Genomic DNA, 56,255 nt, shown 5'->3' with positions numbered 1-56,255 from the left:
GCCCATAGTCAACATATGCCAAGCGCTGCGCCGGGTCTGTGACACGGAAGTGGTAGGAGTGGACGAAGTAGGTATGATCACCGGATGCGACACCGTTGAACACGGGGTGATCGCTTTCCAGAACCAGATCGTTCCAACCCATATGCGGAACTTTTAGCGCAGCGTCTGACGGTTCAATCCGCACCACATCGCCAGCCACCCAACCCAAACCATCGGTCTCGCTGTATTCATGGCCCTTCGTGGCCATCAGCTGCATCCCGACGCAGATACCCAGAAACGGGCGGCCTTTCTGTTCGACCGCTTCGACCATGGCATCGTAGATGCCCTTATGCCCCCGCAGCTCTGCCGCGCAGGCGGGAAAGGCTCCATCACCGGGCAACACCAGCCGATCAGCGCGTGCAACAACATCCGCGTCCGAGGTCACCACGACCTCGCCTGCGTTCAGTTCCTGTGCCATGCGTTGAAATGCCTTCTCGGCCGAGTGCAGGTTGCCGCTCTCGTAGTCGATGATGGCAGTCAGCATCTACAAGGCACCTTTCGTCGACGGAATCGCATCCGCCTTGCGCGGGTCGGTTTCGACCGCATCGCGCAGCGCCCGTGCAACCGCTTTGAAGGCGGCTTCGGCAATGTGATGACTGTTAAAGCCATGCAGCTGATCGATATGCAAGGTGATGCCACCATGGGTGCTGAGCGCCTGGAAGAACTCACGCACCAACTCGGTGTCAAAGGTACCGATCTTGGGTGTCGGCAAGTCGATGTTCCAGATTAGGAACGGGCGGCCAGACAGATCAAGCGCACAGCGTACCTGCGCGTCGTCCATAGGCAGGTGGCATTCACCATAGCGGCGAATCCCCTTTTTATCGCCCAATGCCTGAGTCAGCGCCTGGCCCAGCGCGATCCCGGTATCCTCGACCGTGTGGTGGTCGTCGATGTGATAATCGCCCTTGGCCCGGATCGTCATGTCGATCAGCGAATGACGCGCCAACTGGTCAAGCATATGATCAAAAAAGCCAACACCGGTCTGGTTGTCATATCGACCGGTCCCATCCAGATTGACCTCGACCGAGATCTCGGTCTCGGCAGTCTGACGGCTGATCTTAGCGCTGCGCATGGGCGAATTCCTTTTGCTACAGGGGCGCTTATAGACGCGGACGGGCTGCCTATCCAGACCGCTTGATGCCTTCGCTGCAAACTGTTGCAGGGGATTGCACACAGGCGCGGCCCGTGCCAGCCTGCGTGCAACACGAACCAACAAGGCCCGGCCCATGTCCACCTGCGTTTTCATCCAGATCCGCTGTAAACCCGGCACCACTTACAAAGTGGCGGAAGAGATCGCGCTGCGCGAAATCCACTCCGAGCTCTATTCTACCAGCGGTGAATATGACCTGATGCTGAAGCTCTATATTCCAGAATCCGAAGATGTGGGCCATTTCATCAATGAAAACCTGCTGGTGATTCCCGGTATCGAACGATCACTGACGACGATGACGTTCAAGGCCTTCTAGCCCAACTCAAACGTCGTCACGCCGAAAATCCGGTTCAGGTCGATATCGGGTTCATGGTTCGAATACATCCGGGCGGTCTCAAAGACCTTCTCTAGCTCCAACGCATCGGCCAGCGCAAAGGCGGCGGCGTTGGGTTGGGGCATGTCGATAAACACCTCATGCGTCGTATGATCCTCGGGTATATTGCTCAGAACCGAGGCCAGCAGCGCCTGCGCAATCTCAGTGCTATCTGCAAACAATGGCCCGATCTTGTATCCGGTCTGGCAGGGGCGCAGGGTCACGTAACCTTTGATCACCCCGTTTTCAACAAAGGTGCGCGAGGTATGGCTGGGTGCGCGCAGCCATTCACGCAGGAAAACGTCACGCGGGGCAGGGAACAGGGCCCGATCATAGGCCAGCAAATCCTCTGATATCTCAGTCAGAACGGATATGTTCGCAGTCGACTGCGATCCAAGCGCTGCCAATATCCCGGTTTTTGTTCCGCTAAAGCGATAGTTGTTATAGGCAAAGGTAAAGCCGGATTTGCGATAGTTGTCCTGTTGCTCGACCACACCATCCAGACCCATATTGCGCCCTTTGCAATGGGCCAGCGCGTGCTGGGCGATCTCCAGCCCATGGCCCGATCCACGAAATTCGGGGCGGACGATGTAGAAACCTAGAAATGAAAACGCGTCGTCGTAGTTCACAGCGGACACTGACGCGATCATCTCTCCATCCAGAAATCCGCCCAGAAAGCCATGCGGGTCAGTAGGGCGAAAACACGCGGCATCGTTCTGACCAGGATTCCACCCTTCGCGCCCGGCCCATTCAACGGCGTGCTGCAGTTCGGCTGCTGTAAGGGGTCGGATGACGTAGTCAGACATATTCAATGATCCTGTAATGCGCAGTGTCGCCAGAATGGGGCAACGCTTCGCAAAGGACCAGCATGTTCGGGAAAGGTTAGTATCTGGAGCGGGCGAGGCGATTCGAACGCCCGACCCTAACCTTGGCAAGGTTATGCTCTACCCCTGAGCTACGCCCGCATCAGATACTTGTATGGTCCAAAGACCTCTCAATGGAGCGGGCGAGGCGATTCGAACGCCCGACCCTAACCTTGGCAAGGTTATGCTCTACCCCTGAGCTACGCCCGCGCCGTTGAGTGAGGAGGGATGTATAAAGTCCCACGCGAGGCTGCAAGCGGAAAAACACAAAATTCCGGAAAAATCTTTCGACGGAAACCGGTGTCTGGTGCGTTGAAGAACCAGAGCAACTGAGACCGAAAATGGCGGAGGTGGAAAGATGGTACAGATTGCAGACCTTAAATTGGCGGCGCTTGCGGTGATGATTGTGATGGGATTTTGGATCATCAAAGCCGAGCCGGATCAGGTAAGCCATGCATATCCAGTGGGCATGGCGTGGTCCTTGGCCGAGGTCAGCGTGATGCCGGGGTAAGCCCGGTCGAGGGACCTACAAAGCCAGAATAAGATTGGCGATGGCGCTGAACAGAATGGCGGCAAAGGTCATAACCATACCGATCTGGCGCAGAACAATAACCTGCGGGTTGTGGCCAAAGCCATAGGCATGCATCAGCCGTCCGGCGAGGATCAACAAACCCAACAGATTCACTAACAGAGCTGGCGCGCCCTGCAATTCGACCATTGCAATCAAGAGCAGCGCAAAAGGTGCATATTCCGCGCAATTTGCGTGAGTTCGCATCGCTTTGATCAGCGCTTTGTCATCCCCATCCCCGACCGAGACCTTCCCGCTGCGGCGCGCCGAGATGACCTTTGCACTGAGCCAGACGTAAAGAATTGCGATCAATGCGGCATAGATCGGGGTAATGGTCAGCATTCTTGGGGCCTCCGTCAGGGTCATGCAAAATGGCCGCGCAGTTGCCCGCGCGGCCATTCAAAGCTTAGCTGATTTTACAGCTTATTCCAGTTCCACCAGCAGGTCCTTGGCGTCAATCTGCCCGCCAGGCTGAACATGAACCGCTTTGACCAGTGCATCGCGTTCGGCGTGGATGCCGGTTTCCATCTTCATGGCTTCGATGGTCAGCAGCAGGTCACCTTCTTTGACCTGTTGTCCGACACTGGCCGCTACCGTTGCCACAACGCCCGGCATCGGGGCGCCAATATGGTTGGCGTTGCCCGCCTCAGCTTTGGGTCGCGCCTGCGTGGACGAGGTGACCATACGGTTCGGCACCCGGATCACCCGAGGTTGCCCGTTGAGTTCAAAAAAGACTTTGACCTCGCCCTTTTCATCGGTCTCCCCGATGGCCTGACAGCGGATTTCCAGCGTCTTGCCCGGGTCGATCTCGGCGGTGATCTCGTCCCCGGGTTCCATTCCATAAAAGAAGGTGCGGGTCGGCAGCGTGCGAACGGGGCCATAGGTCCGGTGACGGCCCATATAGTCGAGGAACACCTTAGGATACATCAGGTAGCCATTGAGGTCCTCGTCATCAACCTCCTTGCCTTCCAGTTGCTTGGACAGCTCGGCGCGGGTGGCTTCCAGATCAACCGGAGGCACGTCCTTTCCGGGGCGCTGCGTGTTCGGCGCTTCGTCCTTCAGCACTTTCTGGATGATGGTGTCAGGGAACCCGCCCGGAGGCTGACCCAGATTGCCGCGCATCATATCCACGACCGAATCGGGGAAGGCCACATCGGTATTCGGATCCTCGACCTGTTCACGGGTCAAGTTCTGGCTGACCATCATCAACGCCATGTCGCCAACGACCTTGGAAGACGGCGTGACCTTGACGATGTCACCGAACATCTGGTTCACGTCGGCATACATCTGTGCCACTTCGTGCCAGCGCTCTTCCAGACCCAGGCTGCGCGCCTGTGCCTTGAGGTTGGTGAACTGACCGCCCGGCATCTCGTGCAGGTAAACTTCGGACGCCGGGGCCTGAAGGCTGGATTCGAAGGCCGCATACTGGCCACGCACAGCCTCGAAGTAATCGCTGATTTCACGGATGGCCTTGATGTCCAGCCCGGTGTCGCGGTCGGTATGGCGCAGCGCCTCGACCACCGTACCCAGTGTTGCCTGACTGGTGTTGCCCGAGAAACTGTCCATCGCGCAATCCACAGCATCCACGCCCGCCTCGGAGGCAGCCAGAATGGTGGCGCTGGCGATACCGGCGGTGTCATGGGTGTGGAAGTGGATCGGCAAGCCGACCTCTTCCTTCAAAGCGCGGATCAGGATCTTGGCCGAGGCCGGTTTCAGCAGACCGGCCATGTCCTTCAGGCCAAGAATATGGGCCCCAGCATCGCGCAGCTCTTTCGCCATGCCGACATAGTATTTCAGGTCATATTTGGCGCGATCCGGGTCAAGGATATCACCGGTGTAGCACACGGTGCCCTCGCAGATCTTGCCGTTCTCGACCACCGCATCCATGGCGACGCGCATGTTTTCGACCCAGTTCAACGAGTCGAATACGCGGAACACGTCGATATTCTGTGAAGCCTGGCGAACGAATTCCTGAACCACGTTGTCGGGGTAGTTGGTATAGCCAACCCCGTTCGCGCCCCGCAGCAGCATCTGGGTCATCAGGTTCGGCATCGCTTCGCGCAGGTCGCGCAGACGCTGCCAGGGGCATTCCTGCAGGAACCGGTAAGCCACATCGAAGGTTGCACCGCCCCAGCACTCGACCGAGAACAGCTGTGGCAGGTTCGCCGCATAGCTGGGCGCAACCTTGATCATGTCAATCGAGCGCATCCGGGTGGCCAGAAGTGACTGGTGCCCGTCGCGCATAGTGGTGTCGGTGATCAGCAATTGTCGCTGGGCCTTCATCCAATCTGCAACCGCCTGTGGACCTTTCTGTTCCAACAGATTGCGGGTGCCCATCTGCGGCTCAGCCTTGAGCGCGGGCGCCTTGGCCTCTTTCAGATCGGAGCGCGGTTCCGGGCGATCCTTGGTCTCGGGATGCCCGTTCACGGTGATATCCGCGATATAGGTCAGCACTTTGGTGCCCCGGTCGCGGCGGCGTTTAAAGGCAAACAGGTCCGGTGTCGTGTCGATGAACTTGGTGGTGTATTCGTTCGACAGGAAGGTCGGGTGTTTCAGCAGGTTGATGACAAAGTCGATATTGGTGCTGACCCCGCGAATCCGGAATTCACGCAGTGCGCGATCCATCCGGGCAATTGCGGCCTGGGGTGTTGGAGCTTTCGCCGTCACTTTAGTGAGCAGCGAGTCATAGTATCGTGTGATCACCCCGCCCGCATAGGCTGTGCCGCCATCCAGACGAATGCCCATACCAGTGGCCGAGCGATAGGCTGTGATGCGGCCATAATCGGGGATGAAGTTGTTCTGCGGGTCTTCGGTGGTGATCCGGGTTTGCAGCGCGTGGCCGGTCAGATGCACGTCGGCCTGGCTGGCTGCACCGGTGGCTTCGGCCAAGGTCTTGCCTTCAGCGATCAGGATCTGAGCTTGAACGATGTCGATACCGGTGACCTCTTCTGTGACGGTATGTTCAACCTGCACACGAGGGTTCACTTCGATGAAGTAGAACTTGCCGGTTTCCATATCCATCAGGAATTCGACAGTGCCCGCGCATTCATAGTTCACGTGTGCGCAGATTTTGCGGCCAAGTTCACAAATCTCGGCGCGTTGGTCTTCGGACAGATACGGGGCAGGGGCGCGTTCAACCACTTTCTGGTTGCGGCGCTGGACCGAGCAGTCGCGTTCATAAAGGTGATAGATCTCACCATGTTTGTCGCCCAGAATCTGCACCTCGACATGGCGGGCGCGGGTGATCATCTTCTCTAGATACCCCTCGCCATTGCCAAAGGCGGCTTCTGCCTCGCGGCGACCTTCCAGAACCTTCTCTTCCAACTCGTCCTCGGATTCGATCGGGCGCATGCCGCGCCCGCCACCACCCCAGGAGGCCTTGAGCATCAGGGGATAGCCGATTTCCTTGGCCTCGGCCCGGATCGCATCCATGTCATCGCCCAGAACCTCGGTTGCCGGGATCACGGGCACACCTGCTTCGATGGCGACCCGTCGCGCGCTGGCCTTGTCCCCCAAGGCGCGCATGGTTTCCGCTTTGGGTCCGATGAACGTGATTCCGTTCTTCACACAGGCATCCACAAAGCTGGGGTTTTCCGACAACAAGCCATAACCGGGGTGGATCGCATCCGCACCGCATTCCTTGGCGACGCGAATGATCTCATCAATCGACAGATAAGCGGCAACCGGGCCCATTCCCTCGCCAATGCGATAGGCTTCATCCGCCTTAAAGCGATGCAGACCCAACTTATCCTCTTCTGCATAGACGGCGACTGTGCGTTTGCCCATCTCATTGGCGGCGCGCATCACGCGAATGGCAATCTCGCCGCGGTTGGCGATGAGGATCTTTTTGAAGTCAGTCATAGCGGGTCCCGGTGTTGATGGTTTGGGCGTGTTCTTAGCCGGACACTACGCGCAGATACATCAGTCTTTCTGGGTAGAACCGGCATGTTAACGCTCGCAAACGCCTTTTGTTTATGCGCTTTTCTTAACGTCGCTGCGATGCAGCATCAATTCTTTAATTTACTTTGGGTCAGCTGATCCAAAGAAAAGGCGCCCATCTGTCCCATGTTGGACAGCATATCCTGTTTCAGAATCTCGATCACATGGGCCGGACCTAGCGGTCCCAAGGCTGCCATCCCGTACAAAAAAGCCCGCCCCAGCATGACAAAATCCGCCCCACAGGCCAGCGCGCGCAGGATGTCCAGGCCACCTTCGATGCCACTGTCAAAGATCAGCGGCAGGTTGGTTGCCGAACGCAGCTCTGGCAAGACGTCGATACTGGCGGGGGCCGCATCGAACTGGCGCCCGCCGTGGTTTGACACCCACAGCGCATCAACGCCCGCGCGCTCCAAAGGCTCGGCGTCTTCGGCGCGCATCACACCTTTGATGATCAATGGCCCGTCCCAGTGATCGCGCAGCCAATTAACATAGTCCATGTCTGGCGAAGTGCGCAGCAGGTACCCCACATGGGCGGTTGGCGGCAGGTTCTGTCCGCTGTCGATATACTTGTCCAGCGTGCGCATTCTGGGCGACCCCTGCCGCAACATCCCTAACGCCCAGGCGGGTCGCATCGCGATCTGTGCCAACAGTCGTGGCGTCAGCCTTGGGGGTTGGGTAAGGCCCGAGCGTGTCTGACGCTCACGCCGCGAGGCCACTGGAACATCAACGGTCAGCACCAGAGTCGTAAACCCCGCGTTTCGTGCGCGCGATAGCAAATCGGCGCGTATCCCAGGGTCTTTGGGCGGATAGAGTTGGAACCATGCATTGCCGCCAATACTGGGTGCCAGATCTTCGGGGCTTTGTGCCGCGACCGTTGAGAGCGTGTAGGGCAGGCGGGCCTTGGCGGCGGCGCGGGCCAACAGACCTTCGGCATCCGGCCAGACCAGTCCGGACATGCCGATCGGGGCAATACCAAACGGCATCGGGTAGTTCTGGCCCAAAAACCGCGTGCGGGTGTCAAAATCTCTCTCACCTCGCAGGATTGCGGGATAAAGCTGTACTCGGTCCAGAGCATCCCGGTTGCGCTGCAGGGCGGTTTCCATCCCTGTTCCGCTTTCTACGTAGTCCCAGACAAAGCGCGGCAACCGCCGCCTCGCGCGGTGCTTCAGGTCCGGGATGCCGGGATAAGTGCTGTGCAAGTCCATGCGGATTGATCCGTTCTGCTTTGCGATTCGGCAAGCATCTGAGGTTGTTTTCCTGGTCTGCGCCTACAGTGGGGTGAGGTTCGTTCGTGATTTGTGGGTATTTGGTCCCAAAAAATGAGTGAACAAGCCGTGAACAAACTCTTCCCCTCGACAAGCAACCCGCGTAGTTTAGAGGGATGAGCAGTTACGACGAAATGGACGCCTTCGAAGGCGCATCGCTTTCGGCGCGGGCGATGCCTGCAGCCTCGGCAGAGTATCTTAATGATCTCAACCCCGCGCAGCGAGAAGCGGTCGAGCATCTGGATGGGCCGGTTTTGATGTTGGCCGGGGCTGGAACGGGCAAAACCAAGGCTCTGACGGCGCGGATCACCCATTTGCTCAGAACCCACAGGGTACGCGAAAACGAAATACTGGCGGTGACCTTTACCAACAAGGCTGCGCGCGAGATGAAAGAGCGTGTTGGGCGTATGCTGGGTCGGCCCGCCGAGGGGATGCCGTGGCTTGGCACCTTCCACGCGATCTGCGTCAAGCTTTTGCGGCGTCACGCAGAGCTTGCCGATCTGAAATCGAACTTCACCATTCTGGACAGTGACGATCAGTTGCGTTTGCTCAAACAGTTGGTGCAGGCGGCCAATATCGACGACAAGCGCTGGCCCGCGCGTATGCTCGCCGGCATCATCGATGACTGGAAGAACCGTGCGCTAACACCTGACAAAGTGCCCGCTGCGGATGCGGGGGCGTATAATAACAAGGGCATTGAGCTTTATGCTCAATACCAGACCCGATTGCGCGAGCTGAACGCTGTGGATTTCGGCGACCTGCTTTTGCACATGGTCACGATCTTCCAGACCCATTCGGAGGTGCTGGAACAATATCAACGCTGGTTCCGCTACATCCTTGTGGATGAGTATCAGGATACCAACGTCGCCCAATACCTCTGGCTGCGTCTGTTGGCTGGGGGGCACAAGAACATTTGCTGCGTGGGCGATGATGACCAGTCGATCTACGGATGGCGCGGGGCCGAAGTGGGCAACATCCTACGGTTCGAAAAGGATTTCCCCGGCGCGTTTGTGGTGCGGTTGGAGCAGAACTACCGCTCGACCCCGCATATTCTGGCGGCCGCATCGAATGTCATTCGGGGAAATGAAGGCCGGTTGGGCAAGGAGTTGTGGACTGATCGCGAAGACGGAGAAAAGGTTCGCCTGATCGGCCATTGGGATGGCGAGGAAGAGGCGCGTTGGATCGGCGAGGAAATCGATGCGACGCAGGGAGGTACGCGCGGCGTGCGGCCGATGAACCTTGATGAGATCGCGATCCTCGTACGCGCCTCGCATCAGATGCGGGCGTTCGAGGATCGGTTCCTGACTATCGGTCTACCCTATAAGGTGATCGGCGGCCCGCGCTTCTATGAGCGGATGGAGATTCGCGATGCCATGGCCTATTTCCGGCTGGTGGTCAGCCCCGAGGATGACCTGGCGTTTGAGCGGATCGTGAACACACCCAAGCGCGGTTTGGGAGACAAGGCACAGCAGACGATTCAGGTGGCGGCGCGTGAGAACGGGGTGTCTCTGGTCGAAGGCGCGCGGCTTGCGGTCGAAAATGGCCTGATCAAAGGCAAGGGCGGCACGGCGCTGCGCGAGTTGATCGACGGTCTGGCGCGCTGGAATGCGATGACACGGGGCCCGCGGATTGAGGTCGATGATGACTCGGTCATCGACGATGGCGTGTCGCCGATCCGCTATGGCGCGCCCGAGCATACGCATATCGAGCTGGCGCAGATCATCTTGGACGAGTCCGGCTATACCGGTCACTGGCAGAACGACAAAACACCCGAAGCGCCGGGGCGGCTAGAAAACCTCAAGGAACTGGTGAACCAGCTGGACAATTTCGAGAACCTGCAAGGGTTTTTGGAACATGTCAGCCTGGTCATGGACAATGAGCAGGATTCGGATGGCGCCAAGGTCTCGATCATGACCCTGCACGCGGCAAAGGGATTGGAGTTCCCAGCCGTGTTCCTGCCGGGGTGGGAGGATGGTCTGTTCCCCTCACAACGGTCGATGGACGAATCCGGGCTTAAGGGACTCGAAGAAGAACGGCGCTTGGCTTACGTGGGTATCACCCGTGCGGAAGAGGTCTGCACGATATCCTTTGCGGCCAATCGGCGGGTGTTTGGGCAGTGGCAGAACTCCATGCCTTCGCGATTCATTGACGAATTGCCCGAGGATCATGTTGAGGTGCTGACACCTCCGGGGTTGTATGGCGGCGGGCAGGTCTCGGCGGGTATTGAAACCCGCGCAGCCGAGGCGAATGTGTACAACTCGCCGGGCTGGAAGCGGATGCAGGCACGGCAGGGGCAGTATGGGATGTCGCAACCCAAGGAAAGCCGGAATACGGTGATCGATGTAACGGCAGTGGCCAGTTTCACCTTGGGTGAGCGCGTCTTTCATCAGAAATTCGGCTATGGCGGTGTGGTTGGTATCGAGGGTGACAAGGTTGAGGTCGAATTCGACAAGGCGGGGACCAAGAAAGTTGTCTCTCGGTTTCTGACGACCAAGGACGACGTGCCGTTTTGATCTTTTGCGAGGCTCTGCCTCGCGCTCCGAGGTATTTTTGAACAGAAGAAGGTGGGGGCGTTCGCGCCCCTTTTTTGCTGTTTGCAAAAGAAAAACGGCGATTCCCAGGGAGGAGGAGAGGGAACCGCCGCTCTTTGCAACATCAGAGCAGGGAGGAGGAGAGCCCTGATGTATCAGCACCCGGGTTTGAACCCGGTATGAGGAAGACGCGGCGACGTCAGGGAGGAGGTAGACGTCACCGCGCGCTTTCAACATCAGAGCAGGGAGGAGGAGAGCCCTGATGTATCAGTTTCCGGCTATTTGGGCCGGTACAAGGCGCGGCAGCATCAGGGAGGAGGTAGATGCTGCCGCTGATTACAGACCCTAAAGGGAGGAGGAAGGGCCTGATCTCGGTTGTTCTGGGCGCTTAGCGCGCTGTGTGCTCATCGGCGGCTTGCTTGGCCAGACGGCGGATCATCGACCGATGCAGGCCAAGATCGGCCAGTTCCCGATCCGACAAGCTGGACAGCTCATTGACTGTCTGGCGGTACATCCGGTAGCGGGTGAAGCGAGTTTTGGCGGCTTCGACCCATGCGTTCAGACCGTTGCTGTATGCGCCTTTTAGCGCGGAGGTGTTGGTTGCGACTGCCATTTGCTCACTCGCTTTCATATCTCAGTGCTGGTCATTTCCAGCGTTTGCTTGAGAGTGAAGATAAGCCAATGCTGCAATTGCACAATAGGTAGCGATAACAATGCTGCTATGCAGCAAATGCATAGATATCAAAAACTTGATGCTCTGCACCTTGATTGCCCCTAAAAACATGAGTTCTGGGCAGATCATTTGCAAAATCGTTACATTGAAAAAAGTTGATGCACGATCTGAGTGCGCAATGTTTGAGCGGCAAATCACAAATTTTAGGCGTTCGCGGATCGAATATCGAACGGTGTTGGGGTCTTTTCGAGGCGTCGTGTGACCTTACTGGGAATTCGTGGGATGCGGTGAACTCTGGCGATATCTATGAATTTTTTTGAGAGGTGATTCGACTTTACGAGCAAGAAAATCGACGAAAACGCCCGGTTCTTTGAAAAAGTCTGAGAATATATGGGAAATCATGGGACCAATTGAGTTGGCCAGCTTTTCATATATATAGTGGCTTGTTTGGCGGCAACAACTACAAGGGGTACCTTGGGTTTTCCACGGAGAGGCTTGAGGGTCGTCATTCGGCCGCTGATCCTGCGTCTGGCCCAAATTTCCTATTGATTTCCATGAATTCCCATGGCATCCCTATATGCATCCGATGAGGACGAGGCAGCAGGGGCACCAAACGACCCCAAACCAAATAACAAACAGGTTTCATACAGGCGCTTCGCTTTCATCACTCTGAAGATCCGGCGCGCGAGCGAGCAGACATCCCCCCAGGTGGCGCGCGCAGCTGGACATCCCGCACAGCGGGTCAATGCGGCGGGTTGATCAGTGGCAGCAGATCAACCCGCCGTTTTTAATCCGGGGGCGTGAATTTTGAGGTGGGGCGCAAGCGGAAGGGACAGTCGTCTTGGCGCGCAGGTTTAGAGGTGAAAGCCACCATAAGGTGGACACGAAGGGCAGGGTCTCGATCCCAGCCTCGTTTCGCCGTGTGCTTGAAGCGTCTGATCCCAACTGGCAGCCCGGTGACACTCCAGAGCTTGTGATTGTCTATGGCGACCACCGTCGCAAATATCTTGAATGCTACACGATGCAGGCGATTGATGAGGTCGACGACAAGATCGATGCATTGCCGCGCGGCTCGATGGAGCGGCGGATGCTACAGCGTATGTTCCATGGTCAGTCGTTCCCGACAACTGTAGACGAGACAGGGCGTTTGGTCCTGCCTGCCAAGCTGCGCAATAAGATCGACCTTGAAAATGAGGCATTCTTTATTGCCGCCGGTGATACTTTCCAGATCTGGAAGCCCGAGACCTATGAGGTCGAGGAACTGGCCAAGACCGAAGAGTGGATAGACGATCTGCCGGATGATTTCGACCCGATGGTCTACCTTGATGGCGTTGGGGACGCGTAGCGGCATGTCCGGCGTTGTCTCCTCTTCCACGAACCCACATGTTCCTGTCCTGCTGCGTCCTTTACTGGGGGCGGTGTCTCCGGTGTCGGGCATTTGGTTAGACGGGACGTTTGGTGCCGGCGGTTATGCGCGGGGCTTGCTTGAGGCCGGCGCCGACAAGGTGATCGGCGTGGATCGCGATCCGCTGGCGTTTGAGATGGCCTCCGGCTGGGCGGGCGACTACGGCGACCGGCTGGTGATGCAGCCGGGTGTGTTTTCGCGGTTGGATGAATATGCGCAGGATCTGGACGGAATCGTTTTGGACCTTGGCGTGTCTTCGATGCAATTGGATCAGGCCGAGCGCGGGTTTTCGTTCATGAAAGATGGGCCGCTGGATATGCGGATGAGCCAAGAGGGCGAAAGCGCCGCTGATCTGGTGAACGGCGCGACCGAAGCTCAACTGGCCGATATTCTGTTCCATTTTGGCGAAGAACGGGCCAGCCGGCGTATCGCCAAGGCGATCATCAAGGCACGGACTGAGGCACCGATCACAACGACCCTGCGTCTGACTGAGATCATCGAATCTTGCCTGCCGCGTCCGAAACCGGGCCAATCGCATCCGGCGACACGTAGTTTTCAGGGGCTGCGGATCGCGGTGAACGCTGAATATGAAGAGCTGTTTCAGGGGCTTATGGCGGCTGAGCGGGCACTGAAGCCGGGCGGGCAACTGGCCGTTGTGACCTTTCATTCCATCGAGGATCGGATGGTCAAGCGGTTCTTGCAATCACGCGCCGGCAAGATCGGTCGGGCCAATCGTTATGCGCCCGAAATCGAACAGGAACTGCCGCAATTTACCCTGAAGACCCGCAAGGCCGTGGGGCCGGATGACCAGGAATTGCAGGAAAATCCACGCGCGCGTTCTGCCAAGCTGCGCGTTGCGGTTCGGACAGAGGCTCCGGCAGGGGAAATCGATGCGCGTGCCATTGGCATGCCGCAGCTGGGGGAGAGGGCAAGATGAAGAGTATTCTGTATGTGTTGACTGCCATGTCCGTATTTGGTTTGGCGCTTTGGGCGTATCAAGAGAACTACCGCACCCAGCAGGTGTTGAAAGAAACCCAGTCATTGCAGCGTCAGATTGGAACGGCGCAGGTGCGGCTGGCGGTTCTAAATGCCGAATGGGCTTATCTCAACCGCCCGGATCGTCTGCGTGAACTGGCCGATTTGAACTTCGAACGTCTGGGCCTGCTGCCCTTGCGGGCTGAACAGTTCGGGCGTGCGGATCAGATCGCCTATGCCGAGGATCCTGATCTGCCAATTGTTGATCCGATTGAATTGCAGGCCATAACGGATCTGCAGGCGCTGGGCGAGGTTCAGTTGCCATGACACGTACCCCACTTCGTCCTCTGGCCCGTGTTCTTGAAGCGCGCGCAAAAGGGGAAAACCCCAAGGTCATCGAGCGCGAGAATATCCGGCAACGCCACGAGCAGATGAAAGATCGCGCCCGCGCCCGCGCCGAGGGGCGCTTGCTGGTGCTCGGCCTGTTCTTTTTCTGCGCGTTTTCGGTTGTTGGTGCCCGCATGGGCATGCTGGCGACGTCCGAGGCACAGGAACCTTTGGCAAGCGCCCCTGGTGCGTCAATTGCGATGCAGCGGGCCAACATTGTTGATCGTGAAGGCCGTATTCTAGCGACCAATCTGGATACCTACTCGGTCTATGCCCAACCCCCGCTGATGATTGATCCGATTGCTGCGGCGGATCAACTGGTGGCGATCTTTCCTGATCTGGAAAAGGAACGTCTGGTCAAGGACTTCACTGGCAACCGCAAGTTCCTGTGGATCAAGAAACGCATCTCGCCCGAGCAGAAACAGGCCGTGCATGACATCGGCGATCCGGGCATCTTGTTCGGCCCACGTGAAATGCGCCTGTACCCCAATGGCAAACTGGCCGCGCATATTCTGGGAGGGTCCGGTTTTGGACGTGAGGGCGTAAGTGCCGCCGAAGTGATCGGCGTCGCTGGCGTCGAAAAGAAGTTTGATGACTATCTGCGCGACCCGGCCAACGGTAACAAACCGCTACAACTTTCGCTGGACCTGACCATTCAGGCCGCAGTTGAGCAGGTCTTGTATGGCGGCATGAAGATTATGAATGCTAAAGGGGCCTCGGCAGTTCTGATGAATGCCCATACGGGTGAGGTGATCTCGGCTGCGTCTCTGCCATCGTTCGATCCCAATGATCGCCCGCGCCCGCCAACTTCGGGTTTTGATCCCTCCGATAGCCCGTTGTTCAACCGCTATGTGCAGGGCGTGTACGAGCTGGGTTCGGTGTTCAAGATATTCACCGCAGCACAGGCGGTGCAGCTTGGGTTGGTGAATTCTGAGACTATCATCGATACCTCCGGCCCGATGAAGATCGGTCGTTTTCCGATTGGTGAGTTTAACGGCAAGAACTACGGCAAGATCAGCGTGGCCGATGTGATCGTCCACAGTTCGAACCGGGGAACAGGGCGGCTGGCCTTGCAGATTGGGGCCAAACGACAGCAGGAATTTCTGGCAACACTGGGCATGTTCGACGTCACGCCATTTGAGATTGTCGAAGCCTCTGGCGGCGCGCCACTCAAACCCAAGAAATGGGGTGAGCTGAGTACGGTGACCATTTCTTATGGCCACGGTTTGTCGACCAGCCCGATGCATCTGGCGGCGGGATATGCGGCGATTGCCAATGGTGGGCACTATGTCAGCCCGACGATCCTGAAGAAAAACGGCCCGCAATACGGCCCGCGTGTTCTGACAGATAGCGCTGCGTCGCAGGCGCAGCAGATGCTGCGCAAGGTTGTGACCGACGGCACAGCTAGCTTTGGTGATGTCAAAGGCTACGATGTGGCGGGTAAAACCGGAACGGCAGACAAGCCAAAGCCACGTGGCGGCTACTATGATGATAAGGTTATCGCGACCTTCGCCACGATCTTTCCGGCCTACGATCCAGAATACGTGCTGATTGTTACGCTGGATGAACCCTCGATTGTGGCCTATGGCGAAAAGCGTCGCACGGCGGGTTGGACGGCTGTTCCTGTCGCGGCTGAACTGATTGGACGTGTGGCGCCGCTTTTGGGCTTACGTCCCCGGCTTGAGCCTGAGGCGGGCGCTGCTATAACCCTGACCTCGAATTAGAGTGCCAGGGAACAGGTGGGTCATGGGCGCAAGAACAAAGAAACTCAGCCAACTGGCCCTGACCGCGCGCGGAGGCGTTAACCCGGATATCACCGGGCAGGCCGTTGACAGCCGCGAGGTCAAAGAGGGGTTCCTGTTTGCTGCCCTTCCCGGCACGCGAGTTCATGGCGGTGAATTCATTCAATACGCCCTGCGAATGGGGGCCGCTGCGGTTTTAACCGATGCCGAAGGCGCGCAGATCGCTTCGGCAGAACTGGCCGCGTCTGATGCTGCATTGATCGTTGTCGAAGACCCCCGTCAGGCACTGGCCGGATCGGCGGCGCTGTGGTTTGGACAGCAGCCGCAAACGATCGTGGCGGTCACCGGCACCAACGGTAAGACTTCGGTTGCCAGCTTTGTACGCCAAATCTGGACCGAGCTAGGTCATTCCGCCGTCAATCTTGGCACGACAGGTGTTGAAGGTGCCTGGACTGCTCCACTGGCCCATACCACCCCAGAACCGATCACATTGCATCGTTGCCTATTCGAGGCGGCGGAGAATGGCGTAACGCATGCTGCGATGGAGGCGTCATCGCATGGGCTAGAACAGCGTCGGCTGGATGGCGTTCAACTGACCGCTGCCGGGTTTTCGAACTTCACGCAGGATCATCTGGACTACCACGAAACCTTCGAGGCTTACTTTGCTGCCAAGATGGGGCTTTTTGATCGGGTTCTGCCTCAGGACGGTACCGCAGTCGTAAATCTCAGCGACCCCAAGGGGGCTCAGGTGCGCAAGATCGCCGAAGCGCGGGGACAGTCGGTGCTGACCGTTGGGCTGGGTGAGGCCGACCTGTGTTTGATGAACCAAAGGTTTGACTCGACCGGGCAGGATTTGCGGTTCTCCTGGCAAGGCAAGACCTTCCAAACGCGCCTGAACCTTATCGGAGGGTTCCAGGCTGAAAACATCCTGCTGGCCTGTGGGCTGGTCATCGCAGCAGGCGAAGAGCCTGAGCGGGTGTTTGAAACCCTACCGCATCTGACAACGGTCCGAGGCCGCATGCAACTGGCCGCAACCCGCGACAATGGCGCGGCGGTATTTGTAGACTATGCCCACACGCCCGACGCTGTTGCGACAGCTTTGAAAGCGCTGCGCCCGCATGTGATGGGTCGTCTGATCGCCATTGTCGGTGCGGGTGGAGACCGTGATGCCACCAAACGCCCGCTGATGGGCAAGGCCGCAACCAACAACGCCGATATCGTCTTCATCACCGATGACAACCCGCGCAGCGAGGACCCGGCCGCCATCCGCACCGCCGTGATGGAGGGCGCGCCCGGTGCAACCGAAGTGGGCGACCGTGCCGAAGCCATCCTGCGGGGCATTGATGCCTTGCAACCGGGCGATGCGCTGCTGATAGCAGGCAAAGGACACGAAACCGGCCAGATCGTCGGCGATCAGGTTTTGCCCTTTGACGATGTCGAACAAGCCAGCATCTCCGTGGCCGCTCTGGATGGGAGGGTAGCATGACGCTCTGGACAGCGGCAGAGGCTGCAAGCGCAACCGGTGGTCGTGCGACGACTGAATGGACGGCTAACGGTGTGTCGATTGACACGCGCACCTTGCAGCCGGGTGACCTGTTTGTTGCGTTGAAGGCTGCGCGCGACGGGCATGATTTTGTGGCTCAAGCGCTTGAGAAAGGCGCGAGCGCAGCCTTGGTCTCGCACGTTCCCGAGGGCGTGCCCGCAGATGCGCCGCTGTTGATTGTCGAGGATGTTCAGGCCGGTTTGGAGGCACTGGGCCAAGCCGCGCGTGCGCGCACTGAAGCACGTATCGTCGGGGTGACTGGCAGTGTCGGCAAAACCTCGACCAAGGAAATGCTGGCGACCATTCTGGAAAGACAGGGCAGGACCCATGCCAGCGTGGCCAGTTACAACAACCATTGGGGCGTGCCCCTGACGCTGGCGCGGATGCCACAGGATGCCGAATTTGCAGTGATCGAGATCGGGATGAACCACCCCGGCGAAATCGCTCCGCTGGCCCGCCAGGCCCGCCCACATGTGGCGCTGGTGACAACCGTGGCGGCGGTTCATCTCGAAGCCTTCGAATCGGTCGAGGGGATCGCCCATGAAAAGGCCACGATCTTCGAGGGGCTGGAGCCGGGCGGCGCGGCTATTGTGAATGCCGATATCGAACACGCGGATATTCTGCGCCAAACCGCGTTTGGACAAGGTGCTGGTGTGGTCGAATTTGGCCGCAAGGCTGCGGATTACCAAATGAACGAAGTCGTTGCCGGGCCAGACACGATACAGGCTACGGCCACCGTTGGTGACACTCAATTCACCTTCGATATCCAATCAGCTGGTACGCATTTTGCAATGAATGCGTTGGGGGCCTTGGCGGCCTGTGTCGAACTGGGCGTCGATCTGGAACAGGCCATCGAAGGGCTGCGCCAATGGTCTCCAGTTAAAGGCCGCGGTGTGCGCGAGACTTTGCCATTGGCAAGTAGTGGGCAGATCGAACTGCTGGATGACAGCTACAACGCCAACCCGACCTCGATGGAGGCGGCTTTGGATGTACTGGCGGCATCCCGAGGTGCGCGCAAGATTGCCTTTCTGGGCGACATGAAAGAGCTGGGGCCGCAGGAACAGGCTATGCACGCCGCGATGGCTCAGGTCGATGCGATGGCGCGCGTGGATCAGGTGCATTGCATCGGCCCGCTGATGCAGGCGCTGCATGAGGCTCTGCCCGGCGACAAGCGTGGGATGTGGTTTGAAACCAGCGCCGAAATGGCCAAGCACCTGCCTGATCTGATCCAAACCGGCGATACCGTGCTGGCCAAGGGCTCGCTGAGCATGGCGCTTGCGCGGATTGTTGACGGTCTGCGCAAAATGGGGCAAGGGGGCGCGCTTAACGGGTAAACATACCCATAAGCCTCGTGTGAGAAGGGTTTTGTAATGCTGTATTGGTTGACCGCCTTGTCGGACGGAGGGGATTTCTGGAACCTCTTCCGCTACATCACCTTCCGCGCAGGCGGCGCCTTTCTAACGGCGCTGATCTTTGGCTTCATCTTCGGCAAACCCTTGATCAACGTGCTGCGTCGCAAGCAGGGCAAAGGCCAACCGATCCGTGATGACGGGCCCGAGGGGCATTTTTCCAAGGCCGGAACGCCCACCATGGGCGGGTTGCTCATCGTTGGTGCTCTGGTCACTTCGACCCTCGTTTGGGCACGATGGGACAACCCTTATGTCTGGATGGTGCTGTTCGTGACTTTGGCTTATGCGGCCATTGGTTTTGCCGATGACTACGCAAAGGTTTCAAAGCAGAATACCAAGGGCGTTTCGGGTAGGATGCGGCTGGCCTTGGGTGTCATCATCGCCGTGCTTGCGTCGTTTTGGGCCACTTTGCATCACCCAGAGATGCTGCAGAACCAGCTTGCCGTGCCAGTTTTCAAGGATACTCTGGTCAACCTTGGGATCTTCTATATCCCGTTCGCTATCGTCGTGATCGTGGGGGCCGCGAATGCGGTGAACCTGACCGACGGATTGGACGGCTTGGCCATCATGCCCGCTATGATCGCGGCCTCGACGCTTGGGATCATTGCCTATGCAGTGGGCCGGGTCGACTTTACCGAATATCTGGATGTGCACTACGTGCCCGGCACCGGTGAGATCTTCATCTTCACCTCCGCCCTGTTCGGCGCGGGGCTTGGGTTCCTGTGGTACAACGCCCCGCCGGCTGCCGTGTTCATGGGTGATACCGGATCATTGGCATTGGGTGGCGCGCTGGGGGCCATCGCGGTGGCCACCAAACACGAGCTGGTTCTGGCCGTCGTCGGCGGTCTGTTCGTGGTCGAGGCGCTGAGCGTGATCATTCAGGTCCTCTATTTCAAACGCACTGGCAAGCGCGTGTTCCTGATGGCCCCGATCCATCACCACTATGAGAAAAAGGGCTGGGCCGAGCCAACAATTGTGATCCGCTTCTGGATCATCTCGCTGATCCTGGCGATGATTGGTCTGGCGACGTTGAAGGTACGTTGAAGAACCGTCGGGTTGTACTGTCCGGCTGTTCGGGCAGTGGCAAGTCCACCTTACTGGGGGAAATGGCGCAGCGCGGCTATGCGACGGTTGCGGAACCGGGCCGTCGGGTGATCGAGGCCGAGCAAGAGCAGGGCGGAGTTGGTTTGCCCTGGATCAATCCCGAGTCCTTTTGCCGTAAAGTGATCCAAACATCTTTCGATGGTGTGACCGAGGCTCCCGATGGTTTGGTCTTATTCGACCGTTCCGCGCTGGACGCCTTGATTTGGTTTGATCGAACCGGTGCCAATCTGGAAAGTTCAATTCGGGATAAGATACTGAGCATAGGATACGATCACTGCGTTTATCTGTTCCCGCCGTGGCCCGAAATCTATGTAAAAGACGAACAGCGAAGACATGACTTGTCCGACGCACTTGAAGAGTATGGGGCTTTGTGCGACCGCTTACCAACGCTCGGGTTTCAAACTGCGCTTGTTCCGAAAAAGCCAGTTGCAGCCCAGGCAGATTGGTTTGAGGCACAGCTAAACAAAGGGCAAACGACATGATCCCGGTCAAAGGGTTTTCAGGACAGAAAGTTGCGGTTCTGGGGCTGGGGCGGTCCGGGCTGACCACTGCGCGGGCATTGCGTGCGGGGGGGGCTCAGCCGATGTGTTGGGATGACAACCCGGACGCGCGGGAGAAGGCGCAAGCCGAGGGGTTCGACTGTACCGATCTGCATCGGAATGGGGCGTTCGAGGGCATCGCGTCTCTGATCGTCTCACCGGGTATTCCGCATCTTTACCCCTCGCCAAACCCTATCGTTGCGGCCGCCTTGGAGGCAGGCGTTCAGGTGGACAATGATATCGGCCTGTTCTTTCGCTCCTTCTCAGGGCCGGAATGGAACAACTTTGATACTCCACCGCGCGTGATCGCCGTCACCGGGTCGAATGGGAAGTCAACCACCGCAGCCTTGATCCATCACATCCTGACCGAAGCTGGACGATCAGCCGAATTGGCCGGGAATATCGGTCGGGGCGTGCTGGATATTGATCCTGGTACGGATGGTTCGGTCGTGGTGCTAGAACTCAGCAGCTATCAGACTGAACTGGCCCGGTCGCTGACGCCGGATGTGGCCGTATTCACCAATCTTTCGCCGGATCATCTGGACCGCCATGGCGGCATGGGCGGTTACTTCGCGGCCAAGAGACGCCTGTTTGCCGAAGGTGGACCCGATCGCGCTGTCATTGGCGTGGATGAAGCCGAGGGCGCGTTTCTGGCCGGGCAGATGGCCGAGGGGCCAGCGGATGACCGGGTTATCCGTGTTTCGGTCGATCGTAAGCTCACCGGTCCTGGCTGGCAGGTCTTTGCCCGCAAAGGGTTCTTGTCGGAGTACCGCAAGGGGCGGCAGGCGGGTTCAATTGACCTGCGCGCCATCAAGGGCTTGCCGGGGACCCATAACCACCAGAATGCCTGTGCGGCCTATGCCGCCTGCCGTTCACTGGGCTTGGCCCCTCGGCTGATCGAGGACGCGCTGCATAGCTATCCGGGCCTGCCGCATCGCAGCCAGATCATTGCTGAGGCGCAGGGCGTGACCTATGTGAACGACTCCAAAGCCACCAATATAGACAGTGCAGTCAAGGCACTGGGGGCGTTCAAACGCATACGCTGGATCTGTGGCGGCTTGGAGAAAGAGGGCGGGTTGGCGCCTCTGAACGAGGCAATCGCCGATGTGTTGAAGGCTTACATCATTGGGCGCGAGGCTGCGAATTTTGCAATGCAATTGAACGTTGACGCACTGGTTTGCACAACAATGTCTGCTGCGGTTGAACAGGCAATGGCAGATGCCGAAGCGGGTGATACTATTTTGCTTGCGCCTGCTGCTGCAAGTTTTGACCAGTATGATAGTTTTGAGAAACGCGGTGAGGATTTTGCGGAAAATGTCCTGCAAAGACTGGCGGAATAGAACGATTGCGATGGATCGCATGTTCATCAGTGCAAATGGGCTATCGACTTGACGCCCCAGTGGATTTGGTCTTGCCTTGGCAGGACGTTAGAAAACGAGGTTACGGATATGTCCAACCGAAAGAAATTTATGGTGTTGCCAGCGGTGCTGCTGGTCGGAGCTTGTGCCAGCTCGGGCGCGAACTACACGCCGATTATCGATGGCAATATCGGCCCCAACTACAACGCGGATCTGGCGCAGTGTCAGGCTCTGGCCCGAACACAGCCAACCGTTGATGGCAGAACAGCGGGTGCCGCGGCGATTGGTGCTGCAGGCGCTGCTGGTACAAAAGCGATCATCGATGACAGTGCCAGCGATCTGGGTCGTGCTGCTGTTGCCGGTGCCCTGATTGGCGCAGGCGCAAGCGCGTTGCAGAATACTCAAAATCAAGAGGTTATCGTGCGCAACTGCATGCGCGGGCGTGGATACAACGTCGTCGGCTAAGGGCTGATCGTCAAAACGAGCGGCTCGCGATAGCGGTTCCGGCGGCGTGGCCCGAGGACCACGCCCATTGGAAGTTGTACCCACCCAACCACCCGGTGACATCCACCGCTTCACCAATCGCATAGAGGCCGGGGACATCCCTGGCCTCCATCGTTTTTGAAGACAGGTCATCTGTATCGATCCCGCCCAGCGTGACCTCGGCCGTGCGGTATCCTTCGGTGCCCGATGGGGTCAGTTGCCAGTTGGACAGGGCAGAGCTCAGATCGCTGAGCGCTGCATCAGACTGATCGGCGAGATTGCCTTGCATTGGTATCTGCTGACTAAGATAGTCGACCAGCCTGCTCGGCAAGTGACGCGCCAGTTCCGTGGTCAAATCCTTGCGCCCAGCGCTTTGGCGTTGATCACGCAGCAGATCGAACAGCGGCAGATCGGGGATCAGGTTCACGCGGATTGCCTCACCCTCGCGCCAATAGGACGAGAGTTGCAAAACCGATGGCCCGCTTAGGCCACGATGGGTGAACAGTAGCGCTTCGTCAAAACTGGTGCGCTCGTTTGACAGTCGCGCGGGCAGCGAGACGCCTGAGAGGTCTTTGAACCTCCCGTCTGAAAACGTGAACGGGACCAGCGCTGCGCGGGTTTCAGTCATTCGTAACCCGAATTGCAGCGCGATATCAAAGGCCAGTCCGGTTGCCCCCATCTTCGGGATCGATTTGCCGCCCGTGGCCAAAACCAGATTAAAGCATGTCAGGCTTCGGCGCTGTCCTTCGCGCTCGACCTCCAGCGTGAAGCCACTTTCAGTCTTGCGCAGGTCCTTCAGCTCTGCCCGCACCCACAGCTCTGCTCTCGCACGCGTCATCTCATCCAGAAGCATCTGTATGATCTGTTTGGAGGACCCATCGCAGAACAGTTGCCCCAGTGTTTTCTCATGCCAAGCGATATTGTGGCGTCCGACCAGTTCGACGAAATCCCATTGCGTATATCGCGCCAGGGCGGATTTGCAGAAATGTGGGTTCTTGGACAGGAAGTTTCCCGCCCCCGCATGCATATTAGTGAAATTGCAGCGCCCGCCGCCCGAAATGCGGATTTTCTCACCCGGCGCTTTCGCGTGATCGATCACCAGAACGTGGCCACCGCACTCGGTTGCGCACATCATGCCAGCCGCTCCAGCTCCCAGTATGATCGTGTCGTAGGTCATGGGCGGGGGATGGCGGGCTTTTGACCAGAAAGCAAGCACCTATGCCCCGCGATACGAAGTCGAGAAAATGAATAGGTTCAAGACTAAGTCGGCTAATTGCTGTTAATCCAGAGGAGTCGGAAGCAACTTAGGTCTGCGCCGCCCTAGATCGTCGTGTACTTCCGCGCGTTTCCCGTTGTAGCCTGAATACTCTCTGGATGACCTACGTCCGTTGCGGTCTTCGATTGTGACCACGTATTTGTTTCCGCTTGTTTGAGAGATAAAGCGCACGAGAAATGCCGTATAGTCAGAGTAGTTCACTTGGTGCTTCTCGCAGAAACCCGGAAACGCGCCCTTGTAGAGCGGAATAATGGTCGCCATTTCGTCATCCAGCAACGTGTCGTGAACTCGTCCGGTAAGAAAATCCGCTACGAAATACCCATCATTCGTGCTGGCGGCCTCAGCGAACACTGAGGTCGAAATCACATGGTGGGGCACAACGAAACTAAGGCCTCCGGCCAATGAGTCAGTGAAGTTATGTGCTATGCTGTGCAACAGGTTGTGTTTCATATCGGTATGTTACACTGGTATCCAAACTCGGGAGAAGCTCCGGCTCGGTTGTCGCTCAAGTTCATTTCATTTGAAACCTCATTTCCCTAGCCCAATCCCCAAAATCTCTGTACACTTAGACCCAGACCCCGAAAACGGGGCGTTAACGAGGCAGTAAGTGGCGGTATCTCATGACTGAGATGGTGTATGGCGCGGTCCAGGACCAGCGCGGCGAACCGATTCTACCAAAGTGGTGGCGCACGATTGATCGCTGGACGATGTCCTGCGTTCTGATCCTGTTTGTCATCGGGCTATTGTTGGGGCTGGCATCTTCGCCGCCACTGGCAGGGCGCAACGGATTCGATCCGTTTCACTATGTCGAACGGCAGGTGCTGTTCGGTGGGCTGGCGCTGATTGCGATGTTGCTGACCTCGATGATGTCGCCGACCCTGGTACGCCGTCTGGCAGTGTTGGGCTTTCTGGGGGCCTTTGTCGCGCTCGCTTTCTTGCCAATCTTCGGCACGGATTTCGGTAAAGGGGCGGTGCGTTGGTATTCGCTCGGCTTTGCCTCACTGCAACCGTCCGAGTTTCTCAAGCCCGGATTTGTGGTTGTTGCCGCGTGGTTGCTGGCGGCATCGCAGGAAATCAACGGTCCGCCGGGGCGGTTATGGTCTTTTGCCCTGTGTATGGCGATTGTTGGGATGCTGGTGATGCAGCCTGATTTCGGGCAGGCCTGTCTGATCCTGTTTGGTTGGGGCGTTATGTACTTCGTGGCAGGCGCCCCCATGCTGCTGCTGGTTGGCATGGCAGGTGTGGTCATTCTGGCGGGGATGTTCGCTTATTCCAACTCGGACCATTTCGCGCGACGTATTGACGGATTTTTGAATCAAGAGGTCGATCCGACCACTCAGCTTGGCTATGCCACCAATGCCATTCGCGAGGGCGGTTTGTTCGGCGTCGGCGTAGGCGAGGGGCAGGTGAAGTGGTCTCTGCCCGACGCGCATACGGATTTCATCATCGCCGTCGCGGCTGAGGAGTACGGCCTGATCCTGGTGTTAATTATCATCGCGCTCTATTCGATCATCGTCGTGCGCTCGCTGCTTAGGCTGATGCGCGAGCGGGATATGTTCATCCGTTTGGCCGGGACCGGCCTGGCCTGCATGTTTGGCGTTCAGGCGATGATCAACATGGGTGTCGCGGTACGCCTGTTGCCCGCCAAGGGCATGACGCTTCCCTTCGTAAGCTACGGCGGCTCTTCCCTGATTGCAGGCGGCATCGCTATTGGCATGTTGCTGGCCTTCACCCGAACCCGCCCGCAGGGCGAACTTGGCGATATTCTGCGCGGACGAAGCTGATGGGCAAACCCTACCTACTGATCGCGGCGGGCGGCACCGGGGGGCATATGTTCCCGGCGCAAGCCCTGGCGGAGGCGATGTTGCACAAAGGTTGGCGGGTACGCCTGTCTACGGATGCTCGTGGTGCCCGCTATATCGGCGGCTTCCCGCACACAACCGAGATTGTCGAATCCTCGTCGGCCACTTTCGCGCGAGGCGGTTTGGCGGCTAAGGCACTGGTCGGCCCTAAGATTGCTGGTGGCGTCGCCAGCATGACGTTTCAGATGATGCGGGACAAACCGGATGTGGTCGTGGGCTTCGGCGGTTACCCTTCGATCCCGGCGCTGGGTGCGGCGGTGATGCTGAAACTACCACGCATGATCCATGAGCAAAACGGGGTGCTGGGCCGAGTGAACCAGCTGTTTGCCACGCGCGTTTCACAAGTGGCCTGCGGTGTCTGGCCCACGGACCTGCCCGAAGGCGCACATGGCGTTCACACCGGAAACCCCGTCAGAGCGGCCGTATTGGATCGCGCCGCAGCGGGGTATATTCCCCCCGGCGATTACCCGATGTCGATCCTTGTCATGGGTGGCTCGCAAGGTGCCCGAATTCTCAGTGACGTGGTGCCAGAATCCATTGCGGCGCTACCCGAAGACATCCGTGCTCATATCCGCGTCTCACATCAGGCGCGGGATGAAGACGGTGCACGCGTCACGGCCTTTTACAACGAGCACGGCATTCGTGCGGATGTTCAGCCGTTTTTTGATGACGTGCCACGTCGTATGTCAGATGCGCAACTGGTGATCAGCCGTTCGGGCGCATCCAGCGTGGCCGATATCTCGGTCATCGGCCGCCCGTCGATCCTGATCCCGTTTGCCGCCGCCGCAGGAGATCACCAGACCGCCAATGCCCGAGGGTTGGTACAGGCGGGCGGGGCGATCATGATCCCCGAAAAGGCACTTGACGTTGCCGCGCTGACCGAGCAAATGAGCACGGTTTTGACGAACCCTGAAGCCGCACAGAAAATGGCCCATGCCGCCTTGTCGGTCGGAACCCCCGACGCCACCGAGCGTCTGGTCGCCCTGGTCGAGCAATTGGCGCAGAAGGAGACCACATGACCCCAGCAACCAAACTGCCGCAGGATGTCGGGCCGATCCATTTCGTTGGGATCGGCGGGATCGGGATGTCGGGCATCGCCGAGGTGTTGCTGAACCTCGGGTATCAGGTGCAGGGTTCTGACCTGAAGGCGTCGAAGATCACCGAAAGGTTGGCTTCGCTGGGGGCCGAGATATTCGTGGGTCAAAAGGCCGAAAACCTGAAAGACGCTGCCGTGGTTGTCACCTCAACCGCGATCAAGCCGGGAAATCCGGAACTGGATGAGGCGCGCGCGCAGGGTCTGCCGGTTGTCCGTCGCGCTGACATGCTGGCGGAACTGATGCGGCTGCGGTCGAACATAGCCATTGCCGGGACGCACGGTAAGACGACTACGACCACAATGATGGCTGAGCTAATGGTGGCCGGAGAGTTTGACCCGACCGTGATTAATGGCGGCATCATCCACGCCTATGGCTCGAACGCCCGGATGGGGCAGGGCGAATGGATGGTGGTCGAGGCGGACGAATCCGACGGTTCGTTCAACCGCCTACCTGCTACTATCGCCATCGTCACCAATATCGACCCCGAACATATGGAGCATTGGGGCGATTTCGACACGCTGCGCGATGGGTTCTATGAATTCGTCTCGAACCTGCCGTTCTACGGACTGGCTGTGTGCTGCACGGATCATGCCGAGGTTCAGGCTTTGGTTGGGCGCATCACAGATCGCCGCGTGCGCACCTATGGGTTCAACGCTCAGGCCGATGTGCGGGCATTGAACCTGACCTACAAAGGCGGCGTCGCGCATTTTGATATTCACCTACAATACGAAGACAAGGTGATCGAAGGTTGCACTTTGCCTATGCCGGGCGACCACAACGTCTCGAACGCGCTGTCTGCAGTGGCTGTTGCCCGCCATCTGGGTATGAAAACCTCTGAAATCCGCGAGGCGCTGGCCAATTTCGGCGGCGTGAACCGGCGTTTCACCAAGGTCGGAGAGATTGATGGCGTCACCATCATCGACGACTATGGCCACCACCCGGTCGAAATCGCCGCAGTGCTGAAAGCTGCGCGTCAGGCGACTGAGGGACGCGTGATTGCCGTGCACCAGCCGCATCGCTACTCGCGCCTCTCCAATCTGTTCGATGATTTTTGCACCTGCTTCAATGACGCGGATGTGGTGGCGATCGCTGATATCTTCGCGGCTGGAGAAGACCCGATCGAAGGGGCATCCCGCGATGATCTGGTGCAGGGGCTGATCCGCCACGGGCATCGACACGCCCGGGCCTTGTTGGACGAGGACGATCTTGAACGCCTTGTGCGCGAACAGGCGCGGCCTGGGGACATGGTCGTCTGTCTTGGCGCCGGTACGATCAGCGCCTGGGCGAATGGGTTGCCTGAGAGATTGCAAAGAAAACAAACGGTTTGACGTCAATCCTCATTTGCAGCACAACCTGAAAGTGTGATACAATAACCTCAGTTACCGCGAGTCCTCGGAGGGGGCGCATGGACTATTCAATGATCTTTGCAGCGATCTGGGTGATCTGCGCCACTCTTGTGGCGTTGTTGCCTATGCGGCTGCAATTCCCTCCGGGTGTCACCCTGCTGATCTGCGCACCGATCCTGATTGTCTGGCTGGGCTATGATCATGGTTGGTTCTGGTCGGTTTTCGCCTTTGGCGGCTTTGTTTCGATGTTTCGCAATCCCATCCGCCATTTCTGGCGCAAATGGTCAGGGCGGGAGGTGAGGGAATGAGCTGGTCGCTTGCCCTGGCCGCCTTGTGGGGCATTGCCGCCAACCTGTTGGCCATGATCCCCAGCAAGGACAACCATTGGACGCGCGCCTATATCCTGATCGCAGTGGGCATTCCGATCCTAGGCTATGTTACCTATGAGAACGGCCCATGGATTGGGTTGTTGGTTTTGGCTGCGGGCATGTCCATGCTACGCTGGCCGGTGATCTATTTGGGGCGGTGGGTGCGTCGTTTGGGACGTAATCCGCAGTGAATGCAGTATTAATTGCTTTCGGTCTAATTGCCGTTTTGTCCTTTCTTGTTGCTACAGCGTCAATGCACTTCCTTTCAAAGAACGGTCTGCTTTGGCTTGCAGTGTGTTTGATCGTAGTACTGGCTTTGAGTGTCGCGTATTTGTTTACCTACGACAGTTCCGGCGCGCCGCAAAAAGACGATTATCGACGCTTCGTTCTACTGTTTACGCTGTTTGCGCCGGCGCTTTTTGGCGCAGTTCTTGGCGGCCTGTTTGGCGCAATCAAGTGGACAAACAGAAAACGTTGAATTTAGCGTCTTACGATGGATGACATCTACCTGTGCCAGCTATAGAAGATGCGAATGACACTTTCTTCACTCACGCTGCGCGGCAAACTCACCGAAAACCGCTACCTGAACGATTTGACTTGGCTGCGTGTTGGCGGTCCGGCCGATTTCTTGTTTCAACCTGCCGATCTTGAGGATTTGCAGGCATTCCTGCGTGAGCTACCCGAAGATGTGCCGGTCTTCCCTATGGGCGTCGGCTCCAACCTGATCGTGCGTGACGGTGGCTTGCGGGCCGTCGTGATCCGGCTGGGGCGCGGGTTCAATGGGATTTCAGTTGAGGGCCACACGGTCACCGCAGGTGCAGCTGCGCTGGATGCGCATGTTGCGCGCAAAGCGGCGGACGAGGGTGTTGATTTGACGTTTCTGCGAACTATCCCTGGTTCCATAGGTGGAGCAGTACGGATGAACGCGGGCTGCTATGGCAGTTACACAGCGGATGTTCTGCGCAAGGCGACGGTCGTAACCCGGCAGGGTGAGCTTGTTGATCTGACCCCGGACGACCTGAACTTCCGCTATCGCCAGTCCGATCTGCCCGAGGGCGCGGTTCTGATCTCGGCCACTTTTGAGGGGCCGACCGGCGATCCAGAAGACCTGCATGCAAGAATGGCGGCGCAATTGCAAAAGCGTGATGAAACGCAGCCCACTAAAGATCGCAGCGCCGGGTCCACGTTCCGCAATCCTGCCGGGTTCTCCTCGACTGGAAGAGAGGATGACGTGCACGACCTGAAAGCGTGGAAGGTGATCGATGATGCCGGGATGCGTGGCGCGACCAAAGGTGGTGCGCAGATGAGTCCCAAACACTCGAATTTCATGATCAATACCGGAACCGCCACTGCGGCTGACCTTGAAGGTCTGGGCGAGGAGGTACGAAAAAAGGTTTACGAAACAAGTGGCATCACGCTAGAGTGGGAAATCATGCGGGTCGGTGATCCGCTGACAGAATAAAGCCCCAACCGTCAGACCAAAACAGGCAAATTCAGGCGACGGAACAAAGGCATAAACACATTACGGACCACCACATAAGGTCCGGGGACATTGAGGCGCACATTGGGTATGTCGAGCAGGACAAACCCCAAAGTGGCGGTATTGATGGGTGGCCCCTCGGCTGAACGCGAGGTGTCTCTCAGCTCTGGGCGCGAATGCGCGGCCGCCCTTGTGGGAGAAGGCATTGACGTGGTCGAACTGGACGCAGGTCCGGACCTCTATGCGCGCCTGATGGAGATTAAGCCGGATGTGGTGTTCAACGCCCTGCACGGCCGTTGGGGTGAAGATGGCTGTGTGCAAGGTCTGTTGGAGTGGATGCAAATCCCATACACGCATTCCGGCGTTTTGGCCTCGGCCCTTGCAATGGACAAGCAGCGCAGCAAAGAGGCGTTTCGCATAAACGGCCTACCCATTGCAGACAGCATTATCGCGCCCAAGCGCGATGTGATGGCCGATCATGTGATGGCGCCGCCTTATGTGGTCAAGCCCAACAATGAAGGCTCAAGCGTCGGCATCTATCTGGTGCACGAGGACGCAAACGGCCCGCCACAGCTATCCGACGACATGCCAGATGAGGTGATGGTCGAGCAATATGTGGCCGGTCGAGAGCTGACCGTGACCGTCATGGGCGACCGCGCCCTGACTGTGACCGAGATCATGACTGATGGCTGGTATGATTACGACGCCAAGTATAAGCCCGGCGGCTCGTGGCACGTTTTGCCGGCTGAGATCCCGGCTGAGATTTTCGACCTGTGCATGGACTATGCCCTGCGCGCCCACAATATTCTTGGTTGCAAAGGCGTGAGTCGGACCGATTTCCGTTGGGATGACGTCAAAGGCGCTGATGGTCTGGCATTGCTGGAAACCAATACTCAGCCTGGGATGACGCCCACCTCGCTGGTCCCTGAACAGGGTGAGTATTGCGGCATGACATTCGGCCAGCTGTGCGTCTGGATGGTGGAGGACGCCTCATGCGACCGCTGAGCGCCACCCGCGCGCCGGTGATCCACCGGACCAAGGCCGTTGCAGGGCCGGATGCGGATTTCGACTCTGCAGATACAGAAACGCATGAAGTGGACCCCGTCTTGCGTCTGCGCGGGGCGCGGCTGTTTGGGCGTAAACCGCGCGGCTCTGACCCGGCGCCTTCGCGGCTAAGCTATCGGTTCCAGCGGTGGATGCTGACGCCGGGCATTCGGTTGGGTGTTAAACTTGGGTTACCAATTTGTGCGGCCGTTGCGGGTGTGGGACTTTACTTTGCCTCTGCCGATCGGCGAGAGGCGGTCAGTACCTACATCGCCGACATTCGCACTTCGATTCAGGAACGTCCGGAATTTATGGTCAACCTGATGGCCATCGATGGTGCAGGATCAAGCCTTGCTGAGGATATCCGCGAGGTCGTGCCGTTGGATTTCCCGATCAGTTCTTGGGATCTGGATGTCGAGCAGATGCGCGACACGATCATAGGGTTGGACCCGGTGAAAACGGCCACCGTGCGCATCCGGCCCGGCGGCATATTGCAGGTCGATGTGATCGAACGTCATCCCGTCATTGTCTGGCGCACCCGGAACGGCATTGAACTGCTGGATGAAGCCGGGGTTCATGTCGATCAGATCGCCTCGCGCAAGGATCATGTTGATCTGCCGCTGATCGCGGGCGAGGGCGCGGACCTGCACGTTGCCGAAGCGTTGGAACTTTTCCGGACCGCGCGCAGTCTTGGCACGCGGGTGCGCGGGCTTGTGCGCATGGGCGAACGGCGCTGGGATCTGGTTCTGGATCGCGGCCAGCGCATCATGCTGCCGACCGAGCGTCCGGTGCGCGCGCTTGAGCGGGTATTGGCAGTCAATGAAGTGCAAGACCTTTTGGAGCGCGATGTCGCCACCGTCGACATGCGCCTTGGGCAGCGTCCCACGGTCAGAATGACCAAAGCCGCCAGCGAAGACTGGTGGAACACAAAAACAGACGTGAGTAGCGGGCAGTAACGACCATGATGACCGATCTTTATCAGTCCCAACGCGCCATGCGGCAGATGCGCAGACAAGCGATGCAGCGGGGTGTCATAGCCATTCTGGATGTGGGCAGTTCCAAGATTGCCTGCCTGGTGCTGCGCTTTGACGGAACGGGTCGCCTGCAAGAGGATAACACGATCGGATCCATGGCGGGTCAGACCGGGTTCCGCGTCATCGGTGCCGCCACGACGCGTTCGCGTGGGGTACAGTTCGGCGAAGTCACCGCCATGCAGGAAACTGAGCGGGCCATCCGAACCGCCCTGCAAGCAGCACAGAAAATGGCCGATATTCGCGTTGATCATGTGATTGCCTGTTTCTCGGGCGCAAATCCGCGGTCTTACGGTCTGGACGCTCAGGTTGATCTGGAAGGCCAGTTGGTGACCGAGGCAGAGGTGGGTCGCGTGCTCAACGCTTGCGACGTTCCGGATTATGGGGCAGGGCGCGAGGTGTTGCATGCGCAGCCTGTGAACTTTGCGTTGGATAACCGCTCGGGCCTGATCGATCCGCGTGGGCAACTGGGTCAAAGCCTGGCCGTTGATATGCACATGCTGACTGTCGATGCGGTCGCGATCCAGAACATTGTGCGCTGTATCAAGCGCTGTGATCTTGAACTGGCCGGTATTGCGAACTCGGCCTATGTGTCGGGTATTTCGGCATTGGTTGAAGACGAGCAGGAGCTGGGTGCGGCCTGTATTGACATGGGCGGTGGCACCACCAGCGTGTCGATCTTTATGAAGAAGCACATGATTTATGCCGATTGCGTACGCATGGGTGGGGATCACGTGACCGCTGATATCTCAATGGGGCTGGGCGTACCGGCGGCCGTAGCCGAGCGGATCAAAACCTTCAATGGTGGTGTCCACGCGACCGGGGCCGATGATCGGGACCTGATCGATATCGGGGGGGACACTGGCGATTGGGAGCATGATCGCCGCACTGTCAGCCGGGCCGAGTTGATCGGCATCATGCGCCCCCGCGTAGAGGAAATCCTGGAAGAGGTACGCGTGCGTTTGGATGCAGCAGGCTTTGAGCATATGCCGAGCCAGCAAATCGTTCTCACTGGCGGCGGCAGTCAAATCATGGGGCTGGATGGGCTGGCCACACGCATCCTGGGTCAGCGCGTGCGCCTGGGCCGCCCACTGCGCGTTCACGGCTTGCCGCAATCGGCAACGGGGCCGGGCTTTTCGTCTGCCGTGGGGCTCAGCTTGTTTGCGGCCCATCCGCAGGACGAATGGTGGGATTTCGAAATTCCGGTCGACACCTATGCCGCGCGTCCGTTCAAACGCGCCGTCCGGTGGTTCCGTGACAATTGGTAAGGTTCTCGGCCTTTCCGCTCTGACGCTGTGGTCGGGCGCTGCCGCGGCTCAGACCCGGATAACGCCCGAAGCCTTTCTGGATGCCGTTGTTGGCAAAACCGTCATGTTCTACGAGATTCGCAGCGGCGATCTGGTCGGGACCGAAGAGTTTCTGAATCACCGAACCTCGGTCTGGCGGGAAGAAGGGCGCGGCTGCGTCTATGGTCAGATCACCACGCCCGACGGTCAGATTTGTTTTCTGTATGACAATGACGCGGACGGGGTGCCTGTTTGTTGGTGGCCGTTCCTTTATCAGGACCGTCTGATGGTGCGACTGGCCTCATTTTCGGATGGTGAGATTCAGGAAACGCGAAACATATCTGAAACAAGTTTGAACTGCCCCAACGCGCCCATCAGCTAAAGAAACCGGTTGCAGCGCTGAGATTTATCCATAAAGATATCCACAAGGCCCGTCAGAGGCCCGGCGGCAGGACCATGAGCAGTTTTCCGCCCTGTGAACCTGGGAATTCGACCCACCCGTGAGCTGAGAGGCGTCGCGTTAATTTCGCCTGACTTGTGGCATCCTTAAGGCAATCCGCTAGATTTCGCGGGTAGTGCGAAATACCGCCGGATAGTGCCTCATTTCCTCCATATTTTGTGGGAATTCGCGATTTTTAGCGTGACCTTTGCGCATCACAACGATAGAATCGAACAAGGATAGGTAAGAAAAACACCGCTTTGGCGGGACAAAAATACAGGCGGACAGAGCATGACATTGAACCTTTCGATGCCCGGGCACGACGAACTGAAGCCTCGGATTACAGTATTTGGTGTTGGCGGTGCGGGTGGCAACGCAGTCAACAACATGATTGAAAAGCAATTGGACGGCGTTGATTTTGTAGTTGCCAACACCGACGCCCAGGCACTGCAGCAAAGCCATTCGTCGTCGCGGGTGCAACTGGGTGTGAAAGTCACAGAAGGTCTGGGGGCTGGGGCCCGTCCGACGGTAGGGGCCGCCGCTGCCGAAGAAAGCATCGAGCAGATCGTTGATCATCTGGCCGGCGCGCATATGTGCTTTATCACCGCCGGTATGGGCGGGGGCACCGGTACCGGGGCCGCGCCGATCATCGCGCAGGCCGCGCGGGAACTGGGCGTACTGACCGTTGGTGTTGTCACCAAGCCCTTCCAGTTCGAAGGCGCCAAGCGGATGCGTCAGGCTGAAGATGGCGTTGAATCGCTGCAAAAGGTCGTCGATACGCTGATCATCATTCCGAACCAGAATCTGTTCCGTCTGGCCAACGAAAAAACCACCTTCACCGAAGCCTTCTCGATGGCTGATGACGTTCTGTATCAGGGCGTCAAAGGTGTGACCGACCTGATGGTGCGCCCGGGCCTGATCAACCTCGACTTCGCCGATGTCCGCGCTGTGATGGACGAGATGGGCAAGGCGATGATGGGTACAGGCGAGGCCACAGGCGAAGACCGTGCCATCCAGGCGGCCGAGAAGGCCATTGCCAACCCGCTGCTGGATGAAATCAGCCTGAAGGGTGCCAAGGGCGTACTGATCAACATTACCGGTTCGCACGACCTGACCCTGTTCGAACTGGACGAGGCCGCGAACCGCATCCGCGAGGAAGTGGACCCTGAGGCCAATATCATTGTCGGCTCGACGCTAGACACAGCGATGGAAGGCGGTATGCGCGTTTCGGTCGTGGCGACTGGTATCGACGCCACCGAAAAAACCACAGAGGTTCCGGTTGCGCGCCGCTCGATGTCAGAGCCGCTGACCCGTACCGTATCTGCAGAAGAACCAGCAGTGGAAGCAGCGCCTGTTGCGGCTGAAGTAGCGGAACCTGCACCTGAGATGGTCGAAAACCGCGAGCCGACCTTGTTCGAAACCGCGGAAGACCCGGCAGCCCGGTTCCAGCAGGAGGATGATGGCCTGCCGCCGCCAGCCTATCAGCCTCGGGTCGCCGAGTTTGAGCCGCAGCCAGAGCATTTCGAGCAGACCCCCGAAAGCTATGTAGCGCCGCAGCCAGAACCCGCAGGAACACCTTCGCCAGAAGCGTTGCAACGGTTGCAGGCCGCTGTTCAGAACGTACCCTCTTCGGCGCAGCGTCTGACGGCAACCCGGCCTCAGGAACCCGCACCTCAGGCGCAGGCTGAGACCGAGGAACGCTCGCGCTTTGGCTTCAACCGGCTGATCGATCGGATGACCGGACATGCAGCAGACACGCCGTCTCAGCCAGCCCGTCAGCAGCCTGCGATGCGCCAGGTTGACGCAACGGCACCTGCCCATGAAGAGGCTGATCCCGATCAGGATCGGATCGAAATTCCGGCTTTCTTGCGCCGTCAAGCCAACTGATCGCGGTAACAAAATGAATGCAAAGGGTCGCCCAAGTGCGGCCCTTTTTCGTTTGTAAACAGGTGGATATGGGGGGATAAGCAGGGTTTTGCCGATCTGTCACATTGATGTTTCATTCAGTTACAAAGAGTGAGTTGAGCATAGACCCGTGCTTCCTTAACTGAGTGGCCAACACAGCTGTCACAGGCTGGACACCACTCGCTGAGGCCCAATTTGCAACATACGCTCAAATCTCCGGTTACGTTTAACGGCGTCGGACTGCATGGCGGTCAGCCTGTCGTTATGGTTCTGAAACCTGCTGCGGCAGGTCATGGGATCTGGTTCAAGCGGACGGATATTGAGTTGGGCAATGCGCTGATCCCTGCCATCTATGATGTGGTCGAGCGGACACCGCTCTGTACCCGCTTGGTGAACGATGCGGGCGTGTCGGTTTCAACAGTGGAACATATCATGGCCGCGCTGGCAGGCTGTGGTGTTCACAACGCGCTGATCGAGATTGACGGCCCCGAGGTTCCAATCATGGATGGCTCGTCGATTGATTTCGTGCGGGGCATCATGGCTAAGGGCGTGCGCCGTCAGGCCAGCCCGGTTCTGGCTTACGAAGTGCTCAAGCCCGTGACCGCGTCCCGCGAAGGCGCAAGTGCAACAATCGCACCGGCGGATGGCCTGATCATCGATTTCCACATCGACTTTGAAGATGACGCAATCGGCAGCCAGACCAAGACGCTGGATATGCGCAACGGCTCGTTCGTGCGCGAGCTGAGTGACAGCCGTACGTTCTGTCGTCGGACCGATGTCGAAGCGATGCGTGAAAACGGGTTGGCTTTGGGTGGTACACTTGAAAATGCTGTCGTGGTGCAGGGCGAAGAAGTGCTGACACCGGGTGGTTTCCGCCATTCTGATGAGGCGGTACGTCACAAGATGCTGGACGCTCTGGGTGACCTGTATCTGGCCGGTGGGCCGATTCTGGGCCATTTCACCGGCGAAAAATCCGGCCATTCGATGACCAACACGCTGCTGCGGAAGCTGTTTGAAACGCCGGGCGCCGTGCGTCCGATCCTGTGCACCTCAGAGCAGGCCGCGCGCTTGCCGGGTCAAGGTCTGGTTCAGCAAGAGATTCCGGCGGTGGCCTGAGCCGCTCACCTTTGACGACATTTGCGACAGAGGGTGCATAAGGCGTTTTGCACCGGAAATATCTATGCTAGACCAAGGCTCAATTCGGGGCGAACCCCGGTAAGTAAGATGACAAGGATGGGCGGTATGGTTGGCAGCAAAGCGGCAGTCAGGTTCGCAGGTGCGATTCTTCTGGCAGCAGTTTTGACGGCATGCGGCAACAAAGGCGCAGACCGCGATGAGAACCTCGAAGGCTTCACGCCCGAGCAAATCTATACCCGTGGTGAATACGAACTGTCTCAGAATCGCTCGGATGATGCGGCTTGGTATTTCTCGGAAGTTGAACGTCTTTATCCCTATTCCGACTGGGCAAAACGCGCGCTGATCATGCAGGCGTTTTCGTTCCATTCCGACAAGAACTACGAAGAAAGCCGCGCCGCTGCACAGCGCTATATCGATTTCTACCCCACGGATGAAGATGCCGCCTATGCGCAGTATCTGCTGGCGCTCAGCTACTATGATCAGATCGACGAAGTGGGTCGTGATCAGGGTCTGACCTTTCAGGCGTTGCAAGCTCTGCGGACCGTGATTGAGGTTTATCCTGACAGCGAATACGCCACTTCAGCGGTGTTGAAGTTCGATCTGGCCTTTGATCATCTCGCAGGCAAGGAAATGGAGATCGGGCGGTATTATCTGCGCCAGGATCACTATGTCGCCGCCATCAACCGATTCCGCGTCGTGGTTGAGGATTTTCAGACTACGTCCCATACAGCCGAAGCCCTGTATCGTCTGGTCGAAGCTTATTTGTCTCTGGGCCTGTTTGATGAGGCGCAGACCGCTGGTGCGATCCTGGGATATAACTACCAATCTTCAGAATGGTATGACGATGCCTACAAGCTGCTGACCTCGCGCGGATTGGATCTGAAGAGCCGTGGCAACAACTGGCTCAGCCAGATTTATCGTCAGACGATCAAGGGCCAGTGGTTGTAAGCTGGTGACGGGCAGGGGATGCTAGAACCCGATGCTGCGCGCCTTAGATATCCGTGACATGCTGATCATCGACCGGCTGGAATTGACCTTCCAGCCGGGATTGAATGCGTTGACCGGTGAGACCGGGGCTGGCAAGTCGATCCTTTTGGATTCGTTGGGGTTTGTTCTGGGGTGGCGCGGTCGTGCCGAACTGGTCCGGCAGGGCGCGGCGCAAGGTGAGGTCGTGGCCGAATTCGAACTGCCTGAAGATCACCCCGCGCACGAGGTTTTGGCCGAGGCTGGACTGCCGGGCGGGGAAGAGTTGATCCTGCGCCGCGTCAACACGGCCGAGGGTCGCAAGACCGCCTGGGTCAATGACAGGCGTTGTTCGGGTGAGGTTCTGCGCGCCTTGTCTGAAACCTTGATTGAGCTTCACGGCCAGCATGATGATCGCGGATTGTTGAACCCGCGGGGGCATCGCCTGCTGCTTGATGACTACGCTAACGTTTCGGAGCAACTGACCGCAGTGCGGCAGGCCTGGTCCGAAATGTCACGCAGTCGCAAAGCCCTGGCCGAAACCGAAGCGGCGCTGGCTGCTATGCGGGCCGAGGAAGAGTTTCTGCGTCACTCCGTTGCCGAACTGGACAAGCTGGACCCGCAACCGGGTGAGGATGCTGAATTGGACGCCCGTCGTCGTATGATGCAGGGGGCTGAACGCATCCGCGATGATGTTGCCCGAGCTTTTGATTTGCTGGGCGGCGAAGGCGCCGAACGGGCGATGTCGGATGCGATGCGCTGGTTGGAAGGTGTCTCTGACAATGCAGGCGGACAGTTGGAAGGGCCAATCGGTGCATTGGGCCGCGCGCTGATCGAGCTAGGCGAAGCACAAGATGGCGTGAACACCTGCCTGCAAGCGCTGGATTTCAATCCGGCCGAGCTGGAAGCGGCTGAGGAACGTCTGTTTGCGATCCGCGCATTAGCCAGAAAGCATGATGTCGCCCCGGATGACCTTGGGGCCTTTGCGGATACTCTGCGGGATCGTCTGGGCCGTCTGGATGCGGGTGATGCGGATCTGGCGGATCAGCGCGCATCGGTTGAGGCCGCGCAGGCGGCCTATGATGCCGCGGCTGCAGCCCTGAGCGCAGTCCGTCAGAAAGCTGCTGGTCAACTGGATGCAGCGGTGATGGCCGAGCTTGCGCCGCTCAAGATGGAACGCGCCGTGTTCCAGACCGAAATCACCCCGGCGGATCCGGGCCCCGAGGGCATCGATGCGGTTGCCTTTACAGTCGCGACCAATCCCGGCGCGCCGTCAGGTCCGTTGAACAAGATCGCTTCGGGGGGCGAGCTCAGCCGCTTTCTGCTGGCGCTCAAGGTCTGCCTATCCGGCGATGACAGCGCGCGGACCATGATCTTTGATGAGATTGACCGGGGTGTCGGGGGCGCAACCGCCGATGCGGTTGGCCGCCGGTTGGCGGCGTTGGCGCAGGGGGGGCAGGTGCTGGTCGTGACCCATTCTCCTCAGGTGGCCGCGCGGGCAGCGCATCACTGGCGGGTGCAGAAACAGGTCAGCGACGGGCAGACGCTGTCTACCGTTGTTCCGCTGGCCGAAAGTGACCGCGTGGATGAAATCGCCCGGATGGTTTCGGGCGATACGATCACCGACGAAGCACGGGCCGCAGCGCGTGCCTTGCTGCAAGCGTGATGGATCGGTGCTGCTTTCTTTGCCTTGCCATACTTTTATATGACCGCCCCTTGGCTTACTAAGGGGTAAGCGACGAGCCCCGAAGGCAGATGACTCAATCAACCTACACTGTACTGCGCAATCAACTGAATCAGGCCATCGCCGCGATCAAGGATGCCTTTTGGGTGATGCGCCGACGCGGGCCCAGTCAGATACAGTTCTGGTTCATCGCGTTGGTGATCGGTATTGCCGCAGGGTTCATGGCCCTGGGGTTCCGCAAGGCGATCCAGTTTTTACAGGCCTATCTGTACGACACAGATAACATCCTGCTGCTGCACAGCCATGCCGAGAAACTACCGTGGTACATGGTTCTGATCATCCCGATCCTGGGCGGTTTACTGGTTGGCGTGATCCTGAACCGGTTCACCCATGACGGCCGTGTTCGGTCGGTCGCGGATGTGATCGAAGGGTCTGCTGTCACCGATGGTCGCGTCGAGGTGAAGGCGGGTATCGCGTCCTTCTTCGCCTCACTGATCACGCTCAGCTCTGGCGGTTCGACCGGCCGGGAAGGGCCAGTTGTGCATATGGCAGGGGTGATCTCGACTTGGGTCAGCAACCGTATTCACGCGGATGGGATCACGGGCAGGGATCTGTTGGGATGCGCTGTTGCGGCTGCTGTCTCGGCCAGTTTCAACGCGCCCATTGCGGGGGCCTTGTTCGCGCTTGAGGTCGTGCTGCGCCATTTCGCGGTTCACGCCTTTGCGCCCATCGTCATTGCCTCGGTCGCGGGAACGGTGATCAACCGGCTGGCCTATGGGGATGTGACTCAATTCGCGCTGGATACGCCTGGGTCCCTGAAGTTTTATGTGGAACTGCCTGCCTTTCTGATCCTTGGCCTGATCTGCGGGCTCGTCGCTTTGGTATTGATGCGTTCGATCTTCTTTGCCGAAGACATCGGCACCCATGTACAGAACCGTCTGTCTTTGCCGGGATGGCTGCGCCCGGCGGTGTCGGGGGCGATGCTGGGCCTTTTGGCCATCTGGTTTCCGCATATTATTGGCGTCGGCTATGAAACCACGATCCGCGCGTTGACGGGTGATCTGGTTCTGACCACCGCGATCCTGCTGGCCGTGGTCAAGACCATCGCGGTGGCCATCACCATGGGCGGCCGCATGGGGGGCGGGGTGTTTTCGCCCTCGCTGATGATCGGGGCGTTGACCGGGTTGGCCTTTGGTTTGATTGCAACGGGATTGCTGCCGGATGTCTCGGGGACCCATACGCTTTATGCTTTTGCGGGGATGGGAGCGGTTGCGGCTGCGGTACTGGGTGCGCCGATTTCAACCACACTCATTGTGTTTGAACTGACCGGAGACTGGCAGATCGGTCTGGCCGTGATGGTTTCAGTCTCGATGTCGACAGCACTGGCATCTCGTTTGGTGGACCGGTCTTTCTTCCTGACCCAGTTGGAGCGCCGAAATGTGCATCTGGCCGCTGGCCCGCAAGCCTATCTGCTTGCCATGCTACGCACCGGGGCAGTGATGCGGCCAATCGGCGACGCACGCTCGATTACCGCGGATGAGGCGCAGGAACTGATCGCGCGGGGCCTCTGCGTCAAAGCCAGCGCCACACTGGAAGCCGCCATGCCCTATTTTGACCGGGAAGACATTCCCTGTATTCCGGTGATCTTGTTGGAAGAAGACGGCTCAGAAACCCCCATTGGTGCGCTCTATCATGTCGATGCGCTCAAGGCTTATAACAGGGCGTTGGCGGCCACTGCGGCCGAGGAACATTCCTAGCCATCGTAAACGCTGGCAGCGTCACCCAGATAGTTATCCCAGGCAAACCAATAAGAGATATGCCCGGCGACGCGCGGTAGCTTCGCGCCATCTGGCCCGGTCAACATCTCTTCGGACAGGGTCCATTTGCGACCGCTTTCGTCCACTAGCCCGCCGTCAGAGGCTGTGAACCTGTGCCCCGCTCGCTCATAAGCCCGCACGGTCCGGCGATCCGGGTTTCCGATCAGAACCAGAGGGCGGTTCGCAATTGCATCATTGATCACACGGGTACGGCTGAACGCATCCAGTGGCCATGCACGCGCAGCGCCGAACTGGCGGATCGTAAAAATGTAGTCCTTTTGCCGGTGTTGGGACTGATCGACCTGTGCGGGGAACATCAACTCGGGCGAGGCGAAATACTCACGGTAGACCACGCCAGACCCATAGTTGCGGCGATGTCCGGTATCCAGCGACAGTACGCGGGTACCAGGGTGCGAAGTCTTCCAATTGTCCCAGGTCGTGATCACAACGGGTCGCTGTTTCAATTCGATCCCGCTGTCGACCAACGGGCCGACCACGGGTTTGCCGGTATATTGATTCCACAGCGAGTGTGTTTCGCGGTCAAACATCAGTTTGTTCGACCGGTAGAGGAAGCCAGAGGAACCAAAGACAAACGGTTTGCGCCGCCCCGAAACCTGCGTTTCAAACAGAATGCCAGACCCGCACAGGGTGCAATAGGCAAGTGCGACCGGAACACCTCCGATCACTTCGTTGAACATTTCATGCCACCCCATGATCCGCAGCGGATAGGCGCGTACATCCCGGTTGATCGAGACGCCAAAGACTAGATCATCTCCTTTGAGGTAGCTGGCGTCTGAGGCAGAGATAAGCGTTGGATTGTCCAGTGAAGGGATGCCGTCTTTGTAGACCCCACCCCAGGCGATTTCTTCCAGTCGGATCTTCATCCGGTCGCGTGCCAGGTATTCGGGCCGGAGGAACAGATCAAAATTCTGGTCGATCCCCAACAGAACCTCACGTTTGAAGGGGATCAGCGATGGGTGCGGGATCAGTTGTGGGTTCCGCTCTTGCCAGAGCATCCAATCAAACCAGCCCGTTCCGAGCTTCTGACCGCTGAGGGTTTCCATCACCTCTGAAATTTCATCCCGCCGCCGATCCCCGTATCGCATGGCGGTCAGCAAAGCAGGCACCACATCAGGTTTCCCGCGCTGCGTCAGATAGGCCATCTGCGCCTCAAACTCGGTTCGACCGGAATAAAGCGTGCTGCGCAGCGCCACCAGCACCGGGTCCTGTTGTGCCCAAAGCACGCGCGGTGCCAACGCGCTAAGACCCAGCCCCCCAACAAAGCTGCGGCGTGAAACTGACATAGCATCCTCCTAGGTCGTACATGCATAGTATGCCTTCAGTTGTACTCACTTTCATTCAACAGCGTCGTGATTGGGGTGTGAGCCTTTCGTTTCGCGAATCGCAGCCCCATCCAAACACATCGCATTTGAATAATTCGGCATAATCTAGGAGCGACCCCTGCATCCCAACGAAGGGCGTGCTCTCTCCTGAAGTCGAGATTCTAAGCGTACTACTCAGTTAGCAATCCGTATTTGCGGATCTCGGATTTTGACATCTTGTGAATGTCGTCAGCCGGGGCGGCGTAGACTGTGAACCAGTAGAATGCGTCATGCCCGAGCATGCGTTCGACATAAAGTCGGTTTTGCTCGTGTTCAGGTGCGCCGCGCGGGTAGTTGGATGCTTCTTTTGCACCATCTGACCATGCGTGTACGCCAATCTCTGCCCCGTCATCCATAGTTCTTCTGACACCTGCCAGAAAAAGATCAACCCCACCCGAGTGGATGAGACTGGATGATGTGAGATGCGTGTTGAGGCCTAGTTCGCGCACTCGGTAGGCCAATGCGATCATGGTATCGTCATCCAGTGAGCCCGGCACATCAAGTTCAACCAGGGTCTCGATGTCAGGGTGTTGGGCATAGATTTCCTCGAATTGCTTAAGCGTTTTGGAGTTGATCGCTCCTTGCATAAACAGTTTTGTGCCTTCGACGCGGAACTCAGTCATCGGGACCTGGTTCCACGCCAAAACTGAAATCTGGGTACAACCAGACAGCACGACGGCCGCCAATGCTGCCATCACGGCAGCATACTTTCCAAGGCGCCAGCGGCGGGTGCGTCTTGGACTAGCCGACAACATTGTGTCCTCGACCGCGCATGCAGTTAAAGACAATACTCTTTCTCGCACTATCTAGCTCGCTAGAGTCCTCTGCCGTTCCCAACAGCCCTCCGACAGCTGCGCCAACCCCCAGCCCTGCAAGCGCATCGCCGCTATCAGCTTCGGCAGCACCAACAAGCCCGCCCACTATGGCACCAGTGATGGCAGAGTCGTTGGATTTCTCTTTTTGCAAAGACACCTGCTCGCAAGCTGCGAGATCTGATTGGAAGTTTGGGTTTCGTTGTCCGTCAACGATCAGTGAGTCATTGGCATCAGCGCATGCGGTTAGGGTTAGTCCAAGTGCCATCAACCCATATGCGTTCGTCATTTTCATTAGTCTTCGTCCTTTTGTTTGGTCTGAATTGTTCGGAAGGTGAGTTAGGGTTTCGATCTCAATAAATCAACAATTATTTTATGTTTTATTTAAATTACGTGAAGTAAGGATTTATTGATTTGATGATTTGCGCTAAAGAACGCTTGCTACTGCAGGAGGATCGATGACTTTTTTCGCAAAAGCCGCCATGGCGCTTAGTCTGAGCTGTTACTTCCTTTTGTTTGGATTCGTCTGGATTGGTGAGATGTTGGGGATTCACGGCCTGGTTTGGGATATGTTCGACTTTCCCGAACAAGACACTTCGCCTCCATTCTGGACGCTGGTTGTCGGTCTGATTTTAACCCTGATGGCGCTGATGTCCCTTGCTGGCGCCTTTCGCGGTGCATGGCTTGTGCTCAACGGGGGGCCAGAACAGGATTTTCGGGATCTTGGACGAAACCTGCGCCATATGGCGTGGGGATTGATCGGATTTTGGATCGGCTACAACGTAATAACTCTCGTCATGCCGCATCTGATCGTAATCGGATTGGAATCAACCGAAGGCTTTGATTTTAGTTGGGCGCCGCTCGACCTTGATATTGTTTTTGCGATCACGGGTGTGGTGTTGCTTGCGATATCCCAAACGTTACAACGCGCCTGGCAGGCCGAAGACGAAAACAAGCATTTTCTCTAGGGGGCACCATGGCTATTCAGGTAAATCTCGACCTGATGCTTGTTAAGCGCAAGGTCTCCTCGCGTGAGTTGGCTGCGGCAATCGGCTTATCCGAGACCAACTTGTCGTTGATCAAGTCCGGCAAAATCAAGGGTGTCAGGTTCTCAACGCTTGAGGCTATCTGCAGATATTTGGACTGCCAGCCAGGCGATATTTTGAGCTTCGAACCGGATTAACCCGGTATCAAATCTGTGCGTAGATCAGTCGGACAGTGCACTAAACTGTCAGATTTGCTCTACCTTAACCGACTCAACCGGATAGAAGGCGATGTAGCCCTTGATCTGCGCCACACCAGGGATCGGGCTTTCATAGCTCCAGGCGGCGTTTTCTGTGACCGAGGATTTGTTGACGATCGAGAAATGGGTCGCATCCCCTTTATGCGGGCAATGCGTGACCTTGTCGGTTTGGTCCAGAAAGGCCATCGCGATATCGGAACGCGGAAAATAGATCACGGGTTCCAGATCACCTTCCAGCAAAACCAGAGCAGTGTTTGTTTCACCCAGAATGGCACCGCCAGAGCGGACGCTCCATTTGCCATCAGCTTTCTCGATTGTGATCTCTGTCATTCCTTGCCTTCCCTTCAGCGTCGCGTGGGGCTCTCCTCTGCCCGTTTTATGTAACAGTCCGGTGTCAGACCGGCACGGTTGCGGCATCCAACCACAGTTGAGCGTCAGGGCCCAGTCTTGGCCGGATTTTTTCCGCAACGTCGCGGTGATAGGCGTTTAGCCAGATGCGCTCGGCGGCGGTCAGCATGTCCACCACGATCAGCCGACGATCAAAAGGCACATAGGTCAGAGTGCGCCACTGCAGCATCGCGCGTTCCTCATCACCACCGGGCAGGGCTGGGGCATCTTCGACGACGACCAGATTTTCGATACGGATGCCAAACGCTCCTTCACGGTAATATCCCGGTTCGTTGGACAGGATCATGCCGGGTTTCAGGGGCACGTGGCTGACGCGAGACAGGCGCTGTGGGCCTTCGTGGACGCTGAGATATGCGCCCACACCATGGCCGACTCCGTGATTGAAATCCTGCCCGGCCTGCCAAAGAGGCGCGCGCGCGATACATTCAATGTCGCGCCCGGCCAAACCAACGGGCCAGCGCAGCATCGAAAGGCCGATCATGCCTTTCAGAACACGGGTGAAGCAGGCTTTTTCTTCATCCCCCACCGCACCAATGGCGATGGTCCGCGTGATATCGGTGGTGCCGTCCAGATATTGCCCACCGCTGTCTAGCACCAGCAGGTGGCCGTTCTGCAGCAGACTGTCGGTCTCGTCGGTCACTCGGTAGTGCATGATGGCCCCATTCGGGCCGGTGCCTGAAATCGTATCGAATGAGATATCCTGGAGCGCATTGTCCTTGCGCCGGTTATCTTCCAACCGGGTCACAACTTGCGTTTCGGTCACGCTGCCGGGCTGTTGCGCATCCAGCCAACACAGGGTTTCGACGACGGCAACCGCATCGCGCAGATGCGCCTCGGCGCTGCCCTCAATCTCAGCGGCGTTTTTGCAGGCCTTCGGTAGGGCGCAGGGATCTCCACCATCGACCATCTTGTCGCCCAGCGCATCTGCCACGATCTGCGGCACGGTGGCCGCGTCGACCTGTACGCGCCCGTCCAGTTGCTGAACCGCATTCAGAAAATCTGCAGGATCGTGGACCGAGACCTGATCTCCCAAATGATCGCGTACCTCGACAAGTTTCCGGGCGGCCATGAACAAATCCACCTGACCTGTGGCGTGCAAAATCGCGAAGCCATGGGCGACAGGGTTGTAACCGATGTCAGAGCCGCGAATGTTCAGCAGCCACATGATCGAGTCCGGTAGTGTGATCAGCGCTGCCGTACACCCTGCGTCTTCTATGCTTTTTGCCAATCGTGTGATCTTGTCGCTGGCTGCTTCTCCCGCAAACTCTATCGGGTGGGCTTTGACCGGGTTCATTGGTGGGGCGGGCTGATCCTGCCATATCCGATCGACCAGATTGTCAGTGCGCACCAGCTCAATGCCGCTGCCCTCAAACTCCTTTTCCGCCGCAGAGATTTGCCCCGCCGCGTGTAGCCAGGGATCAAAACCAATCTTGCCGCCTTGGGGCAGTTGCTTTTTGACCCAGGTACTCAGGCTGACATCGGGCCAGGGGACCGGCGTATAAACATCCGCGACCTGCGCCTTGACCTGTGTGCGATATCGCCCATCGATGAACACACCAGCCTCATCCCGCAATGCCACGCAAAACCCCGCCGAGCCTGTGAAGCCTGTCAACCAGGCCAGACGTTCGTCACGTGGGGCCACGTACTCCCCTTGATGAGCATCCGCACGCGGGATCAGAAATCCATCCAGCCCTGCCCGTTCCAATTTTGCCCGCAGCGCGGCCAATCTTGGAGGTCCCTGTTCAGGGCGCGCAGTGACTTTAAAACTCTGAAACATGAGGGCCTCTTGCATCGGTCGATTTGCGCTGAAACCTGCGATCTGTCGAAGGAAATGTCCAGCGTGGGACAGTTCTGTTAGGTATCTGAGGTCAAAAAATCATCAATCGCCTTGATATAATCCCTGTACGCGTCGTTGCTGGGCAGTGGAAGCTGGTTAGCAGTCTCCAGAATGACGAGCGATGCATCAGGTATTCCCGCTGCTAACTTGCGCGCTTCGGACAAGGGATGAACAGTTGTGTGGCGGCCGTGTAGAATCAGGGTGGGGCATCTTACCTGAGGCAACAGATCTAGTGCCGTCATGCTGTTGCCGATGTCACGGTAGTGTAGTTTTTGCTCGCGCGAGTACAGCGATTGCATCTCTGTCACCATGTGGCGTACATCATCCAGTGGTCCATCCGGGAAATAGCTAAGCGTAGAGCCGATTGCATAGCCACCTCCTGGCGTGTGCCAACCTTCGGAAATCAGTGTTTTGATCGAGTCTGGTTTTTCGCTATCTACACGATGATTGCGCCCTTCTGCCCATCCGCCAGCAATAACCAGCTTGCTAACACGATCCGGATGACGCGTCGCAAAGTGGATGGCAGGAAAAGCGCCGCCAAACTCTCCTATGATCGAGAAACGATCGAAACCCACGGCATCCGCCACGGTCAGAATTTCATTTAGTCTGTGGTCGAAGACTGCCCGATGATCTTCGTTCGAGCTTACGCTGTGATCCTTGTTGTACCGCAGCAGGTGGAAACGGCTTGCCATATCTGTCAGACGCTTCCGTTCAGAGGCCAAGCGCCACTCTGCTTCCAGATCATGGATAACCGAGCCGATGCGAAGCACCGGAAGCCCTTCGCCGTTGAGAGTATACGGAACAACCAATCCGTCCTTACCATGCGCGTAGCGCAGTCTTTGCGTATGCTCTTGTTGTGCAACGGCGTGCTCAGGATCGCCGTCACATCTGACATCTGCCGCCAGTTGAAGCCCGCGCCGCACGATTGTGCGGATGATCCGTTGTGCCTTGCCATCATCGCCAACGGCCCGCCGCGCGGCGGCCACACGGGCGCTGATGGTGGATTCCGATACAAAACGCCCGTTCCAGACCCGCTCGATGATCTCATCCCGCGCCACCAGTTTGCCGGGGTGTTCGGCCAACAATTTCAGCAGATCAAAGACCTGCGGTTCAACAGGCACTGCCTCGCCCTGGCGGGTCAGGACGTGGCGATCCACGTCCAGAACACAATCTGCAAATTCGTAGCGCATGGGATCACTACATCCGGTTTTGGGCGGTCTCACAAGCGCCAAAGGCAATCCCAAAGGTTTCTTAGGGATTTCTCAATGCGGCCTTCAAGCGCTCAGCTTAGCTGGGTGGCAAAATGACAATCAACATTAGGAGATCGCAACATGATGCCGCCCTTTGACACAGCTCTCCTGCGCTACCAACCCGCACGCTACCGGTTGCGCAACAGCGCTGCCCGCCCTCCAAAACCAAGCCGACATTTCGCGCAGGCCGTTCTTCGGTTTCTATCAGGCCTCAGGACGCCTCAGGCGCAGCGAACCTAGCTGGCCTTCTTCATCCCCATGACGCGGGCACGGGCACGCGGGTCGCTGTCAAACAGTGCCGCCAGCTGTTCAGTCATCGCACCGGCCAGTTGCTCGACATCGGTAATGGTCACCGCGCGGTCGTAGTAGCGGGTCACGTCATGGCCGATACCGATGGCCAGCAATTCGACCATCTTGCGTTTTTCCACCATGGCGATTACATCGCGCAGGTGTTTCTCCAGATAATTCGCCGGGTTCACGCTGAGCGTTGAATCATCGACCGGTGCACCATCCGAGATCACCATCAAGATCTTGCGCTGCTCGCGCCGGGCCAGCATGCGGCGATGGGCCCATTCCAGCGCCTCACCGTCGATGTTTTCCTTCAGCAGACCTTCTTTCATCATCAGGCCCAGATTGGCACGGGCGCGCCGCCAGGGCGCATCAGCACCTTTGTAGACGATATGGCGCAGGTCGTTCAGACGGCCCGGTTGCTGCGGGCGGCCATCGTTCAGCCAGGCCTCGCGCGCCTGCCCGCCTTTCCATGCCCGGGTGGTAAAGCCCAGAATCTCGACCTTCACATTGCAGCGTTCCAGCGTCCGGGCCAAAACATCCGCACAGACCGCCGCGATCGAAATCGGGCGTCCGCGCATTGAACCAGAATTGTCCAGCAGCAGCGTCACAACCGTATCGCGGAACTCAGTGTCCTTTTCGACCTTGAAGCTTAGCGGGGTCGTGGGGTTTGCAACCACGCGGGCCAGACGGCCAGCATCCAGAATACCCTCTTCGCGGTCAAACTCCCACGATCTGTTCTGTTGCGCCTGCAAACGGCGCTGCAGCTTATTGGCCAGTCGGCTAACCGCGCCTTTCAACTGATCCAGCTGTTGATCCAGATAGGCGCGCAGCCGTTCCAGTTCGGCCGGTTCGGCCAGGTCCTCGGCGGCAATCTCTTCGTCATGCGTGTTCAGATAGACCTTGTAGTCCGGGTCCGCCTCGGACGCGGGTGGAGGGGCAGGGGGCTCCAGCGGGGCTTCGCCATCTGGCATCTCGGCCTCATCCGACATCTCTTCGTCGGCCATCTCGTCCATCGAGACCTGTGCCTGAGACTGGTCCTGCTGTTCTTCCTGCGTCTGCTCAGGCGTGGCGTCAGCGTCTTGTTCGTCCTGATCATCCTGCCCGGTGCTGTCCGGATCGGGCTGTTCTTCGGCGTCTTCCTCGGCCTGATCTTCCTGTTCGTCATCCAGCTCATCCGGGTCGTCGCCCAGCTGGTCGCCGTAGCCCAGATCCTTGATCATCTGTCGCGCGAACTTAGCGAATTCGGCCTGATCCGAGAGCACCTCGTCAAGGTTCTCCAGCACGCCACCGGCCTGTTCCTCGATGAAACCGCGCCACAGGTTCATGACATTCTCGGCGGCAGGGGGCAGGTCGCGCCCAGTCGCCAGATGACGGATCAGATAGCCCGCCGCCACGGACAACGGCGCCTCGGCCGGTTGCTTGCACTGATCATAGCCCCGCCGCAACGCTTCATGCCCGATCTTGACATCGATATTGGATGCGGTGCCGGGCATGTCCCGTGCACCCATCGCTTCGCACCGAGCGGTTTCCATCGCCTCATAGAGGTCCCGCGCCATATCGCCCGGAGGGGCATAGCGGTTATGGGTCGCGTCGTCATGATAGCGGCGTTGCAAGGCCAGTGCATCCGCTGTGCCACGCGCCAATAGAACCTCCTCGCGCGTCATCCGTCGCGACACCTGAGGCAGTCGCATCGACTCACCCGACAGGCCCGACGGGTCGACCGTATAGCTTACCGACAGTTCGGGATCGTCGGCCATCACCTTGGTGGCCTCGGCGAGAGCCTTCTTGAACGGATCAGCAGGATTGTTGTTTGGTTTACTCATCTGTCCGCCCCTGCTTCTTCAAGCGTCATTTCATCACTTGCCAGACACGCCAGCACGTCCACGTGGACATCCAGTGCATCAACAACTCTATAGCCGGGATCTCGCCTGTCAAAGGCAAGGTTCAGATCTGTCCCGGCCAAAACGATGGCGTCGGCATTCAAATCATCCACCATACGGCGACCTGCGTCCAGAAACAGCGCGCGATCCTGATCCGAGCAAACCCCGGCAACCGCCATATCCTGATAGGTTTGTCCCAGCACTTCGATCTCATCTTCCAACGCAACCGCCCGGGTTTGCCTAAGCTGACCATAAAGTTTGGTCTGCATCACAACACGCGTTCCCAGCAGCCCAACAGTGCCAAACCCCTGCGAGGCGAAATGCGCATCCAGAGGCTTTACAGCCGAAATAAGGGGCAACGAAGACAACGGCACGGTTTCATCATAGCAGAAATGCCCACCCAGCGATGTGATTGCTGCACAATCCGCACCTGCCGCCTTCAGGCGATCAATGAGCCCTGCGTAGACTCGCGCCTGTGCATCCCGTTTGTCCGTCAGATTGTTGCGGATCAATTCCTGCACATCTGCATGCACGATGGTCAATTCCATCGGCTTTCCACGCGCCGCCATCGCCGCACTCAGCCGCTGATAGTAAACCACCGTTGCAGCAACACCAATCCCGCCAATCAATCCGATACGCATGGCGGTCCACCGTCACCCCAGGCTGGCGCTCGCCGCGCTTTCCGGCAGTTCCTCGTCAAAGCAGCGCTGATAGAACTCGGCCACGGTCTGGCGCTCCAGCTCGTCGCATTTGTTCAGGAAGGACAGACGGAAGGCGTAGCCGACATCGCGGAAAATCTCGGCGTTCTGGGCCCAGTTGATCACGGTCCGCGGGCTCATAACGGTGCTCAGGTCACCGTTCATGAAAGCGGTCCGGGTCAGGTCGGCAACGGTAACCATCTGGCTGACGGTCTTGCGGCCCTCGGCAGTATTGTACAGCGGCGCTTTGGACAGAACGATCATCGTTTCTGCATCATGGCTCAGGTAGTTCAGGGTCGAGACCAGCGACCAGCGGTCCATCTGCGCCTGGTTGATCTGCTGCGTACCATGGTACAGGCCAGTCGTGTCGCCCAGACCAACTGTGTTCGCGGTGGCGAACAGGCGGAAGTTGGGGTTCGGCGTGATGATCTCGTTCTGGTCCAACAGGGTCAGCTTGCCGTCATGTTCCAGCACGCGCTGAATCACGAACATCACGTCCGCACGGCCCGCATCATATTCGTCGAATACGATGGCAACCGGGTTGCGCAGGGCCCAGGGCAGGATGCCTTCGTGGAATTCGGTGACCTGCTTGCCGTCGCGCAGTTTGATCGCATCCTTACCAATCAGGTCAATCCGGCTGATATGGCTGTCCAGGTTCACACGCACAGCGGGCCAGTTCAGACGCGCCGCGACCTGTTCGATATGGGTCGATTTGCCGGTGCCGTGATAGCCTTGGATCATCACGCGGCGGTTATGGGTGAAGCCTGCCAAGATCGCCAGCGTGGTTTCCGGATCGAACTTGTAGGTGGGGTCGATTGCAGGGACGCGGTCGCTTGTTTCAGCAAACCCTTTGACCGCCATATCGCTATCAATGCCGAACACTTCACGAACCGAAATCTCTTCGGTTGGTTTTGCGTTGATGTCGATCGATCCGTCAGCCATGCGCCTTGTCCTTATCCTTTGGCCCGTTCTCCGGGTTTGAACCCGTGTGTGGTGCAACATATTGCAGACAAGGGCAAGGGAAAGCCGCGCGTTGAAATGGCTGACAGGATCTTTCTTTCAAACTGGCCTTATGGCGGGCAGAACCACGCTTAATCCAGAATGGCGTCACGCATCCGGATCAGGCTGCGTTCATCGACGAAACGCGGGGTCTGATGCATATAATCGCGGAAGGCGCGGCCATAGCCCTGCAGCAGCCAACGTTCTTCGTTCAGAACGAACAGAAAATAGATCACGAACAGAATGGCGGCCAGGCCGAGGGTCAGCCACGACCCGCTGGCGATACCCAAGCCAATCGTTGCCAGAACCGAGGTGACGTATTGCGGGTTGCGCGAATAGGCATACATGCCGCCGGTCACCAGCCCGTCGCTTTCGCAATAGGTGTTATCGAGCCCCAGGAACCGGTAGCCCCAAAGCGTTATGCCAAAGGACATCACCATGATCGGCAGACCCAGCACATAACGGATCCAATGACCCCAGCCGTTCACCCAGACCTCGGACAGCGCAAACACAACCGTTGCACCGCAGAACAGACGAAACAGGCCAAAGGCCGTGTGATGCCGCCATCCGCTGGCACTGGGCCACAGGCCAAGCTGCGGTAGGCGCAGGTTCAGCGTAAGATATCCGCTCAGCAACAGAGCCGAGCCCAGGGCGATACAAAGAGCAATCGTATGAACGTGATAAATGAGGGGTTCCATATCGAATTCCGTTGTCACAGGTCATGTTCGGATATGGGCGCGGTTCTTGGCCCATGAGCACAGGCCGTAGCAAGGGTTTGTAACAGGTTCAGGACTACGGCGCGTCCCGTGAATTTCCTGTGGTTGGAGGTCGGCGTAAGCGCAACAGGTTACAAGGGGTTCAGGGACAGCCAGAGCTTTCCCTGCTTGAAACCACCCCGAATGGCGGTGCTTGGATCGCGAAATTCTGGATAGTCCTCAAGCCAATCTCGAAACTGGTCGTTGGTCACAATGCGGGCTCTGTTCTCCCGAGCGGCGCGCAGGATCAGCGGATCGGCAGGGGTGCCTTTGGGGGCAATCATCACCCGATTGACGGGCAGTTTCAGAACGCGCGCAAAAGCCCGATCATTCATGTAGTGCCCGATGATCTTGTATCCGGCATTGGCATCAAAAACGACGCCGGGTTTCAGCCCTGCTTCGGTCAGGGCCGAAATAACCTCCTTCAAGGTGGCCAGATCAGGCTTGCCATCTTTCCAGTGCATTACGTTGGACCCGTCCACGATGGCCCAGTTGCTTGCCCTCTTGCGGCGGCCCAGCCAGGCGCGGACCACCAGGCTCAGGCTGGCGGCAACGCTGAGGAGGGCGATCAGAAACGGCCCGTTGCTTGGTGTCGGCCAAAATGAGGCGGCACCTACGCCAATCAGCGAAAGTGACAAAACAATCAGTGATGTGCGCATAAAAACGACCCGGTAAATCCAATATTCAAATCCCCAGCACTATCCGGGGATTTAAAGTGTTTTTCCAGACCCTGTCGTTGTCAGAGGTAGCAACCGAGATAGTCCTGCACTGGCCTTGATGTTAGCGGACGTCCTGCGCGGCTCTTTCGCGCACGACATCACTTAAAGTTCCTACTGTCCTTGATCTGATCCCAGGCCCAGACCACCTCTTGCAGCTGTTCCTCCTGAGACCGGTCGCCGCCATTCATGTCAGGGTGCAGGACCTTGATCAGCTTTTTATAGGCTTTGCGCACTTCCGCCTTGGACCAGCTGTCATTGGCCTCAAGGATTTCAATGGCGCGACGTTCGGTGGGCGGCAGGCGACGACCGCCGCTGCCCGAAGTGCGGCCTTTGTTCTGGGTGCTGTTTGCGCCCAGAACCTGATGCGGGTCCTCAATGCCCAAACGGGCCCAGGCGCGGGCTTCGGGGTCGCCCATAGGCTTGGTTTCGCGTTCCCATACCTTGTCCTTCGAGCGTTGCGCATTCAACTCGGCCTCGGTGGTGCCGTCGAAGAAATTCCATTTCTGGTTATATTCACGCACGTGTTGCTGGCAGAACCAGTAGAAATCATCCAACACATCCGGGGCCTTGGGCGCGCGGTACTTTCCCGGCTCCTGACATCCGGGATGGTCGCAGATTCGCACCGAGGTTTCAGACGCACCCGACATGCCCCGACGCCCGCGCGGGTTCTTCTTCTTGGCGCTGGAAACGGACATATCGAATCCAAAGGGGTCTGATTTCGCCATGCTTTATCCTCACGAACGCATCTTTTCGACTCGGAGGCAGCAGTTTAGTCTAAGCTGCCGAAAGTAGAAGAGGGGGGCGGCAAGTTTTTTGCCGCTGAGCGCAAAATTGAGCATAACCGACGACATCCGAGCCCGCCTGCAAGCCGCTTTTGACCCGCAAGAGTTGGAGGTGATCGACGACAGCGAAAGCCACCGCGGCCATGCGGGCTTTCAAGAAGGGGGCGAGAGCCATTTCAACGTCCGCATCCGCGCCGCAGCATTCGAGGGTCAATCCCGTGTTGCGCGGCATCGGGCTGTGCACAAGGCGTTGGGGGATGTCGTGCCGCGTATTCACGCATTGGCTTTGGATATTGGAGTCTGAGGTTTTCTGACGTGCAGATCAAGCGTAGTCGGCGTCTGATCCCGGTTCTACGATGCAAACTGGGTTCTATCATATCCGTTTGTTTCCTTTGCCAAGGCGTGCAGGCCCACGCCGAAGGCCATATGTTTGACCTTTGGGTCAGTCACAAGGACATTCAGCTAGAGGCGTTCGACCCCCAAGGAGCTTATTCCTGCAATAGTCTTTCGAGACCGGCAAAGATCGATGTGACGCATGCCTTGGACATAAGTGGTAAGGACGTTTCGCGTTTCTTAGGGCAGATACAACCTGAGCGCTCCGTAAGGCCGCAGGTCAGTCGAGGTGGAGATGGTCAACAAAATGCAGGTGCTGACGAAGAAAACCCGCGAATCTTGCAAAGATCTTTTTCAAAGAACGAACGAGATACCGAACAGGGCGTCAATCTGCGTACCGAATTGTAATTGTGTGAACATCTTGGCTTCCCGGAGTTCGTAGGGCTTGTTTACACGTTTTCGGGTGAGATTGGGAGGTATACTGTACAGGAGAGAAACTTTGTTGGGCATGAACATAGTGGTCAGGTGCAGATCACATACAGTAGAACCTCGAGATTTTTAGGGGGTTCCGGCGAAGATCCTTTAGAGGAATACGTTAGCGGATATTTGAAGGCTTCGCTAAAGCTCAGAGATATCTATTTCCTTGAACAAGGCTCAGAGGTGAAAGTACCCATGGATTTTGACATTGATGTCCATGTCCAAGTGTCCACGGTTGAGGGGTTGTGATGAGAACCCGTTTTGCTGCCTTGGCAGGTGCGGTGTTGATTTTGATGGGGTTGTTTCCAGATCGCACTTTGGCGTTTGGCGCCTGGGTCGTCGAGTTTACCGAAAGCGACTATATTGTTGTCAGCTTGGAGCCCGTTCGATCATCCGATACCAAGCTTCCGTGTCGAGCGGGGTTTCGACCCGTGAGGTTGGAGGATCAGTCAAACCTAGGCGAATTTGGCCAGTTTCGAATCGGTACGACTTCGCCTGATATTTTCCAATCTACGGCTAAGAAAAGAAGCGTCGCTGCGCAAACGCGGGTGCAAGTACTGATGAAGACGCGGTTGTTCGGCTGTGCGTTTGGACCGCATTTTGTGCCATATCTCGGGCATGTCGAATTGGCGGTCTCTCTCGGATTCGCGGATATTGAACCGTTGCACCTTAGGCTCAATGTGTTTGAACGAGGTAACGACTTTTCAGTGAATTACCGTGCCCAATTGGCAGGTGCGTTTGAACCCGAGTCCGTCACTTGGGGGCAGATCAATGAAACCACCACCGGGCGAATATGCTGATAGGATACGAGGCGCTTTGCGATTGTCTTTCTGGCAAAACCCCACGATCCCCGTGTCAGAGAGTGGCTTGGATGATCCAATCGTACTCAACCGCTTCAATGCGAGGTTTCTGATAGTACACGACGCATCGCGATAGAAGGCATTAGACTGTAGTCGCATTTCAAGAATCTGGTTTGGCTGCGACTTTTTCATTGTCCTTTAACGTCAATGGCGGCTCGTCCGCCTCTTCGGCGATGGGCTCAGGGGCCTGAACCGAATCCGGTCCGGGTACCGGTTGCGCCAGCGGTACGCCTTCGGGCGTTTCGCTTGGGGTTGGTGCGACGACCGGAGGCGCAGTCTCAGCTTCAGGTACGTCTTGTGCCAAGGTCCGCCGAAACACCAGCACATTGCGCCAGTTCGTTGTCGATCCGGTCAGGCCCGAGCGTTCCTCGCTGGGCAGAAGTTCCGCGCGCTGATACTCCCAGCCGTCCCGGCCCATCTGGTTCAACACCTGCTCGACCGAGGCGGC

Annotated in this window: 54 protein-coding genes and 2 tRNA genes (2 of these 56 cut by a window edge); 32 read left to right on the top strand and 24 right to left on the bottom strand. The window is 57.9% G+C overall.

The genetic code is table 11. From position 1 onward, the window contains the following. On the bottom strand, window positions 1–523 hold the 5' portion of the coding sequence (gene hisH, locus AC2FFE_RS03410; RefSeq protein ID WP_496845838.1) for an imidazole glycerol phosphate synthase subunit HisH. 116 nt of this gene lie to the left of the window's left edge; the window shows 523 of its 639 coding nt (coding positions 1–523); it begins with the start codon at window positions 521–523; its stop codon lies off the left edge, out of view. Continuing rightward, complete coding sequence (gene hisB / locus AC2FFE_RS03405) at window positions 524–1,111, bottom strand: imidazoleglycerol-phosphate dehydratase HisB (protein WP_496845837.1); 588 nt, start codon at window positions 1,109–1,111, stop codon at window positions 524–526. Window positions 1,112–1,265: 154 nt separating this feature from the next. Here hisB and AC2FFE_RS03400 point away from each other — a divergent pair, with 154 nt between their 5' ends. Then, the gene (locus AC2FFE_RS03400) at window positions 1,266–1,505 is read left to right on the top strand and encodes an Lrp/AsnC family transcriptional regulator (protein WP_170532103.1); all 240 of its coding nucleotides are present in this window, start codon (window positions 1,266–1,268) and stop codon (window positions 1,503–1,505) included. Here AC2FFE_RS03400 and AC2FFE_RS03395 read toward each other — a convergent pair. From AC2FFE_RS03395 to AC2FFE_RS03385, 3 genes are all read right to left on the bottom strand, one after another. Next, the gene (locus tag AC2FFE_RS03395) at window positions 1,502–2,368 is read right to left on the bottom strand and encodes a GNAT family N-acetyltransferase (protein ID WP_496819392.1); all 867 of its coding nucleotides are present in this window, start codon (window positions 2,366–2,368) and stop codon (window positions 1,502–1,504) included. The two genes, AC2FFE_RS03400 and AC2FFE_RS03395, sit on opposite strands and share 4 nt — an antisense overlap. Before the next feature lie 84 nt (window positions 2,369–2,452). Continuing rightward, window positions 2,453–2,527 (bottom strand) — tRNA-Gly (locus AC2FFE_RS03390). A 33-nt stretch (window positions 2,528–2,560) separates the two neighbouring features. Further along, window positions 2,561–2,635: transfer RNA gene (locus tag AC2FFE_RS03385), tRNA-Gly, on the bottom strand. A gap of 148 nt (window positions 2,636–2,783) precedes the next feature. On the opposite strand from AC2FFE_RS03385, the gene AC2FFE_RS03380 reads away from it, so the two are divergent. Continuing rightward, on the top strand, window positions 2,784–2,936 hold the full coding sequence (locus AC2FFE_RS03380; RefSeq protein ID WP_496819391.1) for a hypothetical protein: 153 nt from the start codon (window positions 2,784–2,786) through the stop codon (window positions 2,934–2,936). A gap of 15 nt (window positions 2,937–2,951) precedes the next feature. Here AC2FFE_RS03380 and AC2FFE_RS03375 read toward each other — a convergent pair whose 3' ends face one another. The 3 genes from AC2FFE_RS03375 to AC2FFE_RS03365 all read right to left on the bottom strand — a co-directional run bounded on the left by AC2FFE_RS03375 (window position 2,952) and on the right by AC2FFE_RS03365 (window position 8,137). Next, window positions 2,952–3,335: an MAPEG family protein gene (locus AC2FFE_RS03375; RefSeq protein WP_496845836.1), complete on the bottom strand. Its 384-nt coding sequence runs from the start codon at window positions 3,333–3,335 to the stop codon at window positions 2,952–2,954. Window positions 3,336–3,416: 81 nt separating this feature from the next. After that, on the bottom strand, window positions 3,417–6,854 hold the full coding sequence (locus tag AC2FFE_RS03370) for a pyruvate carboxylase (protein ID WP_496845835.1): 3,438 nt from the start codon (window positions 6,852–6,854) through the stop codon (window positions 3,417–3,419). A 146-nt stretch (window positions 6,855–7,000) separates the two neighbouring features. Then, complete coding sequence (locus AC2FFE_RS03365) at window positions 7,001–8,137, bottom strand: alpha-hydroxy acid oxidase (protein WP_496845834.1); 1,137 nt, start codon at window positions 8,135–8,137, stop codon at window positions 7,001–7,003. A gap of 176 nt (window positions 8,138–8,313) precedes the next feature. Between AC2FFE_RS03365 and AC2FFE_RS03360 the strand changes: the two genes are divergently transcribed. Continuing rightward, window positions 8,314–10,710 (top strand): ATP-dependent helicase, encoded by a 2,397-nt coding sequence (locus tag AC2FFE_RS03360; protein ID WP_496819387.1) that lies wholly within the window; start codon window positions 8,314–8,316, stop codon window positions 10,708–10,710. A 406-nt stretch (window positions 10,711–11,116) separates the two neighbouring features. Here AC2FFE_RS03360 and AC2FFE_RS03355 read toward each other — a convergent pair whose 3' ends face one another. Further along, window positions 11,117–11,341: a DUF1127 domain-containing protein gene (locus tag AC2FFE_RS03355; protein WP_496845833.1), complete on the bottom strand. Its 225-nt coding sequence runs from the start codon at window positions 11,339–11,341 to the stop codon at window positions 11,117–11,119. 901 nt (window positions 11,342–12,242) lie between these two features. Here AC2FFE_RS03355 and mraZ point away from each other — a divergent pair. From mraZ to AC2FFE_RS03305, 10 genes are all read left to right on the top strand, one after another. After that, window positions 12,243–12,746, top strand: a complete 504-nt coding sequence (mraZ, locus tag AC2FFE_RS03350) for a division/cell wall cluster transcriptional repressor MraZ (protein WP_496845832.1) — start codon at window positions 12,243–12,245, stop codon at window positions 12,744–12,746. A gap of 4 nt (window positions 12,747–12,750) precedes the next feature. After that, window positions 12,751–13,743: a 16S rRNA (cytosine(1402)-N(4))-methyltransferase RsmH gene (rsmH, locus tag AC2FFE_RS03345; protein WP_496845831.1), complete on the top strand. Its 993-nt coding sequence runs from the start codon at window positions 12,751–12,753 to the stop codon at window positions 13,741–13,743. Next, window positions 13,740–14,108, top strand: coding sequence for a cell division protein FtsL (ftsL, locus tag AC2FFE_RS03340; protein WP_480547647.1), 369 nt, complete (start codon window positions 13,740–13,742; stop codon window positions 14,106–14,108). The genes rsmH and ftsL overlap by 4 nt, the downstream gene beginning before the upstream one ends. After that, a complete protein-coding gene (locus tag AC2FFE_RS03335) occupies window positions 14,105–15,892 on the top strand; it encodes a peptidoglycan D,D-transpeptidase FtsI family protein (RefSeq protein ID WP_496845830.1) in 1,788 nt (595 codons plus the stop codon). The genes ftsL and AC2FFE_RS03335 overlap by 4 nt, the downstream gene beginning before the upstream one ends. 22 nt (window positions 15,893–15,914) lie before the next feature. Next, on the top strand, window positions 15,915–17,396 hold the full coding sequence (locus tag AC2FFE_RS03330) for a UDP-N-acetylmuramoyl-L-alanyl-D-glutamate--2,6-diaminopimelate ligase (protein WP_496845829.1): 1,482 nt from the start codon (window positions 15,915–15,917) through the stop codon (window positions 17,394–17,396). Further along, on the top strand, window positions 17,393–18,787 hold the full coding sequence (locus AC2FFE_RS03325) for a UDP-N-acetylmuramoyl-tripeptide--D-alanyl-D-alanine ligase (protein WP_496845828.1): 1,395 nt from the start codon (window positions 17,393–17,395) through the stop codon (window positions 18,785–18,787). Before AC2FFE_RS03330 ends, AC2FFE_RS03325 begins: the two co-directional genes overlap by 4 nt. A gap of 36 nt (window positions 18,788–18,823) precedes the next feature. Continuing rightward, window positions 18,824–19,906, top strand: coding sequence for a phospho-N-acetylmuramoyl-pentapeptide-transferase (gene mraY, locus AC2FFE_RS03320; RefSeq protein WP_496819380.1), 1,083 nt, complete (start codon window positions 18,824–18,826; stop codon window positions 19,904–19,906). Beyond that, on the top strand, window positions 19,903–20,448 hold the full coding sequence (locus tag AC2FFE_RS03315; protein WP_496845827.1) for an AAA family ATPase: 546 nt from the start codon (window positions 19,903–19,905) through the stop codon (window positions 20,446–20,448). Before mraY ends, AC2FFE_RS03315 begins: the two co-directional genes overlap by 4 nt. Continuing rightward, the gene (gene murD, locus AC2FFE_RS03310; RefSeq protein ID WP_496845826.1) at window positions 20,445–21,845 is read left to right on the top strand and encodes a UDP-N-acetylmuramoyl-L-alanine--D-glutamate ligase; all 1,401 of its coding nucleotides are present in this window, start codon (window positions 20,445–20,447) and stop codon (window positions 21,843–21,845) included. Before AC2FFE_RS03315 ends, murD begins: the two co-directional genes overlap by 4 nt. Before the next feature lie 108 nt (window positions 21,846–21,953). After that, window positions 21,954–22,328, top strand: coding sequence for a glycine zipper family protein (locus AC2FFE_RS03305; RefSeq protein ID WP_496819377.1), 375 nt, complete (start codon window positions 21,954–21,956; stop codon window positions 22,326–22,328). Between the two features lie 10 nt (window positions 22,329–22,338). On the opposite strand, the gene AC2FFE_RS03300 is transcribed toward AC2FFE_RS03305, so the two are convergent. Both AC2FFE_RS03300 and AC2FFE_RS03295 read right to left on the bottom strand, forming a co-directional pair. Next, window positions 22,339–23,523, bottom strand: coding sequence for a BaiN/RdsA family NAD(P)/FAD-dependent oxidoreductase (locus AC2FFE_RS03300; RefSeq protein WP_496845895.1), 1,185 nt, complete (start codon window positions 23,521–23,523; stop codon window positions 22,339–22,341). A 102-nt stretch (window positions 23,524–23,625) separates the two neighbouring features. Then, complete coding sequence (locus AC2FFE_RS03295; protein ID WP_496845825.1) at window positions 23,626–24,000, bottom strand: hypothetical protein; 375 nt, start codon at window positions 23,998–24,000, stop codon at window positions 23,626–23,628. A gap of 242 nt (window positions 24,001–24,242) precedes the next feature. Between AC2FFE_RS03295 and ftsW the strand changes: the two genes are divergently transcribed. The 16 genes from ftsW to AC2FFE_RS03215 all read left to right on the top strand — a co-directional run bounded on the left by ftsW (window position 24,243) and on the right by AC2FFE_RS03215 (window position 41,021). After that, window positions 24,243–25,406, top strand: a complete 1,164-nt coding sequence (gene ftsW / locus AC2FFE_RS03290) for a putative lipid II flippase FtsW (protein ID WP_480827691.1) — start codon at window positions 24,243–24,245, stop codon at window positions 25,404–25,406. Next, window positions 25,406–26,503: a UDP-N-acetylglucosamine--N-acetylmuramyl-(pentapeptide) pyrophosphoryl-undecaprenol N-acetylglucosamine transferase gene (locus AC2FFE_RS03285; protein WP_496845824.1), complete on the top strand. Its 1,098-nt coding sequence runs from the start codon at window positions 25,406–25,408 to the stop codon at window positions 26,501–26,503. Before ftsW ends, AC2FFE_RS03285 begins: the two co-directional genes overlap by 1 nt. Then, entirely contained in the window at window positions 26,500–27,909 is a 1,410-nt protein-coding gene (gene murC, locus AC2FFE_RS03280; RefSeq protein WP_496819373.1) for a UDP-N-acetylmuramate--L-alanine ligase, read from the top strand. The genes AC2FFE_RS03285 and murC overlap by 4 nt, the downstream gene beginning before the upstream one ends. Window positions 27,910–27,986: 77 nt before the next feature. Beyond that, window positions 27,987–28,235, top strand: a complete 249-nt coding sequence (locus AC2FFE_RS03275) for a DUF2484 family protein (protein ID WP_496819372.1) — start codon at window positions 27,987–27,989, stop codon at window positions 28,233–28,235. Further along, window positions 28,232–28,486 carry a DUF2484 family protein gene (locus tag AC2FFE_RS03270; RefSeq protein ID WP_496819371.1) on the top strand — a complete coding sequence of 85 codons (255 nt, stop codon included), beginning with the start codon at window positions 28,232–28,234 and terminating at the stop codon, window positions 28,484–28,486. The genes AC2FFE_RS03275 and AC2FFE_RS03270 overlap by 4 nt, the downstream gene beginning before the upstream one ends. Then, on the top strand, window positions 28,483–28,773 hold the full coding sequence (locus AC2FFE_RS03265; RefSeq protein ID WP_496845823.1) for a hypothetical protein: 291 nt from the start codon (window positions 28,483–28,485) through the stop codon (window positions 28,771–28,773). Before AC2FFE_RS03270 ends, AC2FFE_RS03265 begins: the two co-directional genes overlap by 4 nt. A gap of 54 nt (window positions 28,774–28,827) precedes the next feature. Further along, window positions 28,828–29,757: a UDP-N-acetylmuramate dehydrogenase gene (gene murB, locus AC2FFE_RS03260; RefSeq protein WP_496845822.1), complete on the top strand. Its 930-nt coding sequence runs from the start codon at window positions 28,828–28,830 to the stop codon at window positions 29,755–29,757. A gap of 108 nt (window positions 29,758–29,865) precedes the next feature. Next, window positions 29,866–30,780, top strand: a complete 915-nt coding sequence (locus tag AC2FFE_RS03255; RefSeq protein ID WP_496845821.1) for a D-alanine--D-alanine ligase — start codon at window positions 29,866–29,868, stop codon at window positions 30,778–30,780. Then, window positions 30,768–31,775 carry a cell division protein FtsQ/DivIB gene (locus AC2FFE_RS03250; protein WP_496845820.1) on the top strand — a complete coding sequence of 336 codons (1,008 nt, stop codon included), beginning with the start codon at window positions 30,768–30,770 and terminating at the stop codon, window positions 31,773–31,775. Before AC2FFE_RS03255 ends, AC2FFE_RS03250 begins: the two co-directional genes overlap by 13 nt. An 8-nt stretch (window positions 31,776–31,783) precedes the next feature. Continuing rightward, a complete protein-coding gene (gene ftsA, locus AC2FFE_RS03245) occupies window positions 31,784–33,118 on the top strand; it encodes a cell division protein FtsA (RefSeq protein WP_496845894.1) in 1,335 nt (444 codons plus the stop codon). Further along, on the top strand, window positions 33,105–33,518 hold the full coding sequence (locus AC2FFE_RS03240) for a hypothetical protein (protein ID WP_496845819.1): 414 nt from the start codon (window positions 33,105–33,107) through the stop codon (window positions 33,516–33,518). Before ftsA ends, AC2FFE_RS03240 begins: the two co-directional genes overlap by 14 nt. Window positions 33,519–33,866: 348 nt before the next feature. Further along, complete coding sequence (ftsZ, locus tag AC2FFE_RS03235) at window positions 33,867–35,462, top strand: cell division protein FtsZ (RefSeq protein ID WP_496819366.1); 1,596 nt, start codon at window positions 33,867–33,869, stop codon at window positions 35,460–35,462. A 213-nt stretch (window positions 35,463–35,675) separates the two neighbouring features. Continuing rightward, on the top strand, window positions 35,676–36,596 hold the full coding sequence (gene lpxC, locus AC2FFE_RS03230) for a UDP-3-O-acyl-N-acetylglucosamine deacetylase (RefSeq protein WP_496819365.1): 921 nt from the start codon (window positions 35,676–35,678) through the stop codon (window positions 36,594–36,596). Window positions 36,597–36,722: 126 nt separating this feature from the next. Further along, window positions 36,723–37,565, top strand: coding sequence for an outer membrane protein assembly factor BamD (locus AC2FFE_RS03225; RefSeq protein ID WP_496845818.1), 843 nt, complete (start codon window positions 36,723–36,725; stop codon window positions 37,563–37,565). A gap of 31 nt (window positions 37,566–37,596) precedes the next feature. Continuing rightward, entirely contained in the window at window positions 37,597–39,246 is a 1,650-nt protein-coding gene (gene recN / locus AC2FFE_RS03220; RefSeq protein WP_496819363.1) for a DNA repair protein RecN, read from the top strand. Between the two features lie 89 nt (window positions 39,247–39,335). Further along, entirely contained in the window at window positions 39,336–41,021 is a 1,686-nt protein-coding gene (locus tag AC2FFE_RS03215) for a chloride channel protein (protein WP_496819362.1), read from the top strand. Here the strand turns inward: AC2FFE_RS03215 and AC2FFE_RS03210 are convergent. The 3 genes from AC2FFE_RS03210 to AC2FFE_RS03200 all read right to left on the bottom strand — a co-directional run bounded on the left by AC2FFE_RS03210 (window position 41,018) and on the right by AC2FFE_RS03200 (window position 43,570). After that, window positions 41,018–42,385, bottom strand: a complete 1,368-nt coding sequence (locus tag AC2FFE_RS03210; protein ID WP_496819361.1) for a DUF3179 domain-containing protein — start codon at window positions 42,383–42,385, stop codon at window positions 41,018–41,020. The two genes, AC2FFE_RS03215 and AC2FFE_RS03210, sit on opposite strands and share 4 nt — an antisense overlap. 209 nt (window positions 42,386–42,594) lie before the next feature. Next, on the bottom strand, window positions 42,595–43,158 hold the full coding sequence (locus AC2FFE_RS03205; RefSeq protein ID WP_496819360.1) for a hypothetical protein: 564 nt from the start codon (window positions 43,156–43,158) through the stop codon (window positions 42,595–42,597). A gap of 46 nt (window positions 43,159–43,204) precedes the next feature. Beyond that, a complete protein-coding gene (locus AC2FFE_RS03200) occupies window positions 43,205–43,570 on the bottom strand; it encodes a YMGG-like glycine zipper-containing protein (protein ID WP_496819359.1) in 366 nt (121 codons plus the stop codon). 163 nt (window positions 43,571–43,733) lie between these two features. Here AC2FFE_RS03200 and AC2FFE_RS03195 point away from each other — a divergent pair, with 163 nt between their 5' ends. Continuing rightward, window positions 43,734–44,243 (top strand): hypothetical protein, encoded by a 510-nt coding sequence (locus AC2FFE_RS03195; protein WP_496819358.1) that lies wholly within the window; start codon window positions 43,734–43,736, stop codon window positions 44,241–44,243. Window positions 44,244–44,251: 8 nt separating this feature from the next. Then, window positions 44,252–44,458, top strand: a complete 207-nt coding sequence (locus AC2FFE_RS03190) for a helix-turn-helix domain-containing protein (RefSeq protein ID WP_480540708.1) — start codon at window positions 44,252–44,254, stop codon at window positions 44,456–44,458. 48 nt (window positions 44,459–44,506) lie between these two features. Here AC2FFE_RS03190 and AC2FFE_RS03185 read toward each other — a convergent pair whose 3' ends face one another. From AC2FFE_RS03185 to AC2FFE_RS03145, 9 genes are all read right to left on the bottom strand, one after another. Next, complete coding sequence (locus AC2FFE_RS03185) at window positions 44,507–44,848, bottom strand: DUF427 domain-containing protein (protein WP_496819357.1); 342 nt, start codon at window positions 44,846–44,848, stop codon at window positions 44,507–44,509. 64 nt (window positions 44,849–44,912) lie between these two features. Next, the gene (locus AC2FFE_RS03180) at window positions 44,913–46,703 is read right to left on the bottom strand and encodes an aminopeptidase P family protein (protein WP_496819356.1); all 1,791 of its coding nucleotides are present in this window, start codon (window positions 46,701–46,703) and stop codon (window positions 44,913–44,915) included. Between the two features lie 77 nt (window positions 46,704–46,780). After that, a complete protein-coding gene (locus AC2FFE_RS03175) occupies window positions 46,781–47,953 on the bottom strand; it encodes an alpha/beta hydrolase (RefSeq protein ID WP_496819355.1) in 1,173 nt (390 codons plus the stop codon). A gap of 296 nt (window positions 47,954–48,249) precedes the next feature. After that, window positions 48,250–50,127 (bottom strand): cobaltochelatase subunit CobT, encoded by a 1,878-nt coding sequence (cobT, locus tag AC2FFE_RS03170; protein WP_496845817.1) that lies wholly within the window; start codon window positions 50,125–50,127, stop codon window positions 48,250–48,252. After that, on the bottom strand, window positions 50,124–50,825 hold the full coding sequence (locus tag AC2FFE_RS03165) for an aspartate/glutamate racemase family protein (protein ID WP_496845816.1): 702 nt from the start codon (window positions 50,823–50,825) through the stop codon (window positions 50,124–50,126). The genes cobT and AC2FFE_RS03165 overlap by 4 nt, the downstream gene beginning before the upstream one ends. Window positions 50,826–50,837: 12 nt before the next feature. Then, window positions 50,838–51,824: a cobaltochelatase subunit CobS gene (gene cobS / locus AC2FFE_RS03160; RefSeq protein ID WP_496845815.1), complete on the bottom strand. Its 987-nt coding sequence runs from the start codon at window positions 51,822–51,824 to the stop codon at window positions 50,838–50,840. Window positions 51,825–51,973: 149 nt separating this feature from the next. Beyond that, window positions 51,974–52,579, bottom strand: coding sequence for a methyltransferase family protein (locus tag AC2FFE_RS03155; protein WP_496845814.1), 606 nt, complete (start codon window positions 52,577–52,579; stop codon window positions 51,974–51,976). Window positions 52,580–52,728: 149 nt separating this feature from the next. Beyond that, a complete protein-coding gene (locus AC2FFE_RS03150) occupies window positions 52,729–53,295 on the bottom strand; it encodes an NYN domain-containing protein (protein ID WP_496845813.1) in 567 nt (188 codons plus the stop codon). Window positions 53,296–53,453: 158 nt separating this feature from the next. Beyond that, window positions 53,454–54,080: a J domain-containing protein gene (locus tag AC2FFE_RS03145; protein WP_496845812.1), complete on the bottom strand. Its 627-nt coding sequence runs from the start codon at window positions 54,078–54,080 to the stop codon at window positions 53,454–53,456. Window positions 54,081–54,186: 106 nt separating this feature from the next. Here AC2FFE_RS03145 and AC2FFE_RS03140 point away from each other — a divergent pair, with 106 nt between their 5' ends. Beyond that, the gene (locus AC2FFE_RS03140; RefSeq protein WP_496845811.1) at window positions 54,187–54,441 is read left to right on the top strand and encodes a BolA family protein; all 255 of its coding nucleotides are present in this window, start codon (window positions 54,187–54,189) and stop codon (window positions 54,439–54,441) included. A 1,466-nt stretch (window positions 54,442–55,907) separates the two neighbouring features. On the opposite strand, the gene AC2FFE_RS03135 is transcribed toward AC2FFE_RS03140, so the two are convergent. After that, window positions 55,908–56,255, bottom strand: partial view of a DUF4177 domain-containing protein gene (locus AC2FFE_RS03135; RefSeq protein ID WP_496845810.1) — the 3' portion only. The gene runs 84 nt beyond the window's last position; only the last 348 of its 432 coding nucleotides appear in the window; its start codon lies beyond the right edge, outside the window — the gene reads right to left on this strand; it ends in the stop codon at window positions 55,908–55,910.

The sequence above is a fragment of the Ruegeria sp. YTSA168 genome (assembly GCF_059610045.1).
This window is presented reverse-complemented; position numbering and strand designations above follow the sequence as displayed.

Excerpts from the sequence above, each read along its gene's own strand:
- AC2FFE_RS03335 (WP_496845830.1), top strand. The coding sequence starts at position 14,105 with ATGACACGTACCCCACTTCGTCCTCTGGCCCGTGTTCTTGAAGCGCGC.
- ftsA (WP_496845894.1), top strand. The coding sequence starts at position 31,784 with ATGACCGATCTTTATCAGTCCCAACGCGCCATGCGGCAGATGCGCAGA.
- ftsZ (WP_496819366.1), top strand. The coding sequence starts at position 33,867 with ATGACATTGAACCTTTCGATGCCCGGGCACGACGAACTGAAGCCTCGG.
- AC2FFE_RS03395 (WP_496819392.1), bottom strand. The coding sequence starts at position 2,368 with ATGTCTGACTACGTCATCCGACCCCTTACAGCAGCCGAACTGCAGCAC.
- AC2FFE_RS03285 (WP_496845824.1), top strand. The coding sequence starts at position 25,406 with ATGGGCAAACCCTACCTACTGATCGCGGCGGGCGGCACCGGGGGGCAT.
- cobT (WP_496845817.1), bottom strand. The coding sequence starts at position 50,127 with ATGAGTAAACCAAACAACAATCCTGCTGATCCGTTCAAGAAGGCTCTC.
- murB (WP_496845822.1), top strand. The coding sequence starts at position 28,828 with ATGACACTTTCTTCACTCACGCTGCGCGGCAAACTCACCGAAAACCGC.
- AC2FFE_RS03250 (WP_496845820.1), top strand. The coding sequence starts at position 30,768 with ATGCGACCGCTGAGCGCCACCCGCGCGCCGGTGATCCACCGGACCAAG.
- AC2FFE_RS03215 (WP_496819362.1), top strand. The coding sequence starts at position 39,336 with ATGACTCAATCAACCTACACTGTACTGCGCAATCAACTGAATCAGGCC.
- murD (WP_496845826.1), top strand. The coding sequence starts at position 20,445 with ATGATCCCGGTCAAAGGGTTTTCAGGACAGAAAGTTGCGGTTCTGGGG.
- AC2FFE_RS03145 (WP_496845812.1), bottom strand. The coding sequence starts at position 54,080 with ATGGCGAAATCAGACCCCTTTGGATTCGATATGTCCGTTTCCAGCGCC.
- AC2FFE_RS03255 (WP_496845821.1), top strand. The coding sequence starts at position 29,866 with ATGTCGAGCAGGACAAACCCCAAAGTGGCGGTATTGATGGGTGGCCCC.
- AC2FFE_RS03175 (WP_496819355.1), bottom strand. The coding sequence starts at position 47,953 with ATGCGCTACGAATTTGCAGATTGTGTTCTGGACGTGGATCGCCACGTC.
- mraY (WP_496819380.1), top strand. The coding sequence starts at position 18,824 with ATGCTGTATTGGTTGACCGCCTTGTCGGACGGAGGGGATTTCTGGAAC.
- AC2FFE_RS03400 (WP_170532103.1), top strand. The coding sequence starts at position 1,266 with ATGTCCACCTGCGTTTTCATCCAGATCCGCTGTAAACCCGGCACCACT.
- ftsW (WP_480827691.1), top strand. The coding sequence starts at position 24,243 with ATGACTGAGATGGTGTATGGCGCGGTCCAGGACCAGCGCGGCGAACCG.
- AC2FFE_RS03275 (WP_496819372.1), top strand. The coding sequence starts at position 27,987 with ATGGACTATTCAATGATCTTTGCAGCGATCTGGGTGATCTGCGCCACT.
- AC2FFE_RS03150 (WP_496845813.1), bottom strand. The coding sequence starts at position 53,295 with ATGCGCACATCACTGATTGTTTTGTCACTTTCGCTGATTGGCGTAGGT.
- AC2FFE_RS03305 (WP_496819377.1), top strand. The coding sequence starts at position 21,954 with ATGTCCAACCGAAAGAAATTTATGGTGTTGCCAGCGGTGCTGCTGGTC.
- AC2FFE_RS03365 (WP_496845834.1), bottom strand. The coding sequence starts at position 8,137 with ATGGACTTGCACAGCACTTATCCCGGCATCCCGGACCTGAAGCACCGC.
- AC2FFE_RS03155 (WP_496845814.1), bottom strand. The coding sequence starts at position 52,579 with ATGGAACCCCTCATTTATCACGTTCATACGATTGCTCTTTGTATCGCC.
- AC2FFE_RS03225 (WP_496845818.1), top strand. The coding sequence starts at position 36,723 with ATGGTTGGCAGCAAAGCGGCAGTCAGGTTCGCAGGTGCGATTCTTCTG.
- AC2FFE_RS03355 (WP_496845833.1), bottom strand. The coding sequence starts at position 11,341 with ATGGCAGTCGCAACCAACACCTCCGCGCTAAAAGGCGCATACAGCAAC.
- AC2FFE_RS03185 (WP_496819357.1), bottom strand. The coding sequence starts at position 44,848 with ATGACAGAGATCACAATCGAGAAAGCTGATGGCAAATGGAGCGTCCGC.
- AC2FFE_RS03270 (WP_496819371.1), top strand. The coding sequence starts at position 28,232 with ATGAGCTGGTCGCTTGCCCTGGCCGCCTTGTGGGGCATTGCCGCCAAC.
- AC2FFE_RS03300 (WP_496845895.1), bottom strand. The coding sequence starts at position 23,523 with ATGACCTACGACACGATCATACTGGGAGCTGGAGCGGCTGGCATGATG.
- AC2FFE_RS03200 (WP_496819359.1), bottom strand. The coding sequence starts at position 43,570 with ATGAAAATGACGAACGCATATGGGTTGATGGCACTTGGACTAACCCTA.
- recN (WP_496819363.1), top strand. The coding sequence starts at position 37,597 with ATGCTGCGCGCCTTAGATATCCGTGACATGCTGATCATCGACCGGCTG.
- ftsL (WP_480547647.1), top strand. The coding sequence starts at position 13,740 with ATGAAGAGTATTCTGTATGTGTTGACTGCCATGTCCGTATTTGGTTTG.
- murC (WP_496819373.1), top strand. The coding sequence starts at position 26,500 with ATGACCCCAGCAACCAAACTGCCGCAGGATGTCGGGCCGATCCATTTC.
- AC2FFE_RS03180 (WP_496819356.1), bottom strand. The coding sequence starts at position 46,703 with ATGTTTCAGAGTTTTAAAGTCACTGCGCGCCCTGAACAGGGACCTCCA.
- AC2FFE_RS03325 (WP_496845828.1), top strand. The coding sequence starts at position 17,393 with ATGACGCTCTGGACAGCGGCAGAGGCTGCAAGCGCAACCGGTGGTCGT.
- AC2FFE_RS03360 (WP_496819387.1), top strand. The coding sequence starts at position 8,314 with ATGAGCAGTTACGACGAAATGGACGCCTTCGAAGGCGCATCGCTTTCG.
- AC2FFE_RS03205 (WP_496819360.1), bottom strand. The coding sequence starts at position 43,158 with ATGGCAGCATTGGCGGCCGTCGTGCTGTCTGGTTGTACCCAGATTTCA.
- AC2FFE_RS03190 (WP_480540708.1), top strand. The coding sequence starts at position 44,252 with ATGGCTATTCAGGTAAATCTCGACCTGATGCTTGTTAAGCGCAAGGTC.
- AC2FFE_RS03210 (WP_496819361.1), bottom strand. The coding sequence starts at position 42,385 with ATGTCAGTTTCACGCCGCAGCTTTGTTGGGGGGCTGGGTCTTAGCGCG.
- AC2FFE_RS03330 (WP_496845829.1), top strand. The coding sequence starts at position 15,915 with ATGGGCGCAAGAACAAAGAAACTCAGCCAACTGGCCCTGACCGCGCGC.
- AC2FFE_RS03370 (WP_496845835.1), bottom strand. The coding sequence starts at position 6,854 with ATGACTGACTTCAAAAAGATCCTCATCGCCAACCGCGGCGAGATTGCC.
- AC2FFE_RS03375 (WP_496845836.1), bottom strand. The coding sequence starts at position 3,335 with ATGCTGACCATTACCCCGATCTATGCCGCATTGATCGCAATTCTTTAC.
- rsmH (WP_496845831.1), top strand. The coding sequence starts at position 12,751 with ATGTCCGGCGTTGTCTCCTCTTCCACGAACCCACATGTTCCTGTCCTG.
- hisB (WP_496845837.1), bottom strand. The coding sequence starts at position 1,111 with ATGCGCAGCGCTAAGATCAGCCGTCAGACTGCCGAGACCGAGATCTCG.
- AC2FFE_RS03380 (WP_496819391.1), top strand. The coding sequence starts at position 2,784 with ATGGTACAGATTGCAGACCTTAAATTGGCGGCGCTTGCGGTGATGATT.
- AC2FFE_RS03165 (WP_496845816.1), bottom strand. The coding sequence starts at position 50,825 with ATGCGTATCGGATTGATTGGCGGGATTGGTGTTGCTGCAACGGTGGTT.
- AC2FFE_RS03195 (WP_496819358.1), top strand. The coding sequence starts at position 43,734 with ATGACTTTTTTCGCAAAAGCCGCCATGGCGCTTAGTCTGAGCTGTTAC.
- cobS (WP_496845815.1), bottom strand. The coding sequence starts at position 51,824 with ATGGCTGACGGATCGATCGACATCAACGCAAAACCAACCGAAGAGATT.